The sequence below is a fragment of the Streptomyces sp. NPDC053474 genome, assembly GCF_044544845.1.
Taxonomy (GTDB): domain Bacteria; phylum Actinomycetota; class Actinomycetes; order Streptomycetales; family Streptomycetaceae; genus Streptomyces.
In genome coordinates this window covers 172,479-230,149 of sequence record NZ_JBITXV010000003.1, presented here as the reverse complement: position 1 = coordinate 230,149, position 57,671 = coordinate 172,479, and the positions used below count along the sequence as shown (strand labels likewise).

Sequence of the window (57,671 nt, the reverse complement as noted above, 5' to 3'; positions counted from 1 at the left end):
TGGCGTCTCAGTAGGCATGGACCTTGAGAAGGGGCTCCCGCCGGAGCCGCAGCCGCAGTGGAAGCCGTGGCCCGAGCGGGTGGCGGAGGCGGCTGCCGAGCCGGTGGCCGCCGGGCCCGTGTCGCTGACGAAGGACGCCCCCGAGCCCGCCCCGCGGGCCGAGGGGTGCCTCGTGGTGGCGCTGCGGCTGCCGGTGCGGATCGTGGTCCTGGTGCTCGTGGTGCCGGTGCGGATCGTGTGGGACGCCCTGGTGGTGTGCGCGCGGTTCGTGTACGACCGGGCGCTGCGGCCGGTGGGGCGGGCGCTCGGGTGGGTCTGGCGGGGGATCGCCGCCGTCCTCGCCTTCGTCGGCAAGCTCCTCTTCGTCTGGCCCTGGGTGGCCCTGTGGCGCTATGTGCTCAAGCCGGTCGGGCTCGGGCTCCTCTGGCTGGTCCGGCTGCTGGTCGTCGTCCCCGCCGTGTGGGCGTACCGGCGGGTGCTCACACCGGTCGGGCACGGCCTCGTGTGGCTGGGGCGGATGCTCGTGGTCGTGCCCGCGCGATGGCTGTACGCGCGCCTGCTGACACCGGTGGGGCACGGTCTCGCGTGGCTCGCGCGGGGCGTGTGGTGGGTGGTGCGGGGCATCGGCCTGGGATTCTGGTGGGTGCTGCGGGGCATCGGGATCGTCGTCGGCACCCTCTTGCGGTGGATCTTCGTGGTGCCCGCCGTCGCCCTGTGGCGGTGGGTGCTCGCGCCCGTCGGCCGGGCCGTCGCGTTCGTCGCCGGGGAGATCGGGGACGCGTTCGGACACGCCTGGCGGGTCGCCGGGCACATCTCGCGGGCCGTGTGGCACTTCCTCTGCCGACTGCTGAAGCTGATCTTCGTGGAGCCCGGGCGCTGGGTGTACCGGCACCTCTTCACGCCGGTCGGACACGTCCTGCGCGACGCGCTGTGGCGCCCGGCGGGCCGGGCCGTCCGGGCCGTGGGCCACGTCGCCCGCGCGGCGCTCGGCTCCGTACGAGAGAGCGCGCGGGAGGCCAGGGCGGACTTCCGGCGGCTGCTGTTCGGCACGTCCCGCGAGAAGCTGCCCGTCACCGAGGGGCCCGGGGCCCGGCGGGAACCCGCGGGCGGCGAAGCGCGTACTCTAGATAAGAAGGTCCGGCGCGAAATGTCCCCACCGAAGCGGGGATGAGCCGGACCACGACACCGGGAAAGCGTCCGCCCGGACGTGCTCCCCGCCCATGTGGGGGCAGCGTCACGGACCGCGTACACGAGGAGAAGTTCCCCTGGGCAAGCGACAGCCCGAAGGCCCGCCGCCCGCGCCCGTGGCGCAGCGCATCCGTCTGCGCTACACCAAGCGCGGCCGCCTCCGGTTCACCAGCCACCGTGACTTCCAGCGCGCCTTCGAGCGGGCGCTGCGCCGCGCCGAGGTGCCCATGGCGTACTCGGCGGGCTTCACCCCGCACCCGAAGGTGTCGTACGCCAATGCCGCACCCACCGGCACGGGCAGCGAGGCCGAGTATCTGGAGATCGCGCTCACCGAGCCCCGCGACCCGCAGAAGCTGCGGGAGCTGCTCAACGAGTCGCTGCCCGCCGGGCTCGACATCACGGACGCTGTCGAGGCCCGCACCTCCGGGCTCGCCGACCGGCTCACCGCCTCCGTGTGGGAGCTGCGCCTGGACGGCGTGGAGAGCGCCGACGCCGAGCGGGCCGCCGACGCCTTCCGCGCCGCCGAGACCGTCGAGGTCCAGCGCCGCACGAAGAACGGGATGCGCACCTTCGACGCCCGCGCCGCCGTCGTGAGCCTGGGCGCCCTCGCCCCGGAGGAGCTCGCCTCCGTCGCTGATAGGCCGACCGACAAGCCCTGTGCGATACTGCGGCTGGTTGTGCGGCACGTGACACCTGCCGTCCGACCCGACGACGTCCTGTCCGGTCTCCGAGCTGTGGCCGACCTGGCGCCGCCGGTCCCCGCAGCGGTGACCAGGCTGGCGCAGGGGCTTTTCGATGAAGAGACCGGCACGGTGACCGACCCGCTCGCGCCCGACCGCGAGGCAGTCACGGCCGCCCCGGCCGATCGGCACCCCGATGCGGGGGCCGCCGCAGCTGCCGCCGCGAAGGCGCCGGTGCCGGAAGGTCCCGCGTAGGGCGTTCGCCGAGAACACCGCAGCGCCGCCCTTGGTACTCGGGAGCCACCTGGGCCGGGCGGCGCACTGACCAGAAGACTTTCGCCAGGCCGTCCGCCAGGAGCGTACGGAACCGGCGAGACAAGACACAGACAGCTCCCGTGCGGCGCCCGCGCCCTCGGATGGCGGCCCCGCGCGACACGCGAGGGCCGCGGGTACGTCCGGCTTACGGCGCGGCGCCCGGGAGCGTGACGGGAGAACCGCCCGCATGCTTGAGCCGAACGACCCCACTGAGGGCTCGCAGAACAGCAGCACCCCCAGCGACACGCTGCCGCCGCGCCGTCGGCGCCGCGCCGCGTCGCGCCCCGCGGGACCGCCCGCGGGCACCGCCACGGACGCCGCGCCGGCCATACCGGCCGCCCCCGCCACCGTGGACCCGGACGCCGAGGAGACGGACGAGACGGCCGCCGAGGCCCTCGCCGCCGAGCAGGCCGAGGCCGCTGAGCCGTCGGTCGCTGAGGCTGCCGAGACCGTTGAGGCGGCTCCGGTGGCGCGTACGCGTCGGCGTGCGACGCGCAAGGCGTCCGCCCCGGCCGGTGCGCCCAAGGCCGCCGAGGAGGCCCCGCAGGTGGCCGAGGCCGCTGAGCCGTCGGTCGCTGAGGCTGCCGAGACCGTTGAGGCGGCTCCGGTGGCGCGTACGCGTCGGCGTGCGACGCGCAAGGCGACCGCTCCGGCCGGTGCGCCCAAGGCTGCCGAGGAGGCCCCGCAGGTGGCCGCCGCTGCCGCCGAGCCGGTGGCCGCTGAGGCCGTCGCCGTCGAGCCGGTCGCCGTCGAGCCGGAGGCCGAGGCCGCGCCGCGCCGTTCGCGCCGCCGTGCCACCCGTGGCGTGACCGCGCCCACCGCCGAGCCGCAGGCCGAGGCCGCGCGGGCCGAGCAGCCCGCTGCCGCGGAGGAGCCCGCCGTCGAGGCGCCGCAGGCCCCGCAGGCCGCGGAGGAGGCCGAGTCCGCCGCGCCGCGCCGTTCGCGCCGCCGTGCCACGCGCGCCGTCTCCGCCCCCGCCGCCGAGCCGCAGGCCGAGGAGACCCCCGACGTGCCGGAGACCCCCGCCGCCGAGGCCCCCGAGGCCCCCGAGGCCGCCGCTGCCGCCGAGTCCGAGGCGCCCCGCCGCGCCCGTCGCCGTGCCACGCGCGCCGCGGCCGCGCCCGCCGCCGAGGCGAAGGCCACCGAGGCCGCGCAGGCCCCGCAGGCCGCCGAGGCCGCCGAGGCCGCGCAGGCGTCGCAGGCTCCGCAGGCAGCCGACGAGGCCGAGGCCGCGCCGCGTGCCCGCAACCGCCGTCGCGCCACCCGCAAGGCCGCCGCAGGGTTCACCGCGCCGCCCGCCGAGTCGCGTACCCGCGGCGAGGACGAGGGCGGTCGGCGCCCCGCGCGCCCCGCCGTCGCCATGTTCCAGGCGCCGGTGTTCACCGAGCCGATGTTCCAGACCCCCGAGCGCGCCGCCGCCGCTGCCGCCGCCGAGGCGGCCGAGGCGGAGGCAGCGCCCGCGCCCGCCCCCGCGGCCCCCGCCGCTCCGGTCGCCGAGGAGGAGACGGGCCCGCGCCGTCGCCGTCGCCGCCGCGCCGCCGACGAGCAGCCCGTCGAGGCGCCGCAGCCCGTCGAGGCCGCGGAGCCGCAGGACGCCGAGGCCGAGGCCGAGACCGGTGACGCCGTCGAGGGCGAGGAGGCCGGCGAGCGCCAGGGCCGCCGTCGCCGTCGTGGTGGCCGGCGCCGCCGTCGCGGTGAGTCCGCCGACGGCATCGACGGCGCGGACGAGGACGTCGCCGCCGAGCAGGCGGAGCAGGACGCCGAGGACACCGCCGAGCAGGTCGCGGAGGACGCCGAGGAGGCCGAGGAGGCCGACGAGGCCGACGGGGGACCGGCGGGCTCCAGCAGCAGCCGTCGCCGTCGCCGCCGTCGTCGCCGCGCCGGTGACGCCACCGAGAGCGAGCCGGGCGAGGGCGACCCGGAGCGCACGGTCGTGAAGGTCCGCGAGCCGCGCAAGAAGTCCGCGGACGACGGCACGCCGAGCGACGAGGTGCAGTCCATCAAGGGCTCGACCCGTCTGGAGGCGAAGAAGCAGCGCCGCCGCGAGGGCCGCGAGCAGGGCCGCCGCCGGGTGCCGATCATCACCGAGGCCGAGTTCCTGGCCCGCCGCGAGGCGGTCAACCGCGAGATGATCGTCCGCCAGAACGGCGACCGCACCCAGATCGGCGTCCTCGAGGACAACGTGCTCGTCGAGCACTACGTCAACAAGGAGCAGTCGACGAGTTACGTCGGCAACGTCTACCTGGGCAAGGTGCAGAACGTCCTGCCGTCGATGGAGGCCGCCTTCATCGACATCGGCAAGGGCCGCAACGCCGTCCTGTACGCCGGTGAGGTCAACTTCGAGGCGCTCGGCATGGCCAACGGGCCGCGCCGCATCGAGTCCGCCCTGAAGTCGGGCCAGTCCGTGCTCGTGCAGGTCACCAAGGACCCGATCGGCCACAAGGGCGCCCGCCTGACCAGCCAGGTCTCGCTGCCCGGCCGCTATCTGGTCTACGTGCCCGAGGGCTCGATGACCGGCATCAGCCGCAAGCTGCCCGACACCGAGCGGGCGCGCCTGAAGTCCATCCTCAAGAAGATCGTCCCCGAGGACGCGGGCGTGATCGTGCGCACCGCCGCCGAGGGCGCGAGCGAGGACGAGCTGCGCCGCGACGTCGAGCGGCTCCAGGCGCAGTGGGAGGACATCCTCAAGAAGTCGAAGATGACCACGACCAGCTCGCCGAGCCTGCTGTACGGCGAGCCGGACATGACCGTCCGCGTGGTCCGCGACATCTTCAACGAGGACTTCTCCAAGGTCATCATCAGCGGTGACGAGGCCTGGCAGACCATCCACGGCTACGTCTCGCACGTCGCGCCCGACCTGGCGGACCGGCTCCAGCGCTGGACGTCCGAGGTCGACGTCTTCGCGACGTACCGGATCGACGAGCAGCTCGCGAAGGCGCTCGACCGCAAGGTCTGGCTGCCGAGCGGTGGTTCGCTGGTGATCGACAAGACCGAGGCCATGGTCGTGATCGACGTCAACACCGGCAAGTTCACCGGTCAGGGCGGCAACCTCGAAGAGACCGTCACCAGGAACAACCTGGAGGCGGCCGAGGAGATCGTGCGCCAGCTGCGGCTGCGCGACCTCGGCGGCATCGTCGTCGTCGACTTCATCGACATGGTCCTGGAGTCCAACCGCGACCTCGTCCTCAGGCGGATGCTGGAGTGCCTGGGCCGGGACCGTACGAAGCACCAGGTCGCCGAGGTGACCTCGCTGGGTCTCGTCCAGATGACCCGCAAGCGCGTGGGCCAGGGCCTGCTGGAGTCCTTCTCCGAGACCTGTGTCCACTGCAACGGCCGCGGTGTGATCGTGCACATGGACCAGGCGACGTCGGCCGGTGGCGGCGGCAAGCGCAAGAAGCGCGGCCGCGGCGGTGCCGAGCACACGCACGAGGCCCCCGCCGCCGTCGAGGCCGAGGACACCGCGACGGAGACGGCGGCCGAGGTCGAGGCGGAGACCGCCGCGCCGGTGGCCCTGCCCGAGCCGGACTTCGCGGCGGACGAGGAGCTGTACAGCAGCGCCGCGGAGGCCGAGGCGGCCGCAGCGTCCCGGGGCCGTTCGCGGCGCCGGGCCACGCGCCGCGCGTCGGCCCCGGCGGGCGCGCCCAAGGCGGAGCAGGCCCCCGAGGCCGCCTCCGCGACCGCGCGGGCCGAGCAGCCCGAGCAGTCGCCCGAGGCCGAGCGGCCGGAGTCCGGCAGGAAGGCCAAGAAGGCCAAGTCCGGCACGGCGAAGGCGCGGTCCGCTAAGGCGGAGGCCGAGGCCGAGCAGGCCGAGCCCGTGCAGAGCGAGCCTGTGACGGCCGAGCCCGTGACGGCCGAGCCCGTGACGGTCGAGGCCGACACGGTCGAGCCCGTCGAGGCCGCCCCGGTGGCCGAGGCCCCGGCGCCCGCCGTCGAGGACGACGCCGCGCCCAAGGGGCGTACGCGCCGCCGCGCGACCCGTAAGGCGTCGGCTCCGGCCGGTTCGCCGAAGGCCGCGGGCGAGGCCGAGGTGATCGTCACGGAGGCCGCCAAGCAGGAGCCGAAGGCCCCGGCCGAGCCGGAGCCGGTGGCCGCCGCCGCCGAGCCCGTCGCGGAGCCGGTCGCCCCGGTCGCCCCGGCCGTCGCGGAGCCCGTCGCCGAGGCCCCGGCCCGGCCGCGCCGCCGCGCCGTCCGCAAGGCGGCCGCGCCGACCGCGTCGGAGGACGCGGCCGTGGTGGTCCTGCCCGCGGCGGACAAGCCCGCGGAGCAGGCCGAGCAGGCCGTCCCCGTCGCCGAGGCCGCCGAGCCGGAGCAGGCCCCCGAGGCCCCGTCCGCGACCGCCGAGGAGGCGGCCACGGAGGAGGCCCCCGAGGCCGAGGCCAAGGCCGCCAAGAAGACGGCCCGCAAGACGGCCAAGAAGGCCACCGCCAAGAAGGCCGCCACGAAGAAGACGGCGGCCAAGAAGACGGTGGCCAAGACGGCGGCGGCCAAGACGGCCGCGACCAAGAAGACCGCGGCCAAGAAGACGACCGCGAAGAAGACGACGGCCAAGAAGGCGGCGAAGAAGACCACCGCCAAGAAGGCCGCTGCGGCCGAGCAGTCGTCGTCCGCCGTCGCGGCCGACGCGAGCTGACCCCCGAGGGGTTCAGCGACCGCAGAGGTCAGGAGCTCGGAGCCCCCGCCCGGCGCACGCGCCGGGCGGGGGCTCCGGCGTTCCCGCGCTCCACCCTCACCTATCCGTTGGGGTTGTCCGCTTCTGGCCCGTACTTGGTGCCGGGGCGGGATACCTGTAAGACTCACCGGGTCCGTTGAGCAAGGGGAGGGATGGACATGGCGGGAGCACGTCCACATGGGATACGTCTGAGGGGCACGGGGCGCCACCGGGCGGTGCGGCCCGCCAGGGGAGGGCGCCAGGCCGCCGCGCTCGCCACGGTCCTGTCGGCCGCCACCCTGCCGACCGCGGCCACCGCCACCGCCGCGCCCGCCGGGACGCCCGCCTGGCCCGAGGGCCCCGTCTTCAACGACCCGCTGGGCACCGTCGACCAGCAGCACGCGATCCGCACCCGGCTCATCGAGCTGACCGACGCGGCCGTGGAGGGCTCGACCATCAAGGTCGCCGTCTACCACGTCTGGGAGGCGCCCATAGTCGAGGCGCTCGTCGGCGCCCACAGGCGCGGGGTCAACGTACAGATCCTGCTCGACTCGACCAGCAAGACGGACCGCCCGGACAACACCGCGTACGCCACGCTCGTCAACGAGCTCGGCGCCAACCGGACCAAGTCGTCCTTCGTGACGCTGTGCCCGCCGAACAAGTCGTGTCTCGGCGACCCGCAGTACGGCAAATCGATCATGCACAACAAGTTCTGGCTGTTCTCCGAGGTCAAGGGGGCCCGGGACGTCGTCGTCCAGACCACGTCGAACTCGACCCCGTCGGCGCACACCAAGTTCTTCAACGACGCGCTGCTGCTGCCGGACAACCCGGCCATGTACGACGCGTTCTCCGAGTACTTCACCGACATGGTCGGCAGGAACTGGGAGGCCTGGGACTACCGCACGGCCAGCAGCGGCCGCTACAAGGCGTACTTCTTCCCGCGCGTCGGCACGGTGAACGAGACCGACACCATGTACTCGGTCCTGAACAACGTCTCGTGCACCTACAAGGACGCGGCGGGCGTCAAGCGCAGCACCAAGGTCCGCGCCTCCATCTTCAAGATCACGCGCAAGCAGATCGCCGACAAGCTGGTCTCCCTGCAGAAGGCGGGCTGCGCCGTCGACCTGGTGTACGCCGAGACGGACAGCGCCAAGAGCCAGAACGGCAGGCCCGGCACCTGGGAGGGGCTGCACAAGCCCGGCGGCCCGGCGCTGCGCTGCTTCAACGACGACCGGGATCCGCTCAGGCCCGGCCAGAAGCTCGTCACGCCGTACATCATCCACAGCAAGTACGTGCTGATCGACGGCAAGTACGACGGCAAGATCAAGAAGGTGTCCTTCACCGGTTCGCAGAACTACACCGCGCCCGCGCTGCGCGAGAACGACGAGCTGATCGTCAAGGTCGACGACGACTCCGTGCACAACACGTACCTCAAGCACTTCAACCGCGTGAAGAAGGTGGCGTGGCCCGGCACCAAGGACACGACGGACCTGTGCCGGGGCGTGAAGCCGCTGCCGCCGGACGGTGAAAAGCCCACGCACTAGGGCGCGGGTCACATGGGTCGGGGCCCGGTTTGACCCGTACGGGTGGGCCCCGTAATCTTGAGCGTCGGCGTGTCCATACGTGCGCCCGTCCTCGTAAACCTTCTTCCCTCCCGGAATTCCTACGGATCTTCGGGAGAGGCCGACCGCGCTGTCGCGCCGGGCGGCTGGACTGCGGGGATTCCGTTCCGAGCGAGAGAGAGATCCGCGTGTACGCCATCGTGCGCAGCGGTGGTCGCCAGCACAAGGTTGCTGTCGGCGACATCGTTGAGGTTGACAAGATTTCCACCGCCAAGGTTGGCGACACGGTCGAGCTCTCGACCCTGCTCGTTGTCGACGGCGAGTCCGTGACCAGCGACCCGTGGGTCCTGGCCGGCATCAAGGTCACGGCCGAGGTCGTGGACCACCACAAGGGCCAGAAGATCGACATTCTGCGCTACAAGAACAAGACCGGCTACCGCCGTCGCCAGGGTCACCGTCAGCAGTACACGGCGATCAAGGTCACCGGCATCCCCACGGCTGCGAAGTAAGGGACTGAGACAAGATGGCACACAAGAAGGGCGCATCGTCCACCCGGAACGGTCGCGACTCCAACGCTCAGCGGCTCGGCGTGAAGCGCTTCGGCGGTCAGGTCGTCAACGCCGGTGAGATCCTGGTCCGCCAGCGCGGCACCCACTTCCACCCGGGCTCGGGCGTCGGCCGCGGCAAGGACGACACCCTGTTCGCCCTGGACGCCGGCGCGGTGGAGTTCGGTACCCACCGCGGCCGCAAGGTCGTGAACATCGTCCCGGTCGCCTGAACGGCACTCTGACCGGAACTTTCGCGAGGCGGACCTCACTTCCCTGTCGGGAAGCGGGTCCGCCTTTCGCGTGTTTTGAATAGACACAGCACAGCTAGACACTTTCGTACTCCCTCAGCCCCACGGCCGGGGGGACCCTTCCAGGAGGCACTGAACCATGACCACCTTCGTGGACCGCGTCGAGCTGCACGTCGCCGCGGGTAACGGGGGCCACGGCTGTGCCTCCGTCCACCGTGAGAAGTTCAAGCCGCTCGGCGGCCCGGACGGCGGCAACGGCGGCCGCGGCGGCGATGTGATCCTGGTCGTCGACCAGTCGGTCACCACCCTGCTCGACTACCACCACAGCCCGCACCGCAAGGCCACCAACGGCAAGCCCGGCGAGGGCGGCAACCGCTCCGGCAAGGACGGCCAGGACCTGGTCCTGCCGGTGCCGGACGGCACGGTCGTCCTGGACAAGCAGGGCAACGTCCTCGCGGACCTCGTCGGCCACGGCACCTCGTACGTCGCCGCGCAGGGCGGCCGCGGCGGCCTCGGCAACGCGGCGCTCGCCTCCGCCCGGCGCAAGGCCCCCGGCTTCGCGCTGCTCGGCGAGCCCGGCGACGCGGGCGACGTGGTCCTGGAGCTCAAGACCGTCGCGGACGTGGCGCTCGTCGGCTACCCGAGCGCGGGCAAGTCCTCGCTGATCTCGGTCCTGTCCGCCGCCAAGCCGAAGATCGCCGACTACCCGTTCACGACGCTGGTGCCCAACCTCGGCGTCGTCACCGCGGGCTCCACCGTCTACACCATCGCCGACGTGCCCGGCCTCATCCCCGGCGCCAGCCAGGGCAAGGGCCTCGGCCTGGAGTTCCTGCGCCACGTCGAGCGGTGCAGCGTGCTCGTGCACGTCCTGGACACCGCGACCCTGGAGTCCGACCGCGACCCGGTCTCGGACCTCGACGTGATCGAGGCCGAGCTGCGCCAGTACGGCGCGGGCCTGGAGAACCGGCCCCGGCTCGTCGTCCTCAACAAGGTCGACATCCCCGACGGCCAGGACCTCGCCGACATGGTCCGCCCCGACCTGGAGGCGCGCGGCTACCGCGTCCTCGAGGTCTCCGCCGTGGCCCACAAGGGCCTCAAGGAGCTGTCGTTCGCGCTCGCCGAGTTCGTCGCCGAGGCGCGGGCCGCCAAGCCCAAGGAGGAGGCCACGCGCATCGTCATCCGGCCCAAGGCCGTCGACGACGCGGGCTTCACCGTGACGCGCGAGGACGAGGACGGGGAGGTCGTGTACCGCGTGCGCGGCGAGAAGCCGGAGCGCTGGGTCCGCCAGACCGACTTCAACAACGACGAGGCCGTCGGCTACCTCGCCGACCGGCTCAACCGCCTCGGCGTCGAGGACCAGCTGATGAAGGCGGGCGCCCGCGCGGGCGACGGCGTCGCCATCGGCCCCGAGGACGACGCCGTCGTCTTCGACTGGGAGCCGTCGATGTCGGCGGGCGCGGAGATGCTCGGCCGCCGTGGCGAGGACCACCGCTTCGAGGCGCCGCGCCCCGCCGCGCAGCGCCGCCGCGACCGCGACGCGGAGCGCGACGAGTCGGAGCGCGAGTTCAACGACTTCAACCCGTTCTAAGACGTACGGGGCAGCCGTCCCGCCGCGCGGATGGCACAGCGAAGGGGCCCGGAGCGAGTGACTCGCTCCGGGCCCCTTCGTCGTACGGACTACGCGGACTCCAGCTCCTCCGCGGCGGCCTCGGCCTCCTCGGCGGCGGCCTCCTCCGCGGCCTCCTCCCGCTGCGCGGGAATCTCCGCGGCGACCCGCGCGGCGGCGCGCACGCGCCGCGCGTCGGCCTTGGCGCCCAGCGCCACCGCGGCCGCGTTGAAGCGGACCAGGGAGGGCGGGTCGGAAGGACCGAGCAGGTGCTCCTTGAGCTCGGCACGCGCCTCGGCGTACACGTCGTGGCGGGGGTCGCGCACGGCGGCCAGGAGCGCGGGCACGCCCTCCGCCTCGGGCGAGAGGATGGCCGCGGCCCGCACCGTCGGGAAGCCGGCGCGGAAGTCCGCCTCGCTCAGCCCCGAGGTGTTGGCCACCGCGTACGGCTTCTCGCTGCTCAGCCAGTCGGACACGACCGACGAGACGTCGCTGATGAGCACGTCGGCCTGGTTGAAGCAGGAGAAGATCGCCGGTCGCGACGCGGTGACGATCTGGTGCTCCCACTCCGGCAGGGCCGCCCAGTAGGCGGCCTCCCAGGCGAGCGTCGCCTCGATGATCGCGGCGCGGATGTCGCCGTCGGGCTTGCCCTGGAGCATCATGCGCTCCTGTTCGTCCGCGCCCTTGCGGAACTTCTTCGCCGTGAGGAGGTTCAGCTCCTCGGTGCGGCGGGCCAGCTCGGCCTCGGCCTCGGGGCCGGGCCGGGCGCCGGAGCGCTGGGCGTTGGCCTCGCGGATCATGGCCTTGATGCGCTCGTTGGCGGCGCCCGCGGCCGGGATCTGGGAGCCGGTCATCGGGTGCGGCTTGTAGATCAGGCGCACACCGGGGTCGGCGAGCAGGTGCCGGACGATGTTCTCGCCCGCGAGGATGACCGAGGTGTTGCCCGGGTTGCCGTCCCAGCCCTCCCAGGTGGGCGCGTACAGGACGGTCGTGTACGCACCGGTGGGCGCGCCCGCGTACGGGCGGATCGGGGACAGCTGCGGACGGCCGACCTCGACGACGTCCTGGTCGGCCACGCCGATGTCGGCGAGCTGGTAGCGCTCGCGCGCGGCGGGACCGGCGACCCACACCTCGTCGTACGCCTTCGCGTACGGGTTGCAGGAGGACAGCTTGTCGCTCTCGCCGTGGTTGATGAAGGCGTGCTTGATCGACGGGATGCGCAGCACCTGCGAGGTCTTCGCCGCGTTCGCCGGGTGCAGGAGCACCTTCAGCGTCGACTGCTCCAGGGAGAACATCGTGGCGACCTTCGGGAAGCAGATGATCGGCACGTCCGTGGAGTCGATCTTCTGGACCATGAAGCGCTCACGGAGCACGATCAGCGGGTTGCCGTCGAGCTGCGAGAGCGTGGAGAGCCACATGTTGGCCTGGTACGCGGAGGTGGTGCCGCCGGAGAAGTACATGCCGACGGTCGGCTGGTAGTCGGCCAGCCACTGGTCGAGCCACTCCATGACCGCTTCGGCGTTCTTGGCGCGCTTCTTGGGGAGCAGCCAGGACATGAGGTAGACGACGCTGCCGCCCAGGAGCGCCAGGGAGATGCCGAGGCCGATGCCGCCCCAGTACGCGTCGGTGGTGGCGGCCGTGAGCAGCAGGCCCAGGGTCGTCGGCACCGAGAACAGGAGCAGGCGGCGCGCGTGCTGGCGGGCCAGCAGGCGCGGCGGCGCGGCGGTGAGGTGCAGCGCGGAGGTGTCGATGTTCCGCGTGAGCACCGGCAGCTGACGGCTGCGGCGGACCATGACGGCGGTCGCCGTGCAGGTGAAGTGCAGGGCGAAGAAGACGAGCAGCGCGACGGTCAGCGGCGACTGCTCGGCGAGCGGCTCGATGCCGTCGATGCGCAGCAGGCCGACGAGGATCAGCATGTCGCGCAGCAGCTGCCGGACGATGACGTCGAAGCGGACCTTGCCGAGCAGGGAGAGCAGCCCCGGCTGCTTGTACTGCAGGTAGATGTCGAGCGCGAGGTTCGCCGCGGAGGCGGCGATGAACACCGGGACGTACGGAATCAGCGCGGTGGCGAGCTGTGCCGCGAAGAGTGCGAACATCGTCAGCAGCGCGGTGAGCTGCACGATGCGGCGGTTGGCGAGTCCGGCGGAGGGCACGGGCTTGAGCTCCTGGCGGGGGGCGGTCGGACAGGGCGGGGGCGGTACTGGAGTCCGGACATGAGGGCGGGGCCTGCTTCAGACGAGGCTCGTCACTCATCCGGATAAGAGGAAGACCCCTGACCGTATGACGCCGGGTGCCTCCGTAGCAATCTTCCGTGACACTCATCACCGCATATAGGGGCAAAGGTCCCCTGGCCGCCGCCGTACGGTCCACCGGCCGGAATGCCGGGGCGCCGGGCCCCGGTCTTCGCGTAGATTCGCAGGGCAAGCAGCATCGGGATCATTGGGGAAGCGCGTGACTAGGCAGGGCGTGGCAGAGGCTCACCGGGTCGTCGTCAAGGTGGGGTCCTCCTCGCTGACCACCGCTTCGGGGGGTCTCGACGCGGACCGCGTTGACGCGCTGGTCGATGTGCTGGCTAAACACCGAAATCTGGGGGCGGCCCGAAGGGTCTCGGTTGAGGGTGGTGGCGGGAGACGGGCGGGCGGGGGGGAGCGCGAGATCGTGCTCGTGTCCTCCGGTGCCATCGCCGCCGGGCTCGCGCCGCTCGGCCTGCGCCGCCGCCCCAAGGACCTGGCCCGTCAGCAGGCCGCGGCCAGCGTCGGCCAGGGCCTGCTCATGGCCCGCTACACGGCCTCCTTCGCGCGCTACGGCCTCCGCGTCGGGCAGATCCTGCTCACCACCGACGACACCAGCCGCCGCGCCCACCACCGCAACGCCTCGCGCACCCTCGACGCGCTCCTCGCCATGGGCGCCCTGCCGGTCGTCAACGAGAACGACACCGTCGCGACCGACGAGATCCGCTTCGGCGACAACGACCGGCTCGCCGCCCTCGTCGCCCACCTCGTCCGCGCCGACCTGCTCGTGCTGCTCTCGGACGTCGACGGCCTGTACGACGGCGACCCCGCGGCCGAGGGCACCGCGCGCATCGGCGAGGTGCGCGGCCCCGCCGACATCGCGCACGTCAAGATCGGCAGCGCGGGCAAGGCGGGCGTCGGCACCGGCGGCATGGTCACCAAGGTCGAGGCCGCCCGGATCGCCGCGGCCGCGGGCATCCCCGTCGTCCTGACCTCCGCGAGCCACGCCTCGGACGCCCTCGCGGGCCGGGACACGGGCACGTACTTCCACGCCACCGGGCGCCGTTCCGCGGACCGCCTGCTGTGGCTCCAGCACGCCTCCGCGCCCCGGGGCGCCCTCACGCTCGACGAGGGGGCCGTGCGCGCGGTCGTGGAGGGCCGCAAGTCGCTCCTGCCCGCGGGCATCGCCGCCGTCGAGGGTGACTTCATCGCGGGCGACCCGGTCGAGCTGCGGGACCCCGCGGGGCGTGCCGTCGCCCGCGGCCTGGTCAACTTCGACGCCAAGGAGCTGCCCCGGCTCCTCGGCCGCTCCACGCGCGAGCTGGCCCGCGAGCTCGGTCCCGCGTACGAGCGCGAAGTGATCCACCGCGACGGCCTGGTGGTCCTGCACCCCTGAGGCGCCCCGCCGGGCCGGGCCCCGCCCGCGCCCCTGAACGCGCGCTCCCGCGAACCCCTGTGCGGCCCGCCCCGCTATCCCCGCCCACCCCGTCGACACCAGCGGAAATCAGGCCGAAAACAGGCGCGAACGCCGTTCACGGACCGGCTCGCGCGAGGGGAAACTCCGGAAAATCGCCCCGAGAGACCGCTTGTCCTGCTCAACTTTGTGGCAAGGCAGTTCCGCACGACCGTTGCGTAACGACCGTTGCGTATCCGCATGAGGACTGGTTGAAGGAGGCCGTCGTGAGACGAGTGCGCCCAGGGGCGGCGTCCCGCGGGTCGGCTGAGCGCGCCCTGACGAGCGTCGCCGCGGGGGCGGCGTACACCGGGGGCACGGGCGATGACCACGACCAGGAGACCGGCGCGCGGCAGCCGGACGAGAGCCCCCGGGAGACGGGCGGCGAGCGCGCCGAGGCCCCGCGCCTGTGGCACGTGACACTCAGCGTCTCCGGCACCAGGACCCCGTTGCAGGAGGTCAGGCGCGGCCTCGAACAGCTCGCCCACGACCACCCCTTTCTGCTGACCAGCCGGTACGCCCACGACCACGCGGAGATCCGCTACTGGGAAGAGGCCCGCGACCTGCACGACGCCGCGGCGGTCGCGCTGCGCCTGTGGGGCGAGCACCGGCAGACCGCGCGGCTGCCGCCCTGGGAGATCGTCGGCCTCGAAGTGATCGACCGCGACACGTATCACCAGCGCATCGCGGAGGGGTACGGACCGCTGCCCGCGACGCCCGTCGGCGTCCACCCCTTCTGAGCAGGGGGAGCGCCCCGCAGGGGCGCGGGGCGGTGCCCCTGGGCGGCTCCGCCGCGTGGGCGCGACCAGCCCCAAACGACCCGCGGATGCGCCACACACGGAAACCGGCCATGTCTCGCGGAGCGGAACACCCCGTGGACGCGGGCCCGCGCAAGGCTACGCTTCCGGCATGACCGCCCCGCTCTCCCCGTACGACAACATGACCCCGGTCGCCCAGGCCGCCTACCGCGCCCGCGCCGCCGCCGCGCGGCTCGCGCCGCTGCCGCGGGCCGCGAAGGACGACGCGCTGCTCGCCGTCGCCGACGCCCTGGAGGTGCGCACGGCGGAGATCGTCGAGGCCAACGCCGCGGACGTCGAGCGCGCCCGCGCGGCCGGGACCAGCGAGGCGATCGTGGACCGGCTCACGCTCACGCCCGAGCGCGTGCGCGCCATCGCCGCCGACGTGCGGGACGTCGTCGCCCTGCCCGACCCCGTCGGCGAGGTCGTGCGCGGCTCCACGCTGCCCAACGGCATCGACCTGCGCCAGGTCCGCGTCCCCCTCGGCGTCGTCGGCATCATCTACGAGGCCCGGCCGAACGTCACCGTGGACGCCGCCGCCCTGTGCCTGAAGTCGGGCAACGCGGTGCTGCTGCGCGGTTCGTCCTCCGCGTACGCCTCCAACACGGCGCTGGCGCGCGTCCTGCGCGACGCCGTCGGCGGCGCCGGGCTCCCCGCCGACGCCGTCCAGCTCGTGCCCGGCGAGAGCCGCGACTCCGTGCGCGAGCTGATGCGCGCCCGCGGCCTCGTCGACGTCCTGATCCCGCGCGGCGGCGCCTCGCTGATCAAGACGGTCGTCGAGGAGTCCACCGTCCCCGTCATCGAGACCGGCACCGGCAACTGCCACGTGTACGTCGACAAGGACGCCGACCTCGACATGGCCGTCGAGATCCTCATCAACTCCAAGGCCCACCGCGTCAGCGTCTGCAACGCCGCCGAGACCCTCCTGGTGCACGCCGACATCGCCGACGCCTTCCTGCCGCGCGCCCTGGACGCGCTCGCCGAGGCGGGCGTGACCGTGCACGCCGACGAGCGCGTCCAAGCGTACGCCCCCGCCTCGAAGGCCACCGTCGTCCCGGCGACAGCCGAGGACTGGGAGACCGAGTACCTCTCGTACGACATCGCGGCCGCCGTCGTCGACTCCCTGGAGCAGGCCGTCGAGCACATCCGGCTGTGGACCTCCGGGCACACCGAGGCCATCGTCACCACCTCGCAGCAGGCCGCCCGCCGGTTCACCCAGCTCGTGGACTCCACCACGGTCGCCGTGAACGCCTCCACGCGGTTCACCGACGGCGGCCAGTTCGGCTTCGGCGCCGAGATCGGCATCTCCACGCAGAAGCTGCACGCGCGCGGGCCGATGGGCCTGCCGGAACTGACCTCGACGAAGTACATCGTGACCGGCGACGGACACGTGCGCTGACGCCTTCCGGCCCCCGCCCGACGGGCGGGGGCGTTCGGGGTCACAACCGCTGAATTCCCTTTCCGTCTGCCCAAATCCACCACTCCAGGTCTACGCTGGACGCGTGCCGGAGGACGTGGGGGGCACGCCGTTCGCAGGCGGCGGGGAGCCCGACGACGACCGCGACCACGGGGGTGCGGACGACGAGTTCGCCTCCGTGGTCTTCGACGAGGACTTCGTGCGGGCCGCGGAAATCCACGAACCCACCGCCGTGGAGCGCCTCCTGGCCGCCGCCCAGGCCCGCGCCGAGGCCGAGGCCCGCCGCGGCCGCGCCCGCCGCTCCGGCTCCGACGCACGGGACGCGGCGGACGACGACTTCGACGACTACGCCTACGACGGATACGGCCCGGACGACGGCGTCTTCGGCCCCGAGCACGACGTCGACGACCTCGACGACGCGGAGCTGCTGGAGGACGGCCGCGGGCGCTACGCCCGGCGCGGCGGCAAGGTCCGCTGGCACCGCCCCGTCGCCTGGATGCTCGCCCTCCTGATGGGCATAGGCATGGTGGCCTTCGCCTTCGCCGCGGTGTACCGAGGGGCGTCGTCCGGCCGCCAGGACCGCATACCCCCGCCCGCGACCACCGAGGTCGAGCAGACCAGGGGCGCGGGCGAGACCGGGGGCCCTTCCGCGTCGGCGGAGTTCGGCCAGCCCGCCGTACCGGCCGAGCCGCGCACGCCCTGACAGCCTCCCGCGAACCCCCGCGCGAGCTCGGCGAACGTGCTGACGCGGCACGTGAGGAGTTGTCAGAACTTGTCGTGTACCAGGGCGTTTATCGCGCGTCCCGGAGACCTACCCTGAAGGTATGGGCGGGCCAGGAGAACCACCTGCGGGGACACCCGAGGGCGCTCCCGGAGGTGAGGACGAGTACCGATCCGTCGTCTTCGACGAGTCGTTCGTACGCGCTGCGCGATTACAGGAGTTCTCCGCGCGCGAGCGGATGGGCGACCACGCGCGCGCCGTCCGCCGCAGGCCGAGCCCGCACCGCAGGCTCTCCCTGCAGGTGGTGATCCTCGTCGTCCTGATCACCGTCGCCTTCGGCACCGCCATCTACATGGGCGTGCGCCAACCGTACGAGACCCCCGTGGCCCGCCGCACCGAGCCGCTGCGCATGACCGTCATCCCGCTCGCCCCGCAGGGCCGCGTGCCCGGCGCCGGGAAGGCCGCGGACCTGTTCGCGAAGAGCCCGGCCGCGCAGTTCGGCGTCGGCGCCAGCGGCATCGTGCTGCCCGCGGCCCGCCGCACCGCGCACTTCACCGAGGACCAGGTCGTCGCCGCGCTCGCCACCGCCAAGGACTACCTCGTCGAGTCCTCGCTCGACCCGGACGTGCTCGCCGGCCGCACCGTGCGCTCCCCGCGGGTGCTGCTCGACCCCGCCCAGCTCGACCAGTTCGACCGCAGCTTCAGCCGCCCCGCCGCCGACGGGCGGCACGCGCCCACCGGCTGGCTGGTGCGGTTCGACCCGGCGAGGACCGCGCTCGCCGACCCGGGGGTGCGGGTGAACGGCACGCTGCGCGCCGACGAGACCGACAAGGAGACCCTCGAAGTGGCCTCCGACCACACCTTCGTCTACGCGCTGCGGCCCGCGGGCGCGCACGGCCACGCGCGCGCCTCGCTGTTCACCGTCCGCCGCGAGCTGCACTTCCGCTTCGACCGCGACGACCTGCGCATGCACCAGGCCGAGCTGCTCGTGTCGTACGTCCAGGCCGGGCCGCTGAGCTGCGCCGCCGACAGCACGCGGCTGCTGCGGCCGCTGCTCGCGGGCCAGGAGGCGGGCCCCGGCGGCCCCGCGGGCACCGACCCGTACGCGACGGGCCGGGCGACGGCGCTGTGCGGGGCCCTGGCGGGGGCGGTCCGGGACGGGACGTAGCGGGTGGCCGGTCGGCCAGGGGCGTGGCTGACCGGTGCTGACCGGCCTGGGGCGTGGTCGACCGGCCCGGGGCTACTTCTCGCCGGGGCCTGCCGAGGGTCCGTCGCCGCCGGGGCGCTCGGAGGAACCGCCGCCGCCCTGGCCCGTGAATCGGCCGCGCAGCTTCCCGCCGAGGTCGCCCGCGCCGCCCGCGATGTCCGTGACCAGCTTCATCAGCGGGTCCTTGCTGTTGCGCACCGTGTCCGCGTACGACGACGCCGACTGCCGGAAGGAGTCGGAGACGGAGGTGTCCTTGTCCTCCTGGCGGCGCGGGTAGTGGCCGTCCATGAGGCGCTGGTAGTCGCGGGTCGCGGCCCACTTCCTCAGCTCGGCGGCGCGCACGGTGGTGAAGGGGTGGGAGCGCGGCAGCACGTTCAGGATCTTCAGGACGGAGTCGCGCAGGTCGCCGCCCGCCTCGTACTCCTCGGCCTGCTCCAGGAAGGCGTCCACGTTCATCTCGTGCAGGTGGTTGCCGCCCGCGATCTTCATCAGGCCGCGCATGGACGCCTGGAGGTCCTGGCCGACGAGCAGGCCCGCGCGGTCCGCGGACAGCTCCGACTTGCGGAACCACTCGCGCAGCGCGGTCACGATCGCCATGATCGCCACATTGCCGAGCGGGATCCACGCCACCTTCAGGGCGAGGTTCGTCAGGAACAGCAGGATCGTGCGGTACACGGAGTGCCCGGACAGGGCGTGGCCCACCTCGTGGCCGACGACCGCGCGCATCTCCTCCTCGTCGAGCAGCTCGACGAGGCCGGTGGTGACCACGATGATCGGCTCGTCGAGGCCGATGCACATCGCGTTCGGCTTCGGGTCCTGCGTGACGTACATCGGCGGGACCTTCTCCAGGTCCAGGATGTAACAGGCGTCCCGCAGCATGACGTTGAGGTGCGCGAACTGGGCGTCGGACACGCGGACGGAGTCCGAGAGGAACAGCAGCCTGAGGCTGCGCTCGGGGAGCAGTCCGCTGAGTGCCTTGAAGACCGTGTCGAAGCCGCTGAGCTTGCGCAGGGCCACCAGGGCCGAGCGGTCCGCCGGGTGCTCGTACGCCCGGGACGAGATGCCGGGGAAGCGCCTGCGCTGCCTGCTCGGCACGCTCTCCTGGCCGCTGCCCGTGCTGTCGCTGGCGCCGCCTGTGCCGTTGTGGCCGTTGTGGCCGTCCTGGCCGTCGTGGTTGCCGTTGGTCATGCCGCATCCCCCATGTCGTGTCCGTCCGTCGCGTCCGCAATCGTGCCCCCGAGACGGGGCCCAGCCTAGGCGGAGATACCGTGGCGGGGCAGCGCACAGAAGGAGCCATCCGCCATGGAGTACATCTCTTCCGCCGACGCCCTCACCCTGGCCGCCCACGCGGCCGACAAGCAGGGCCCGGGCAACCTGCTCCGCGTCGTACTGATCGTGATGGTCGTCGGCTGCGTCCTGGTGGGCTGGCTGCTGCTGCGGGGATACCGGAAGTGACGGGCCCGGGGAGCCCCGGCAGGGCGCCGTCGCCGCACCGGCACACCCCGCATACGATGTGCTCAAGTCTTTACCCCGATCCCACACCGGATAGGTCCTGCTGACGATGAGCCTCCACGCCACCGCCGCCCAGTTCGTCACCCTCGCCTCCTCCGAAGGTGAGCACGTCGATGAGCACGCGAGCCTCAGCCCCTACGTGACCGGCGGCGGCGCCTTCGTCGTCCTGCTCCTGCTGCTGTGGATCACCACGCGCTTCAACCGCGACCGCTGAGCCCCGAGCTCCGGGGCCCCACGGCCGGAACCCGGGTCGCCCGGCGGGGCCGGTAGTGTCTGCACGCATGGGAGAGCAGGACATGCCGACCGGCCCGCGGGGCGGACCTGGCACAGGCCCGGCGAGCGCCGCCAAGCGCCGCCTGGGCGTCATGGGTGGAACGTTCGATCCGATCCACCACGGACACCTGGTGGCGGCCAGTGAGGTCGCCGCCCAGTTCCACCTCGACGAGGTCGTGTTCGTACCGACCGGGCAGCCGTGGCAGAAGAGCCACAAGCTGGTCTCGCCCGCCGAGGACCGCTATCTGATGACGGTCATCGCGACCGCCGAGAACCCGCAGTTCTCGGTCAGCCGCATCGACATCGACCGCGGCGGCCCCACGTACACCACGGACACCCTGCGCGATCTGCGCCGCCTCAACCCCGACACGGACCTGTTCTTCATCACGGGCGCCGACGCGCTCGGTCAGATCCTCACCTGGCGGGACACCGAAGAGCTGTTCTCGCTGGCCCACTTCATCGGCGTCACCCGCCCCGGCCACACCCTGGCCGACCCCGGCCTGCCCGAGGGCGGCGTCTCCCTCGTGGAGGTACCGGCCCTCGCGATCTCCTCCACGGACTGCCGCTGCCGGGTCGCCAAGGGGGAGCCCGTCTGGTACCTGGTGCCGGACGGCGTGGTGCGTTACATCGACAAGCGCGAGCTGTACCGCGGCGACTGAGCCGAGAGGGGCACCGGTGAACGACCGACAGTACGACCCGTACGGCGGCGAGTACGAGGGTGACGCGGCGGCTCAGTACGAGATCGTCGGGTACGACGAGTACGGGCGGCCGGTCTACCAACTGGTGCCCCGTCAGGCGGCGGCCCCCGCGTACGACGCGTACGCCGCGCAGCCCCAGCCCCAGCCCCAGCCTCAGGCGCAGGGCTATGGCTATGACGCGTACGCGCCGTCGTACGAGGTCTCGTACGGGGCCGGGGCGTCGTACGACGCCGGGGAGCAGACCGGGTGGATCCCACAGCAGCAACAGCCTGAGCAGCGGCCTTCGTGGGATCAGCAGCACCAGGAGCCTCAGCAGCATCAAGAGGCCCAGCAGCACCGGGAGCCTCAGCAGCAACAGGAGGCTCAGCAGCCTCACCAGCACCAGCACCAGCACCAGCACCAGCCCGGCCCTGGACCGGAGCCCTCGGAGCAGCGCGAGTACCACACCGCGCAGTTCTCCTTCATCGAGGAGCCCGACGAGGACTCCGAAGACGTCATCGACTGGCTGAAGTTCACGGAGAGCCGTACCGAGCGGCGCGAGGAGGCCAAGCGGCGGGGCCGCTCGCGGGTCGTCGCGCTGGTCGTCGTGCTCGCGCTCGCCCTGGTCGGCGGCGTCGGCTATCTGTGGGCCGCGGGCGAGCTGCCCGGCCAGTCGGAGGACAAGTCCGGCGGCGCGGCCGCCGCCGGGCCGCAGAAGCGCGACGTCGTCGTCGTGCACCTGCACAACACCAAGGGCGGCGGCACCTCCACCGTGCTCCTGGTGAACAACACCACCACCAAGCGCGGCTCCGCCGTCCTGCTGCCCAACTCCCTCGCCCTGACCGGCGACGACGGCACCACGACCACGCTCGGCAAGTCCGTCGACGACGACGGCTCGACCGGCACGCGCGAGGAGCTGGACACGCTGCTCGGCACCCATGTCGAGGGCACCTGGCGCCTCGACACCCCCTACCTCAACAACCTCGTCGAACTCGTCGGCAACATCGACATCGACACCAACGCCGACGTGCCGGACCCCAAGGCCAAGCGCAAGGGCGAGGCGCCGCTCGTCAAGAAGGGCGAGCAGCAGACCCTCAGCGGACCGATGGCCGTCGCCTACGCCACCTACCGCGCGCCCGGCGAGGGCGAGAACGCGCAGCTCGCGCGGTTCGGCCAGGTCATGCAGGGCGTACTGCGCAAGCTGTCGTCCGACCCGCAGGCCGCCACGGTCACCGTGCAGTCGCTCGCGCAGATCCTCGACCCGTCCCTGAAGGAGAAGGACCTCGGCACCTTCCTCGCCAAGCTCGCCGACCGCGCCAAGGGCGGCGACTACGCGACCGCGCTCCTTCCGGTGCGGCAGGACGGCACGCTGACGGAGAAGGCGGCCGCCGGTGTCGTCAAGGACGTGCTCGGCGGCGTCGTGAAGAGCCCGGAGCAGGGCGCGGCGGTGCGCGTCGGCGTGCGCAACGCCACCGGCGCCAAGACCGCCACCGAGAACGCCCGCATCGCCCTCGTCAACGGCGGCTACACCTTCGTCGACGGCGGCACCGGCTCCGCGCCCGCCACGTCCTCGCAGGTCACCTACGGCGACGCGGACAAGAAGAAGGAGGCGGCGGAGGTCGCCAAGACCCTGGGCCTGCCCGCGAGCGCCGTCCGCAAGGGCGACCCGGCGTCGAACGCGGACGTGTCCGTGGTGCTCGGCCAGGACTACAAGAGCCGCTGAGCCCGCCGACGGGAGCCGTCGGCGGGCTGCGGGGGCCTCGGCAGGTCCTGCCGGAGCCGCCGGTAGGGCTGCGGGGGTCTTCGGCGGGTCCTGGTGGAGCTGTCGGCAGGGCTGTCGGGGTCGTCGATGGGCCCTGCCGGAGCTGTCTGGCGGGGCTGTCGGGGGTGTGCGGCGGGGCTGCCGGGGGCGGTGTGGCGGTCCTGCCGGAGACGTCCGGCGGGGCTGGCGGGGGTGCTGAGCGGGGGTGTCCGTTCCGCCCGGGGGCCCGGTGATCGAATAATCCTCTGGGGAGCCGTCCGCAGTCCGTGAGACCCTTGACGGGTATTGCCCGTCTGAAGGAAAGCTCTCTAGTGACCGCCACGGACCGCTCCACCGAGCTCATCACCGTCGCCGCCCAGGCGGCCGCCGACAAGCTCGCGCACGACATCATCGCGTACGACGTCAGCGACGTGCTGTCGATCACGGACGCCTTCCTGCTCGCCTCGGCGCCGAACGACCGCCAGGTCAAGTCGATCGTCGACGAGATCGAGGAGCGCCTGAACAAGGAGCTCGGCGCCAAGCCGGTGCGCCGCGAGGGCGACCGCGACGCCCGCTGGATCCTCCTCGACTACGTCGACATCGTCGTCCACGTCCAGCACAGCGAGGAGCGCGTCTTCTACGCCCTCGAGCGGCTGTGGAAGGACTGCCCCGAGATCGAGCTGCCCGCCGACGCCAAGGCCACGCGCGGCAAGGCCGCGGAGCACGCCAAGCTCCAGCAGGCCGCCGAGGAGGCCGAGGAGATGCGGCACCTCGGTGGTGAGCTGCGGTGACTGCCCGCGGCTGCCGCATCATCCTGTGGCGGCACGGCCAGACGTCCTGGAACCTGGAGCGCCGCTTCCAGGGCTCCACGGACATCGAGCTGACCGAGGCCGGTGTCGCCCAGGCGCGCCGTGCCGCCCGGCTGCTCGCCTCGCTGAAGCCGGACGCGATCATCGCCTCCGACCTCAAGCGCGCCGCCGCGACAGCCGCCGAGCTCGCCGCCGTCACGGGCCTCGACGTCACGCACGACGAGGGCCTGCGCGAGACGTACGCGGGGGAGTGGCAGGGCCTCACCCACGAGGAGATCATCGACCGCTTCGGCGAGCAGTACGCCGCCTGGAAGCGCGGCGAGCCGGTGCGGCGCGGCGGCGGTGAGCTGGAGACCGAGGTCGCCGACCGGGCCGCCCCCATCGTGCTGCGGCACGCGGAGAAGCTGCCGGAGGACGGCACGCTCGTCGTGGCCAGCCACGGCGGCACGATCCGTACGACCATCGGCCGCCTCCTCGGCCTGGACTCGCACCACTGGGAAAGCCTGGGCGGGCTCTCCAACTGCTGCTGGTCCGTCCTCGGCCAGGGCGCCCGCGGCTGGCGCCTCCTCGAGCACAACGCGGGCACGCTGCCCGAGCCGGTGCTCGGCGACGACGACTAGCCCCCAGGTCACGGCCCTCGTGGCCGATCCCGACGCGGATTTCGCGTTTGGGCAGGTGGCAGGCTAAAGTTCTTCTTGTTCGCCCCGCAGAGCGGGAAGAACGCAAGGGGCTATAGCTCAGTTGGTAGAGCGCTTGCATGGCATGCAAGAGGTCAGGAGTTCGATTCTCCTTAGCTCCACAGTCCCGGTCCCGTCCCCGTCAGGGGGCGGGACTTTTTGTTGTCCGCTGGTCTTCTTGCTTTGCTCAGCGCTTTCGTTGCTCTTGCCGCTCGGCGCCGTCGTTGCTCAGCGGCCGCTCTCCGCGTGCCGCAGCTCCCGGAGCCGGGCCGTTGCCCTGCGGGTCTCCTCGTCGTCCGGGGTGTAGACCACGATCCGGCACTCCGGCATGCCGTTGATGGACAGCGAGACCGACGTCATCCGCAGCTCGCCGACCGCCGCGTGGCGGAAGGTCTTCACCCGCGGCCCCGGGGGTATGACGTTCCCGCTCGCCCAGAGGTCCGCGAACTCCGGGCTCGCCAGGGACAGTCCGCGGATGAACTCCTCCCAGGCGGGCTCGCCCACGTGCCGCCCGTACGCGCCGCGCAGCGTGGCCACCATCACCGGCAGCTCCGTGTCCCGGAAGACCAGCGGGCAGTCGCACCGGGGCACCACGAAGAGGGTCCACAGGACGTTCGGCACGCCTATGGACTCCATCTCGGGGACCATGAACAGATCGCGGTAGGCGGGGTTGGTGGCGAGGATGTCGTACCGCGTGTTGTAGACCACGGCCGGGTGCGGGTCCAGGGCGTCGATGATGCCCTGGACCTCGGGGCCGACCGCCTCGGCCGCCGCCTCGTGCCGGACGGCGTACGGCACCTCGGCCAGGTGGTACAGGTGCTCGCGCTCCGCCCGGTCCAGGCGCAGGGTGCGGGCGACGGCGTCCAGGACCTGCGCGGAGGCGTTGATGGGGCGGCCCTGCTCCAGCCACGTGTACCAGGTCACGCCGACGCCGGAGAGCTGGGCGACCTCCTCGCGGCGCAGCCCCGGAGTGCGGCGGCGCGGGCCCGGCGGCATGCCCACGTCGGCCGGGGTGACCCGGGCCCTGCGGCTGCGCAGGAAGGCGGCCAGCTCGGGGCGCCGCCGGGCCGCGGACGCGGGCGTGCGGGTGGAGGCGGCCGTGGCTGCGGGGGCGGCCCCGGCGTCGGCCGTGCGGGGCGCCCGACCGGTGGCCGACCCCCGTGCGGCACTGGTCGGACGCCCTGCACCGTGGACGCCGGGGAGCACGGGCGGGTTCGGCGGGCTTGGCGGGGTGCGCGGGGCCGCGTGGGCGGGCATGGGGTCCAGGGGCGCTCGGCCGGACGCGGGGGCCGGTGTCGCCTGGTCCGGCGCGGGGCCCTGTGCGGAGGCGGGGGCCGCCTGGTCGGACGTAGGGGCGGGGGCCGCTGGGCCGGGCAGGGGGCCCGGGGGCACGTCGACGGGTGCCGGAGCCGTTGCGTCGGGCGCGGGTGCCGGAGCCGTTGTGCCGGGCGCGGGTGCCGGAGCCGTTGTGCCGGGCGCGGGCCCCCGAGCCGCACGGCCCGGTGCGGTGCGCGGGCGTGCCCTGCTCGTCGTGTCCATCGTCGTCACGTCCCCCATCGTCACGTCCCCCATCGTCACCATCAGGACCGCCCCGTGCCAGGTGCTGTCAGTACCAGCATCGGCGGGCTCTCACTACCTGTACCGAACCGTCGACACGCTCATGTGCATGACGACCACAAGACCCTCGGCACCGAGTCCGGTCTCAACTCCCGCATCCAGTAAAGCCCCTGGCACTGACAATCGCCCGGGACGCGTGCTCGCGGCCGTGCTCGCGGCCCAGTTCATGGCGCTGCTCGACGTGTTCATCGTCAACGTCGCGGCGCCCACGATCCGTAACGACCTGCACGCGTCCGGCGCCGGGCTGCAACTCGTCATCGCGGGCTACACCATCACGTACGCCGTCCTGCTGATCACCGGTGCCCGGCTCGGCGAGCGGCTCGGACACCGGCGCGTCTACCTCGCCGGGCTCGCCCTGTTCACCGCCGCGTCGCTGGCCTGCGGACTGAGCCAGAGCACCGGCCAGCTGATCGCGTTCCGCCTGGTCCAGGGCGCGGGCTCCGCGCTGCTCATTCCGCAGGTCCTGAGCCTCATCCAGCGCACCTTCACCGGGGAGGCCCGGGTGCGGGCCCTCGGCGCCTACTCGGCGGTGCTCGCCACGGGGGCCGCGGCCGGGCAGGTGGTCGGCGGCGTCCTGGTCAGCGCCGATCTGTTCGGCACCGGCTGGCGCCCGGTGTTCCTCGTGAACGTGCCGGTCGGCGTGGTCCTGCTGGCGCTCGCCGCCCGCGTCCTGCCGACCGACGGCACGCTCCCCGCCGGGCGCGCCCGCGGCCTCGACCTGCCGGGTCTCGTCCTGCTCGGCGCCACCGTCTCGCTGTTCACCGTGCCCCTGGTCCTCGGCGAACAGAAGGGCTGGCCGCTGTGGACCTGGCTGTCCCTGGCCGCCTGCGCGGTGTTCTTCGCCCTGTTCTGCGGCTACGAGTCCCGGCTGGCCAAGCGCGGTGGGGCGCCGCTGATCTCGCCGAGGCTGCTGCGCACCCCGGGCATGGGCGTCGCCGTCCTCCGCCTCGCCGTCATCATGGCGGTCAACGCGGGCTTCCTGTTCGTGCTCACGCTGCACCTGCAGGGCGGCCTCGACTACAGCGCGCTGCGTGCGGGGCTGACGTTCGCCCCGACCGCCATGCTCTTCGGCGCGGTCGGCCTGACCTGGCGGAAGTGGCCCCGGGCCGTCCAACCGGCGCTCGTCCCCTGCGGATTCGCGCTCACCGCGGTGGCGAGCCTCGCCGTGGGCCTGCTGTTGCGCGACGGCCGTGACGTCGGCGGCTGGCTGTACGTGGCGTTCGTCGCCGTGGGCATCGGGATGTCGCTCGGCTTCAGCCCGGTCCTCACGCGCGCGTTGGCGACGGTCAGGCCCGAGGACGCGGCGGACGCCAGCGGTCTCCTCGCGACCGTCACCCAGCTCGGCCAGGTGACGGGCGTCGCGGTCTTCGGCGCGCTCTTCCTCGGTCGGCTTGAGTCGCCGGGGGCTCCGGGAGCGTATGCGTCGGCGGACGCGCTCCTGGTGTGCTTCTACGCGCTCGCCGCGGCGGCCGCCCTAGGGGCCGTGTCCGGACTGGTACGTATGCGTCGCTGACCGGCTCGCCGTGGTCGTGGCAGAATTCGGGGGGCCGGAAGGGGACTGCACCAGTGCGCCGACGGTGACCCGACGGGAGGGAGAGCGCGATGCCTGCGAGCATCCTCGAGGAGGCCGGCGGCCTCCCCGAAGTGGCGGAGATACGGTCCGGTGACGCCACGCTCCTCAACTGCCCTTCCTGCGGTTCGGCCCACGTCGCCCAAGTCCTCGGTGACAACGGCGGAGTCAGTTACGTGTGCACGGCCTGCGGCCACAGCTGGAGCTGATCGATGGGTGCACACAGGCGTAAGTGCGACTGGTGCGGCAGCGGTACGCCGATCGTCCGCGACATGGAGCCGGTGAACCCGGACTACCAGTACTGGTGCGAGGAGTGCGCGCGGGCGCTGATCATAAAAGGCGACCCCATCGAGACGTACCGCGAACTCGAAGGCGAGCCGATCTACGGCCGTCTGCTCGACGAGCACTGCACGCTCAAACGCTTCTACTCCTTCGCCACCGCCTGAGCGCGGCCCCGGAGAGGTCTCCCCGGGCTCTCCGCGCGCCCGCGGGGCCCGCGCCGCCCACACCGTCGTCGTCAGGAGCGCCCGGGTGGCCACGCACGCGTGCCGCAGGGCGGGTACGTCATGAGCAGGGGCGCCTCGGTCGCACGCAGCGCGTGCAGGTCGTCGCCCGCACGCGCGGTCGCGCCCTCCGCGACGCGGGCCGCTGGCGCCGCTGAGCGTCCGGAACGGAAACGATTTGGTGGTGCGGGGGGTCCACCGTGTAATGTTGGCGGAGCCGCCGGGGAAACCGGGCGGAACACAGCAAGGGGCTATAGCTCAGTTGGTAGAGCGCTTGCATGGCATGCAAGAGGTCAGGAGTTCAATTCTCCTTAGCTCCACAGTGAATGGAGAGCGGGCCACCCGGATCGGGTGGCCCGCTCTCGTGTGTCCTCCTCGTGTTCTACGGCCGTCCGCTGCCCAGGGCGCGGCGCCCGCGCCCGCGCGGCAGCATCGGCAGGGTCCGGGACGCGCCGGGCGCCGCCGGGTCCTCCTCGACGCGCAGGGCGAGCGCGGGGCAGCGCCGCACGGCGCGCTGGGCGCGGGCTTCCGCATAGCGCGGCACCGCCGCCTCCGCGACCGACGGGAAGCCGTCGGGGCCCAGCTGGATCAGCTCCGGGACGATGTCGGCGCACAGGCCGTGGCCCTGGCACAGCGTCCAGTCGACGGCGAGCTTGCGGCCGCTGGGCGCCTCGCCCCGCGGCGCGTCGTCCTGGAGGGGCAGTACGCCCTCCACCGGGCGCCCGCAGCCGTCTCCCAGGACGTGTGCCGCCAGGTCGTCGGTGAAGGCCGCGATCGTGGACTCCAGGAAGGCCGCCGAGCCGTCGGGATGCTTGCAGGCGCCGCGCCGCTTCACCGCCCGCGTCACCTCGCGCAGCGCCTCCAGGGCGGTCGGTCCGCCGCCGTCCAGGACGTCCGCGAGCCCGCGCGCGGCGGCGGGCAGGCCCAGGTAGCAGGGGCCGCACTGGCCCGCGCTCTCGGCCGCCAGCCAGTGGGCCACGCGCAGGGACTCACCGAGCGGACAGGTGCCGGGGCCGATCGGCAGCACGGCGCCCGCGCCCAGCGCGCCCCCGCAGGCCTCCAGGGCGGCACGGGAGACGACGGCGTCGTGCGCGGTGACCGGGTCCAGCCACTTGCCGTGGTAGCCGCCCGTCAGGACGCCCTGCGGCAGCGGGGGAGCGCCCGCGAGCTGCAGAACGTACCGCAGCGGGACGCCCGTTGGGACCTCCACCACCATGGGGCGCGCGACGGCCCCGGAGACGGTCAGCAGGACGGTGCCGGGCTCGTCGCGCAGTCCTGTGCGGCGGTAGCGGTCCGCGCCGGTCCGGGCGGCGACGGCGAGCTGCGCGAAGGTCTCCGCGTTCGACAGGAGCGTGGGCGCGCCGCCCACCCCGGAGTCCGCGGTGCGGACCTTGCGCCCCGGAGGCAGCGCGGGGCCGCCGTCCGCGGAGCGTACGAGCGCGGAGGACTCGCCGGTCACCATGCGCACGGGGTTGCGCTGCACGCGCGCGCGAAGGCGCGAGCCGCGCCGGTCGCTCAGGCCCCGCTCGCCGAGCGCTGCGCGCATCGACGCCTCCGTGGAGTCACGGGTCACACCGACGACCAGGGTGCGCGCGCCCAGGGCCTCGGCCGCGAGCAGGGCGCCGTCCAGGATGAGGTGCGGCGCGCGGTTGATCAGGACGGTGTCCTTGCGGCAGGCGGGCTCGTCCTCGCTGCCGTTGACGACGACCACGGGACGTACGCCGCGGCGGATCGCGGACTCGGCGACGGCCCGCAGCTTCGTGGCGAACGGGAAGCCCGCGCCGCCCCGGCCGCGCAGGCCGATCGCCTCCGCGAGCCCGGCCAGCTGCTCGCCCGCCACGGCCTTGAGCGGGCCGTGCACCTTCAGGTGCATGGCGAGGTCGAGCCGCTCGACCAGATCGAAGCCCGAGGTCAGCAGCGGAAGCCCGACGACGCGGACTTCGGGGACGTCGGGCAGGGGCGCGTTCACTTGCTGCCTCCGGCAGGCGCGTTCCAGGGCTCACCGGTGCTGGGCGCCTGGAACGGGCCGAGTAGGGGTTGTGCGGCGGTCCCGTCGCCTTCGCGCACGGGCTCGTACGGCGGGTCGGCCGCGGGCGGGTGGTAGACGGGCCGGGACCCGGTGTCGTAGCGGCCCTCGGAGTGCGGGCCCGGTTCGTCGGAGCCGAACCGGGTGTCTCCGTAGTCGTGTTGCGTGTCTTGGGGGTCTACGGAGTCGTATCGCACGCCCGGGAAGTCGTATCCGGTGTCTACGGAGTCGTACCGGGTGTCTACGGAGTCATGGGAAAACGGGGGGCCGGGGGCCTCGGCGGGAGGTGGCGGCGAGGGGGCGGGCCAGCGAGGCGCGACGGTGGGCAGGACCTCGGTCGTCCTGAGGTCCTGCGGGAGATCGGTCTCGTCCTGGTCGGCGGGCGTGGCGAGCGCGCGGTAGGCGGCGGCGATGCCGGTGACGGGGGCCTGCTCGGCCGGGGCGCCGCGGCCGTCGGGGGCCGTGCCCGGGAGCGGGGCGGTCCCGGGGGCCCGGACGGCCGCCGGGGCGCGGCGGCGCGACCGGCCGGGCGTTCCCCGGCCGTCGGGTTCGAGGACGGCGAGGATCCGGGTGGCCGCCTTGCGCTTGACCGGGGGCGGTGCCGCCCGCAGCGCCATGGCTCCGGCGACCGCGACGAGGCACAGGCAGTACAGGGCGACCACCCACGGCTTCGGCGGACGGCCCGCGTACAGGCCGTGGATCAGGGCGGCGCACCAGGCGGGGTAGGCGAGCATGTGCAGGGCCCGCCAGCGCGAGGCGACCTGGACCGGCGAGGCGAAGGCGCTGCGCAGGGCGCCGGTGACGCTGGTGGTGACCATCAGCAGGCCTGCGAGCGACCCCAGGCCGATGAGGCCGTCGCCGCCGGTGACGCCGAGGCCGAAGGGGATGACCGCGCCCACCAGGGACACGTGGTCGAGGGCGAGTTTGACGGTGCCGTGCAGGAGCAGGAAGCCGACGGAGGCGACCGCGGTGGCCCGGTGCACGGCCTGGGCGAGCAGGCGCTGGCGGGAGCCCAGGAAGAGGCGGTCCGACGCGACCAGGCCCCACGCGACGGACGCGGTCAGGGAGACCAGGGACAGGACGCCGGTGGTGTAGTCGAGGGCGGCACGGAAGTCGTCGCCTCCCGCGAACACCAGCAGGGGTATCAGGAGCAGCGCGGCCGTGGTCAGCAGGCCGCGGGCCGCTCTGCCCGGCCCGGCGAACGAGCCGGTGAACGAGCCGGTGAACGGCCCGGCCGACGAGCGGAGCGAGGGGGAGCCGGATAACGCGGGGCTCCGGGGACGCTTGCGGTGCGGGTGCAGAGGGTTCATGGGGGCGACTCCGAAATGGTCCGGTCGCCGCATGCTAAGTCGCCCCATACCGACGGGTACGTGGTTTGAGTTATTGCGTTGTTATCGAAGTGCGACTCGATCTTGGCGTTGCCCCGATAGTGGGCGGTACGCGGAGTAATCCTTGGCCAAGGGTGAGCCTCCGCTTTCCGTGCGGCGCCGCGAGGCCGGATCCGGCCGGAGCGGGACGAACTGCGTCGCCCGGGCTCGGGGCCCTGCGGTACTCTGACGCCATGCGTGCCGTACGCCTTCTGCTTAGCGGGCCGCGCTGATCAGTCCCGACCGCCCAGTGAGCGTGGTCGGAATCGGCGCGGCGTCCCCTCCTGTGCGAGGGGCATTTTTATTTGGCCGCACGGCCGTTTCCGCAGGCAGAGACGATCGATGGAGCTTTGAGGACCATGAGCGAGACGAATTCCTCCGCCACCGCCGAAGGCGCGGGGGGCGCCCCTTCGGCCGCCGAGGCGGCCGCGCCGCACCGCTACACGGCCGCCCTGGCGGCCGAGATCGAGGCGCGCTGGCAGGACGTCTGGGACGCCGACGGCACGTACGAAGCACCCAACCCGAGCGGTGACCTGGCCGGCGACCCGGAGCTGGCGGCCCGCCCCAAGAAGTTCATCATGGACATGTTCCCGTACCCCTCGGGTGCGGGTCTGCACGTCGGTCACCCCCTGGGGTACATCGCCACCGACGTGTTCGCGCGCTTCCAGCGCATGACGGGCCACAACGTCCTGCACTCCCTGGGCTTCGACGCCTTCGGCCTGCCCGCCGAGCAGTACGCGGTGCAGACCGGCACGCACCCGCGCGTGTCCACCGAGGCCAACATCGCCAACATGAAGGCGCAGCTGCGCCGTCTGGGCCTGGGCCACGACAAGCGCCGCTCGTTCGCGACGATCGAGCCGGAGTACTACAAGTGGACCCAGTGGATCTTCCTGCAGATCTTCAACTCCTGGTACGACGACGAGCTGCGCAAGGCCCGTCCGATCGCCGACCTGGTCGCCCAGTTCGAGACCGGTGAGCGCGTCGTACCGGACTCCACGCGCGCGTGGAGCGAGCTGTCCGCCGCCGAGCGCGCCGACGTCCTGAGCGGCTTCCGCCTGGCCTACGCCTCCGAGGCCCCCGTCAACTGGTGCCCGGGCCTGGGCACCGTCCTGGCGAACGAGGAGGTCACCGCCGACGGCCGCTCCGAGCGCGGCAACTTCCCGGTCTTCAAGTCCAAGCTGCGCCAGTGGAACATGCGCATCACGGCGTACGCCGACCGCCTCCTGGAGGACCTGGACGCGCTGGACTGGCCCGAGGCCATCAAGCTGCAGCAGCGCAACTGGATCGGTCGCTCCGAAGGCGCCCGCGTCGACTTCCCCGTCGGCTCCGGCGACGCGGCGATCACGGTCTTCACCACCCGCCAGGACACCCTGTTCGGCGCCACGTACATGGTCCTGGCGCCCGAGCACGAGCTGGTGGACTCGCTGGTCCCGGCCGCCTGGCCCGAGGGCACCCACGAGGTGTGGACCGGCGGCCACGCGACGCCCGCCGAGGCCGTCGCCAAGTACCGTGCCGTCGCCGCCGCCAAGTCCGACGTCGAGCGCCAGGCCGACGCCAAGGAGAAGACCGGCGTCTTCACGGGCGCGTACGCCACGAACCCGGTCAGCGGCGAGCGCGTCCCGGTCTTCATCGCCGACTACGTCCTGATGGGCTACGGCACCGGCGCGATCATGGCCGTCCCGGCGCACGACACCCGCGACTTCGCCTTCGCGCGCGCCTTCGAGCTGCCGATGCGCTGTGTGGTCGAGCCCTCCGACGACCGGGGCACGGACCCGTCGACGTGGGACGAGGCCTTCGCCTCGTACGAAGCGAAGATCGTCAACTCCTCCGGTGCCGACGTCTCCCTGGACGGCCTGTCCGTCGTCGAGGCCAAGGCCCGCGTCACCGAGTGGCTGGAGCGCGAGGGCATCGGCCGCGGCACCGTCAACTTCCGGCTGCGCGACTGGCTGTTCAGCCGCCAGCGCTACTGGGGCGAGCCCTTCCCGATCGTCTACGACGAGGACGGCGTCGCCCACCCGCTGCCCGAGTCGATGCTGCCCCTGCCGCTGCCGGAGGTCGACGACTACTCGCCGCGCACCTTCGACCCGGACGACGCCGACACCCGGCCGGAGACCCCGCTGTCCCGCAACGAGGACTGGGTCAACGTCACGCTGGACCTGGGCGACGGCCCCAAGAAGTACCGCCGCGAGACCAACACCATGCCCAACTGGGCGGGCTCCTGCTGGTACGAGCTGCGCTACCTGGACCCGCACAACGACCAGCGGCTGGTCGCCCCCGACATCGAGCGCTACTGGATGGGCCCGCGCGCGGGCCAGCCCACCGGCGGCGCCGACCTGTACGTCGGCGGCGCCGAGCACGCCGTGCTGCACCTGCTGTACGCGCGCTTCTGGTCGAAGGTCCTGTTCGACCTGGGCCACATCTCGTCGGCCGAGCCGTTCCACAAGCTGTTCAACCAGGGCATGATCCAGGCGTACGTCTACCGCGACAGCCGCGGCTTCCCGGTCCCGGCCGCCGAGGTCGAGGAGCGCGACGGGCAGTACTTCTTCGAGGGCGAGCCGGTCAAGCGCGAGCTGGGCAAGATGGGCAAGTCCCTGAAGAACGCGGTCACCCCGGACGAGATCTGCGAGGAGTACGGCGCGGACACCCTGCGCCTGTACGAGATGGCGATGGGCCCGCTGGACGTGTCCCGCCCGTGGGACACGCGCGCGGTCGTCGGCCAGTACCGGCTGCTGCAGCGCCTGTGGCGCCTGATCGTCGACGAGGCCACCGGCGAGGTGACCGTCGTGGACGCGGAGCCCGGCGAGGACGCGCTGCGCGCCCTGCACAAGGCGATCGACGGCGTCCGCCAGGACCTGGAGGGCATGCGGTTCAACACCGCCATCGCCAAGATCACCGAGCTGAACAACCACCTGACCAAGGCCGGGAGCGCGGTGCCGCGCTCCGTGGCCGAGCGTCTGGTGCTGCTGGTGGCGCCGCTGGCCCCGCACATCGCCGAGGAGCTGTGGCGCCGTCTGGGCCACACCGACTCGGTCGTCCACCAGGACTTCCCGGTCGCCGACCCCGCGTACGTCGTGGACGAGACCGTGACCTGCGTCGTGCAGATCAAGGGCAAGGTCAAGGCGCGCCTGGAGGTCTCCCCGGCCATCTCCGACGACGAGCTGGAGAAGGTCGCCCTGGCCGACGAGCGGGTCGTGGCCGCGCTGGGCGGCGCGGGCATCCGCAAGGTCATCGTGCGGGCGCCGAAGCTGGTGAACATCGTTCCCGCCTGACCCTTCCCAGGCGCCCGCCTGGACGCTCGCCGCGTTCCGGACGGTCTGTGAGGCCATGGGTGACCGGCCGGATCCCGCACGGGGTCCGGCCGGTCAACTGTTCGCCGGGTGGGGTGCGTTGGCCCGGGCGGGCCGCGGGTGTGCCCTGGGCGAGCCCGGGCGAGTTGCGGCGTCGGGCCGAGGCATCCGGGTAGTCCCCTACGGGCAGGTTCCGGGTTCCGCTGGAACCCTCGATCGGTCTGCTGCGTTTACCGTGGAGAGGCAGACGGGCCCGTCCGCCGACGACCTCACCGACCGCCCCGCCCGGCCGAAGGAGAAGCATCGTGGAAGCCGTGATCGCAGTGGTCGCGCTGCTCTTCGTGCTGTTCCTGGCAGTCGGGGCGTATGCGGTGGTCAAAGCCGTGGGCGCCGCCAAGCGCGGCGTGGACCGCACCCTCTCGCAGGCCCGCCGGACGGTCGAGGACACGACGCTGCGCGCGAAGACGTTCGCGCAGCCCGGCGCCGTCGGCGAGCTGGCCCAGCTCCGGCTCACCCTGCGCACATCGATGCGGGCCACCCAGGACGCCCTGCGCGCGGGCGTCGCCGAGGACCCCTCGCTGCACGAGTCCCTCGCGCTCTTCGAGCGCCTGAGCGTCCACGGCCACGAGCTGGACGACGAGCTGAAGCGCCTGGAGAGCGAGCCGGACCGCATCACCCTGAGCCAGCGCCTGCCCTCCCTGAAGGAGCGCACGCAGCAGATCACGAAGGCGGCGGACTCCCTGCGCTGGGCGGCCCGCGACCGCGCCCACAAGTTCGCGGACGACGATCTGGACCTGCTGCGCACCCAGATCGACATGGAGGCGGGCGCCCTGCGGCACTGGACGACGGAGCCGTCCGACACCCAGCCCGCCGCGCCGCCCGCGTCCTCGGCCTCGCCGTCCTCCGCGCCCACCTCGCCGTGGCCCGGCCCAGCACCGGCGGAGTCGTCGCCCCGGCCCGGCGCGACGGCCCCCACGGAGCGCTCCGACCGCACCGCCCAGGAGCCGACGAGACCCGCGATCACACCGCCGAGCCCGCGGCCGACGTACTCCTGGGAGAAGCAGACCAAGCCGGAGAGCACCACCTGAGCCCGTGTGATCCGCCGCCGACGCCGTCGCGAGGCACTGGTCTGCCCGGGGCCTGCCCGGCTCCGCGCGGCCCGTCATGGGCGCCGTCGCCCGGCTGACGGGGTCGGACTGCCGCGTCAGGGTCCCTGCGGGTAATCTCCAGCTCATGTCCCGCCATGTCGCGATCGTCACCGATTCAACGGCCTACCTGCCGCAACGGACGATGGAGCGGCACGGCATCACCGCGGTGCCGCTGACCGTGGTGCTCGGCAACCAGGCGCTCGAAGAGGGCACCGAGATCTCGGCCCGCTCCCTCGCGCTCGCCCTGCAGAAGCGCCGACCCGTGACCACGTCCCGGCCGAGCCCCGAGGTCTTCGCGCGCACCTACCGCGAGGTCGCCGAGGCGGGCGCCACGGGCATCGTCTCGCTGCACCTGTCGGCGGAGTTCTCCGGGACGTACGACGCGGCCGTCCTCGCGGCGCGCGAGGCACCGGTGCCGGTGCGCGTCGTCGACACCGGCATGGTCGCGATGGCCCTCGGCTTCTGCGCCCTCGCGGCCGCCGAGACCGCCGAGTCGGGCGGCTCCGTGGACGAGGCGGTGTCCGCCGCCGAGAAGCGGGCCGCGAGCACGTCCGCGTACTTCTACGTGGACACCCTCGACTACCTCCGCCGCGGCGGGCGGATCGGCGCCGCCCAGGCGCTCCTCGGCTCCGCGCTCGCCGTGAAGCCGCTGCTCGAACTGGACGGCGGGCGCATCGAGCTCCTGGAGAAGGTGCGCACCGCGTCGAAGGCGATCGCCCGGCTCGAAGAGATCGCCGTCGAGCAGGCCGGTGCGCACGAGGTCGACATCGCGGTCCATCACCTGGCGGCGCCCGAGCGCGCCGAAGCGCTCGCGGAGCGGCTCAGGGAGCGCGTGCCGTCACTGGCGGAGCTGCACGTCAGCGAGGTGGGCGCGGTGATCGGCGCGCACACGGGACCGGGGCTGCTGGGGGCTGTGGTGTCGCCTCGGTGAGGTGACGTGGGTGTCGGCCGGGACTCGTGCGGGTGACTGAGTTATCCACAACTCCCCGGTAGTCCCCGGGAATTGACCAAGATCAACGCGCTTCCCGCGGGCTGTCTAGCGTCGTTGGCATGGAACTTCGATCACCTTCACGGACAGCGACAGGCACGACGAGCGGAGAGCCGAGCCCGGGCCCCCACGTCCGAGTGACGCATCGCCACGCCCGACGGCGTGCCCGGCGCAGGCGGGCCGCGGCGGAGGCGATGCGGCTGCGGGCGGAGACGCTCTTCGCCGGGGCCGGTGGGGCTGGTGGGGCTGCCGGGGCCGGGCCCGGTCCGGTGGGGCTTCGCCGAGCGGGAGTTGGTGCGTCCTCGCTGACACCGGCACCGGCACCGGCACCGGCCTCGGCACCGGCCTCGGTCGAGCCGGAGTACGCAGGGGCCTTGCCGGAGGCGGACGACGCGTACGACCGGCCCGCGCGGGCGGCCCCCTCGTGGCGGGCGCGGGCCGGGCTCGCCGTGCGGGAGCGGCTTCCGGTCTGGGCGCAGCGCAGATGCGGTGTGGAGCGGCGGAGCGTGCTCGCGCTCGGGGTGGTCCTCGTCGTGGCGGCGGCGTTCGCGGCCCAGCACTTCTGGAGCGGCCGGGCGCAGCCGGTCCGGGCGCCGGACGTGGTGGGTGAGGCGGCGGCGCCCGGCCCTGAGGGGGGTCCGTCCCCGTCACCGGGAGCGCTGCCGGACGCGGGGCTGCCTCCGGGAGCCGAAGGGGCTGCGGGCGCCCAGGGGGCCGGTGCCGGACAGGGCGGCGGTGCCGGGGCCACGGGCGAGGCGGGCGGCGGGCTCGTCGTGGACGTCAGCGGCAAGGTCCGCAGCCCCGGTGTCCTCCGCCTGCCCGCCGGCTCCCGCGTCGCCGACGCGCTGCGGGCCGCGGGCGGGGTGCGCCCCGGCACGAAGACCGACGCCCTCAACCGCGCCCGGCTGCTCGTGGACGGTGAGCAACTGGTCGTGGGCGGCCCCGCGCCCCCGGCGTCCGGAGCGCCCGCAGGGGGAGCGGCGGCCGGACCGCCCGGTGCCCCCGGGGCGACGACGGGGCCCGTCGCGCTGAACACCGCCACACCTGAGGAACTGGACACCCTGCCTGGGGTCGGCCCGGTCCTCGCGCAGCACATCATCGACTACCGCACGGAGCACGGCGGCTTCCGCTCGGTGGACGAGCTCCGCGAGGTCAACGGCATCGGCGATCGACGCTTCGCCGACCTGCGGAATCTCGTGCGGCCATGAGGCGGCCGGGTGCGTGGCCGCAGGCCGGTGGGCACGCGAGGGCGGGGCGCGCGGACGCCCGTGGCGCTGGGGCCCGGCGCCTCGGCTCGGCCCACCCCCGCCAGGAAGGCCCAATGGACCTGCGTCTCGTGCCGCCCGCCCTGGCGGCCTGGGCGGCCGCGGCCCTGGCGCTTGACGCCCCGCCCCGCCTGGTGGTGGGCGCGGTGGTGGTCTGTGTGGTGGTCGCCGGAGCCCTGCTGGTGACGTGGACGGCGTGCGGGCGCCCGGCGGCGGGGACGCGCGGCCGCCTGGGCCGGTGGCGGGGCGGAGCCTGGGGGCGGGTCAGCGTGGCGGCCGTCCTGTTGTGCGCCGGGGCGGCGGCGGCCTCCGCAGGGCTGCACGGGGCGGATCTGTACCGAGGCCCGGTCCCCGGGCTCGCCCGGGAGTACGCCACGGTGACGGCGGAGCTTGAGGTGACGTCGGACCCGCGCCGCACCAGACCCCGGGTCACGGGGGACCGCCCGATGCCACCGGCCGTGGTCCTGAACGCGGACGTCGTGCGGGTCACGGAGACGGACGGCACGACGACCGCGACGCGGACACCGGTGCTGGTCGTCGTGCGGCAGGAGGAGAAGGAAGGGGGACGCGACACCGGCACCGAAGGTCCGCGAGGAGCGCGGGAAGCGCGAGCGGAGGCACGCGGGACCGGGCAGCGGCGGGACTCCTCGTGGCTCGGGCTGCTGCCGTCCACGCGGCTGCGGGTGCGGGCGGACCTCGTGCCGCCGCTGCCGGACAGCGGAGGCATCGCGGCGGTGCTGCGCGTGCCGGGGGACCGAGGGCCGCGGGTGACCGGGGAGCCTTCTCGGGCGCAGCGGTTCGCGGGAGAGCTGCGCGGAGGGCTGCGGGAGGCGACGGACGGGCTGCCCGCCGACGCTCGGGCGCTGCTGCCGGGGCTGGTGATCGGGGACACCTCCCGGGTTCCTCCGGAGCTGGAGCAGGCGTTCCGGGCGACCGACCTCACACATTTGCTGGCCGTGAGCGGGGCGAACCTCACGATCGTCCTCGCGCTGCTCATCGGCCCGCCGGGGACGGCCCACCGGGCAGAACGGCGCGGCCTGGCACCGCGGTTGGGCATTCCGCTGCGGGCGACGGCGCTGCTCGGGGGCGTGCTGACACTCGGCTTCGTGCTGGTGTGCAGGCCGGAGCCGAGTGTGGTGCGGGCGGCGGCGTGCGGCCTGGTGGTGCTCCTTGCCCTCGCCACGGGGCGGCGCAGATCGCTGATCCCGGCGCTCGCCGCCGTGGTCCTGGTGCTCGTCCTGTACGACCCGTGGCTGTCGCGGAGCTATGGCTTCCTGCTGTCCGTGCTCGCCACGGGGGCGTTGCTGACGCTCGCGCCGAGGTGGAGCGCCGGGCTTCGGCGGCGCGGGGTGCCGGGGCGGCTCGCCGAGGCGCTGGCGGCCGCGGCGGCGGCGCAGGCGGTGTGCGCGCCGGTGGTGGCGGTCATCGCGGCGCGGGTGAGCCTGGTGGCGGTGCCGTGCAATCTGCTGGCGGAGTTCGCGGTGGCACCCGCCACGGTGCTCGGGTTCGCCGTGCTCGCGGTGGCGCCGGTGTCGATGCCGGTGGCCAAGGCCCTGGCGTGGGGAGCGAGTTGGCCGACCGAGTGGATCGCGGGCATCGCGCGGACGGGGGCGTCGCTGCCCGGGAACGGCGTGGATTGGCCGGGCAGTTGGCGCGGAGCGCTGCTGCTCGCCGCCGTCACGGTGGTGCTCGTCCTGGTCGGCAGGCGGCTCGCGCGGCACCCGTGGGTGTGCGCGGGGTGCGCGCTGCTGCTGCTCGCCGTGGTCGTCCAGCCACCGCCGCTCACCCGGGTCATCGCGGGCTGGCCGCCGCCCCGGTGGCGTCTGGTGATGTGCGATGTGGGGCAGGGGGACGCGACCGTCCTCGCGGCGGGGCCCGGTGCCGGGGTGGTCGTCGACGCGGGGCCCGACCCGGTGCTCGTGGACCGCTGCCTGCGGTCGCTCGGCATCACGCGGGTGCCCTTGGTGCTGCTCACGCACTTCCACGCGGACCATGTGGCGGGGCTGCCGGGGGTGCTGAGGGGGCGTTCGGTGGGGGCGATCCAGACGACGGGGTTCGGGGAGCCGCCGGGGCAGGTGGCGTTCGTGCGGGCGCAGGCGGCCGCGCGGGGGGTGCCGGTGACGCGGGCCGAGGCCGGGGAGCGGCGGCGCACGGGGGAGCTCGACTGGCGGGTGCTCTGGCCCGCACCACGCCCGGCACCGGACCCGGAGGGGGCGAACGACGCCAGCGTCACGCTCCTGGTGCGCACCCGGGGCCTCACCCTGCTGCTGCTCGGCGACCTCGAACCGCCCGCGCAGCGAGCCCTGTTGCGCACCCCGGCGGGCGCGACGCTGCCGCGTGTGGACGTTCTGAAGGTCGCTCACCACGGGTCGGCGTATCAGGATCCCGGGCTCTTGCGGCGGGCCGGGCCGCGTCTGGCGCTGATCTCCTGCGGGGCGGACAACTCCTACGGACACCCCTCGCCCCGCACGGTGGCCGCGCTGCGTGGGATGGGGGCGATGGTGGTGCGGACCGACGTGGACGGTGCGATCGCGGTGGTCGGAGGGCGGGCCGGTGGCGGGTCAGGGGAAAGGGGCGGAGGGGCGGCCAGGGTCGCGGGCGGAGGAGGGGAGGCGGAGCTGGGGGTGGTCACGCGCCGGTCCTGAGGCGGTGGCGTTGGGGGAGGAGGGGGGGAGAGATCAATTCGGGTCAGCCGGACAGTCGGAGCAGTTCTTCTGTTTGTGCAATGTTCTTGCTGAAGTGGGCGCGTTTGCATCGAATGCCGCAACGGTGATCGAATGCCTCTTCGTTATACGTGTTGTCAAGGCCCGCGGGGGTGTGTCGCAGTGTTCGGCCGTTGGCTGGGAAACCGTTGGAGCCGAGGAGGGCGGTCCGGCCCGCTGTCGGCGGTGGCGGTCCCGCCAGGTGCCGGGGTGCTCAGCTGCCGGGTGCTCGACCCCGTGAACGAGTCGGTGCGGCACGCGGAGCTGTCCGTCACCGACACCATGGGGCGCAAGGTCGTCAGCGGTGGGACGGACCCGTTCGGGTCGTTCGTGACGGCGGTCCCCGCGGGGGAGTACCGGCTCGCGGTGTCGGCGGAAGGGTTCACGCCCTACCGGGCGAACGTCACGGTCGCCGAGGGCGCGCACGCGTCGATGGGCGACGTGACGCTCCAGGTGGCGCAGCTGCCCACGCTCCCGGATTCGGGGGACTGGGACATCGACCCGATGCACTCCACCATCGGGTTCACGGCGCGGCACATCGGGCTCGCGCGCATCCACGGGCGGTTCAACACGTTCGCGGGGGCGATCCGTCTCGCCGAGCGGATGGAGGAGTCCGCGATGCACGTGGTGATCGACGCCGCGTCCATCGATACGGCCGTCAAGATGCGCGACGACCATCTGCGGTCCGGTGACTTCCTGGACGTGGAGCGGTACCCGACGATGGAGTTCTACAGCGACCGCTTCGTACACAAGGGCGGCAACCGCTGGGCGATCACCGGCGCGCTCTCGCTGCACGGCGTGACGCGGACGGTGACGCTCGACGCCGAGTACCTGGGCGTCGGCCAGGGCATCCAGGGCGAGACCCGGGCGGCCTGCCGCGCGACGACCGAGCTGCACCGCGACGACTTCACGATCACCTGGCAGACCATGCTCGCCCGGGGCATCGCCGCGGTCGGCGCCAGCATCACCATCGAGCTGGACATCCAGGTCGTGCCGAAGAGCGTCGCCGCGGCGGCCGCGGCGTAGGGCTCAGGGGGCTTCCAGCCAGCCCTCGTACTCCGCGGCGAGGCCGTCGAGCGCCGCCGGGTCCAGACGCCGCTCGGGGTCCTCGACGACGACCAGCCACTGGGCGTCCTCGGCGTCGTCCTCGCCCGCCAGCGCGTCGCGTACGAGCTGGGGCTCCTCGGCCACGCCGAAACGGTCGGGGAGCTCTTCGGCGACTTCTTCCGCCGCGTCGCGGTCGGGCAGTACCAGGACATGTCGTACGTCGGTCACCTGGCCATTCTCGCCCACGGGCGGCGGGGGACCGGACGCGGTTCCGGCGGCGCCTCCGGCTGTCGGTGGCGCGTGGGATGCTTGACGGCGATGGCCAGGAAGAACGCACAAGACGACCCGCTCGCCCCCGTCACGGTAGCCGTGGGGCAGGAGGACCTGCTGCTCGACCGTGCCGTGCAGGAGGTCGTCGTCGCGGCCCGCGCCGCGGACGCCGACACCGATGTGCGGGACCTCACCCCCGACCAGCTGGCGCCCGGGACGCTCGCGGAGCTGACCAGCCCGTCGCTGTTCGCCGAGCGCAAGGTCGTGGTCGTGCGCGGTGCGCAGGACCTGTCGGCGGACACGATCAAGGACGTGAAGGGGTACTTCGGCGCGCCCGTGGAGGAGATCACCCTCGTGCTCCTGCACGCGGGCGGCGCCAAGGGCAAGGGGCTGCTCGACGCGGCCCGCAAGGCCGGGGCGCGGGAGGTCGCCTGCCCCAAGATGACCAAGCCCGCGGACCGGCTCGCGTTCGTGCGGGGAGAGTTCCGCACGCTCGGGCGCTCGGCGACGCCGGAGGCCTGCCAGGCCCTGGTGGACGCGATCGGCAGCGATCTGCGGGAGCTCGCCTCCGCCGCGGCGCAGCTGGTCGCGGACGTCGAGGGGACCATCGACGAGGCGGTCGTCGGGCGGTACTACACCGGGCGGGCCGAGGCCTCCAGCTTCACCGTGGCCGACCGGGCCGTGGAGGGGCGGGCCGCCGAGGCCCTTGAGGCGCTGCGGTGGTCGCTCGCCACCGGGGTCGCGCCCGTGCTGATCACGAGCGCGCTCGCGCAGGGCGTGCGGGCCATCGGGAAGCTGTCCTCCGCCCGGGGCGGGCGCCCCGCCGACCTGGCGCGGGAGCTGGGGATGCCGCCCTGGAAGATCGACCGGGTGCGGCAGCAGATGCGGGGGTGGTCTCCCGACGGGGTGGCGGTGGCGCTTGCCGCTGTCGCGGAGGCCGATGCCGGGGTGAAGGGCGGGGGGGATGATCCCGAGTACGCCCTGGAGAAGGCGGTCGTCGCCGTAGCCCGCGCCGCCCGCCCCCGCCGCCCCTGACGGGACCCCGGGCCACACCCGCCCCCTCCACGCACACCGGCCCCCCAGGCCTGCCTAGGCCCGGGCCCCCGGCACCGCCGCCCCCGGCCTGGCTCAGCCCAACCTGCGGCGCTCTGGCCCTCCCGGCCCGCAGGGCCCCTGCCCGCGCCCGCCCCGGGCCCGGCCCAAGCCCAGAGAAGCCCAGCCACATCCCAGCCCCGCCAGGCCCCGCCAGGCCCCGCCAGGACCCCCATAACCCCAGAAACACCGGAACCCCAGAAACACCGGAACCCCTGAAGACGCCGGAACCCAGAAAACCCAAAAGACCCCACCCCCGCCCCGGGAAAGGGGCAAGGCGTGGGGTCTCTTGGTTACGCAGTGTGTTGAGCTCGCACCCGCGTGGCGAACGCAGGCCGCGTGCGGGCTCGGGGTGTCGGTCGGGAGCGGATGAGAGAGGGCCCGCTCTGGGTCCTGCCGACGGTTACATCAGGTGTGGTCCAGAAGGACTCAGCCCTGGAGGGACGCGACCTGCGAAGCAAGCGCCGACTTCTTGTTGGCGGCCTGGTTCTTGTGGATGACGCCCTTGGAGACGGCCTTGTCCAGCTTGCGGTTGGCGTCGCGCAGGGCGACGGTGGCCTTCTCGACGTCGCCCGCGACGACGGCCTCACGGGTCTTGCGGATCGACGTCTTGAGGGCGGACTTGACCGACTTGTTGCGCAGGCGCGCCTTCTCGTTGGTCTTGTTCCGCTTGATCTGGGACTTGATGTTCGCCACGAAAGAGCCTTTTCAGGTTCAGGTACCGCTGGTTTCTCTGACATGCGCCTCGCGCTGAGAGGGCTACGAGACACAGCTGACCACGGTACCAGGCCCCTTCGGGGCGGCCCAAACCGATGGGCACGGCCCACCCGTGGGACCATGGAGGCTACGTATCGATCCGACCCGAGGCATAAGGCGCCTCAAGAGACAGGACCCTGCGTGCCCGCGACCCCTAAGAATGTGCCCGAACCGAGCCGTACCGACCCGGCTCTGATCCGCAATTTCTGCATCATCGCGCACATCGACCACGGCAAGTCCACGCTCGCCGACCGCATGCTCCAGCTGACCGGTGTGGTCGAGCAGCGCCAGATGCGCGCCCAGTACCTCGACCGCATGGACATCGAGCGTGAGCGCGGCATCACGATCAAGTCCCAGGCGGTGCGTCTGCCCTGGGCCCCCACCGAGGGCCCGGACCAGGGCAGGGCGCACATCCTCAACATGATCGACACCCCGGGACACGTGGACTTCACGTACGAGGTCTCGCGGTCGCTCGCCGCGTGCGAGGGGACGATCCTGCTCGTCGACGCCGCCCAGGGCATCGAGGCGCAGACCCTCGCCAACCTGTACCTGGCGATGGAGAACGACCTCAAGATCGTCCCGGTGCTCAACAAGATCGACCTCCCGGCCGCCCAGCCCGAGAAGTTCTCCGAGGAGCTCGCGAACCTCATCGGCTGCGACCCGGAGGACGTCCTCAAGGTCTCCGCGAAGACCGGCCTCGGCGTCGAGGCGCTGCTCGACCGGGTCGTGGCCGAGGTCCCGGCGCCCGTCGGCGTCGCGGACGCGCCCGCCCGCGCGATGATCTTCGACTCGGTGTACGACTCGTACCGGGGCGTCGTGACGTACGTCCGTGTCGTCGACGGCCAGCTCAACAAGCGCGAGCGGATCCGGATGATGTCGACGGGCGCCACGCACGAGCTCCTGGAGATCGGGACGAACTCGCCCGAGATGCTCGCCGCCGACGGGCTCGGCGTGGGTGAGGTGGGCTACCTCATCACCGGTGTGAAGGACGTGCGCCAGTCCAAGGTCGGTGACACGATCACCTCCCTGCACAAGGGCGCCACCGAGGCCCTCGGCGGGTACAAGGACCCCAAGCCGATGGTCTTCTCGGGCCTGTATCCGCTGGACGGCTCGGACTACCCGGAGCTGCGCGACGCGCTCGACAAGCTCCAGCTCAACGACGCCGCCCTGGTGTACGAGCCGGAGACCTCCGCCGCGCTCGGCTTCGGCTTCCGCGTGGGCTTCCTCGGCCTGCTGCACCTGGACGTGATCCGCGAGCGCCTGGAGCGGGAGTTCGGGCTCGACCTGATCGCCACCGCGCCGAACGTGGTCTACCGCGTGATCATGGAGGACGGCACCGAGCACGTCGTCACCAATCCGAGTGAGTTCCCCGAGGGGAAGATCGACCAGGTCTTCGAGCCGGTGGTGCGGGCGACCATCCTCGCGCCGTCGGAGTTCATCGGCTCGATCATGGAGCTGTGCCAGAACCGGCGCGGCGTCCTGCTCGGCATGGACTACCTCTCCGAGGACCGCGTCGAGATCCGCTACACGCTGCCCCTCGCGGAGATCGTCTTCGACTTCTTCGACCAGCTGAAGTCGAAGACCCGCGGCTACGCCTCGCTGGACTACGAGCCCACGGGCGAGCAGTCCGCGCAGCTCGTCAAGGTCGACATCCTGCTGCACGGCGACAAGGTCGACGCGTTCTCGGCGATCACGCACAAGGACGCGGCGTACGCGTACGGCGTGCGGCTCGTCGCCAAGCTGCGCGAGCTGATCCCGCGGCAGGCGTTCGAGGTGCCGGTGCAGGCCGCCATCGGTTCGCGGGTCATCGCCCGCGAGACCATCCGCGCCATCCGCAAGGACGTCCTCGCCAAGTGCTACGGCGGTGACATCTCGCGTAAGCGGAAGCTGCTTGAGAAGCAGAAGGAAGGCAAGAAGCGGATGAAGATGGTCGGCTCCGTGGAGGTCCCGCAGGAGGCCTTCATCGCGGTGCTCTCCAGTGACGAGGGCCCCAAGAAGAAGTAGCCCTCCGCCCGGCCGCGGCCGGGTCCCCCGCTGTGTGGAAAGCGCTCGTCCGTCGCCCGGACGAGCGCTTTTCGTCTGTCGGCGAGTGCGGCTTCCGGCTGCCCGCGGGTGCGGCTCCCGGCTCTCCGCGGGCGCCGCTTTGGGCTGTCGGTGAGCGCCGCGCGGCGGCCGTCCCGTCGCCCGGCGGCGGTGAACCCACCGCCCCGTTCTGTAGAAAGTGACAGGCAGCAGCCCCTTACGTGGGGGCCGTCCGGCCTCTACCCTGATCACTGCTCGGAGGTTACTCGCAAGTTAAACAACGCGCCTGGAGTGGCAGCGGAGCGAGCAGCCGCACGCAGCCAGCCAGTAGCCACACGCAGCCAGCCAGTAGGACGCACCGTCGCGGGCCCGGAGGATGTCGTGAGCGACACACAGACCTTGATCGAGAACCGACCGCCCTCGGTGGCGCACCTCCTGCTGGAGCGCGTCGCGGCGACGCCGGAGGCCGAGGCCTACCGCTACCCCGTCCCCGCGGCCTCGGGCGAGGGCCCGGACGACTGGAAGTCGCTGAGCTGGGCGCAGGCCGCCGAGCGCGTCGACGCCGTGGCGGCGGGCCTCATCGATCTGGGCCTCGCGCCCGAGGACCGGGTCGCCCTCGCCTCGGCCACCCGCATCGAGTGGATCCTCGCCGACCTCGGCATCATGTGCGCGGGCGCCGCCACGACGACGATCTACCCGCAGACCAACGCCGAGGAGTCCGCGTTCATCCTCGCCGACTCCGGCAGCCGGGTGCTGATCGCCGACAACGCCGAGCAGCTGGTCAAGGCGCGTGCGCAGCGGGCGAACCTGCCCGACCTGCGGCACGTCGTCGTCTTCGACCCGGCGGGCGTCGAGCCCGCCGACGACGACCCCGAGGGGTGGGTGCTCAGCCTCGCGGACCTGGAGGCGCGCGGCGCCGCCCACCTGGAGAAGAACCCGGACGCGGTCAAGCAGCGCATCGAGGCCATCAGGGCCGACCACCTCGCGACGATCATCTACACCTCGGGCACCACGGGCCGCCCCAAGGGCGTGCGCCTGCCGCACGACAACTGGTCGTACATGGCGAAGGCCATCGCGGCGACCGGCCTGCTCTCGGCCGAGGACGTGCAGTACCTGTGGCTGCCGCTCGCGCACGTCTTCGGCAAGGTGCTCACCAGCGGACAGATCGAGCTCGGGCACGTCACCGCCGTCGACGGCCGCGTGGACAAGATCATCGAGAATCTGCCGGTGGTCCAGCCGACCTACATGGCGTCCGTGCCGCGCATCTTCGAGAAGGTCTACAACGGCGTCGTGGCCAAGGCCCGGGCCGGGGGCAACGCCAAGTACAAGATCTTCCAGTGGTCGGCGGAGATCGCCCGCGAGTACGCGAAGACCAGCCAGGACAACTTCCGCAGGACCGGTGTGGCCTCGGTGCCCTTCGGCCTCGCCGCCAAGCACAAGGTCGCCGACAAGCTGGTGTACGCCAAGCTGCGCGAGGCCTTCGGCGGGCGGCTGCGGGCCGCGGTGTCCGGCTCGGTGGCGCTCGCCCCGGAGATCGGCTACTTCTTCGCGGGCGCCGGGATCCACATCCTGGAGGGCTACGGGCTCACCGAGTCCTCCGCGGCCTCCTTCGTCAACCCCGGCGAGGCCTACCGCACCGGCACCGTCGGCAAGCCGCTGCCCGGCACCGAGGTGCGGATCGCGGACGACGGCGAGATCCTGCTGCGCGGCCCCGGCATCATGGAGGGCTACCACAAGCTGCCCGAGAAGACCGCCGAGGTCCTGGAGTCCGACGGCTGGTTCCACACCGGCGACATCGGGGAGCTGTCCCCCGACGGCTATCTGCGCATCACCGACCGCAAGAAGGACCTGTTCAAGACGTCCGGCGGCAAGTACGTCGCGCCCACGGAGGTCGAGGGCCAGTTCAAGGGCGTGTGTCCGTACGTCTCCAACATCCTGGTGCTCGGCGCCGACCGGAACTTCTGCTCCGCCCTCATCGCCCTGGACGAGGCCGCCATCATGGGCTGGGCCAAGGAGAACGGCCTGGAGGGCAAGAGCTACGCCGAGGTCGTCGCGGCCCCCGCCACCGTCGCCCTCATCGAGGGGTACGTACAGCAGCTCAACGAAGGCCTCCAGCGCTGGCAGACCCTCAAGAAGTTCAAGCTGCTCCCGCGCGACCTCGACGTCGAGCACGGCGAGCTGACGCCGAGCCTGAAGCTCAAGCGACCGGTCGTGGAGCGGGAGTACAAGGACCTGATCGAGGAGATGTACGCGGGCGCGCGCGAGGCCTGAGCCCGCACCAGCGACGCGGCGGGGCGCGGTGGCGCGCGAGGGGATGCGGTGGCGCGCGAGGGGGTGCGGCGGGGCGCGAGGGGGTGCGGCGGGGCGGTCACACGCTCCGTCTGCCCCGCATCTCCCGCAGGATCTCCTCCATGCGCGCGATCTGGCGGCATACGTCGGCCATGTCGTCCAAGCCCCGGTCCGCCAGCTGCCGCTCGACCGCCGCGAGGCGCAGCGACAGCTCGTCGAAGTGCTCCTGCTCGCGCGCCAGCATGTGCTCCAGCTGCTGGTTCTTGCGGTGCAGCTCCAGGAACACGGTGACCTTCGCGCGCAGCACCCAGGGGTCGAAGGGCTTGGTGAGGTAGTCCGCCGCGCCCGTCGCGTAGCCGCGGAAGGCGTAGCCCGCGTCGTTGTCGGTGCCCGTCAGGAAGATGATCGGCACGTCCTTCGTCTGGTCGAGGCGCTTGATGTTGGACGCGGTCTCGAAGCCGTCCATGCCCGGCATCCGTACGTCGAGGAGGACCACGGCGAACCGCTGCCGCAGCAGGGCCTTCATCGCCTCCTCTCCTGAACGGGCGCGTACCAGCGGTTCGTTCAGGGACCCCAGGACGGCCTCCAGGGCCACGAGATTGTCCTCCATGTCGTCGACGAGGAGGATGCTCGCGTGGTCCGCTGTGGTGGCCTCAGTGCTCATGGTGACGGTGCCTCACTCGGTGGTCGGCGCAATCGCGGTCTCTCCCTGAGCGCCGCGCGGTTCCGTGTCGGAGGGTTCTGCGGGTGCCGCGTCGACGGCTTCCGGGGGCGCGGACGCCTTGGGCTCCGCCGGCTCGCCCTCGGGGTCCAGGAGGGCACAGACGACGGTGAGCAGCTGGTCCACGTCCACCGGCTTCGGGACGTAGTCGGTGGCGCCCTGCGAGATGGCCTTCTCGCGGTCGCCGGGCATGGCCTTGGCCGTCAGGGCCACGATGGGCAGACCCGTCCAGCGCGGGGAGCGGCGGATGGCGGCGATGGTCTCGTAGCCGTCCATCTCCGGCATCATGATGTCCATCAGGATCAGGTCGGTGTCGGGGTTGCGCTCCAGGGTCTCGATGCCCTCGCGGCCGTTCTCCGCGTAGAGGACCACCAGGCCGACGCGGCTGAGGACGTGGGTGAGCGCGAAGACGTTGCGGATGTCGTCGTCGACGATGAGCACCCGGCGGCCCGGCAGGACCCGGCCCGCGTGCCCCTCCTTCCACGCCTCCAGCTTGGTCGGCGCGGGCCAGTTGTCGTCCGCCTCGGGCACGGTGTGCGCCGACAGGACCATCTGCTCCCGGGGCTCGGGCGCGGGCACCGTCCGCGAGGACGCGTACGCCACCGCCGCCGCGCCGTGGCCGGGGTGCACCACGGGCACGTACAGCGTGAAGGTAGAGCCCTCGCCGGGGCGGGACTCGGCGGTGATGCGGCCGCCGAGCAGGCCCGCGATCTCGCGGCTGATGGACAGGCCGAGTCCGGTGCCGCCGTACTTGCGGTTGGTGGTGCCGTCGACCTGCTGGAACGCCTCGAAGATCACCGGGAGTTGCTCGGGCGGGATGCCGATGCCGGTGTCCTTGACGGTGAAGCTGATCAGGTCGCCGCGGTCGCTGAGCAGCGGGTCGGGGGACTGCTTGACGTGCTGCACGCTCAGCTCGACGCGGCCGTTCGCGGTGAACTTGACCGCGTTCGACAGGAGGTTGCGCAGGATCTGCTGGAGGCGCTGCTCGTCGGAGAACATCTCGCGCGGCACGTCGTGGCCGACCGTGACGTCGAAGGCGAGGCCGCGGTCCAGCGTGAGCGGGCGGAACGTGGCGTGCACATAGTCCAGGACCTTGATCAGCGGCAGCTTCTTCGGGCGTACGTCCATGCGGCCCGCCTCGATCTTCGACAGGTCCAGGATGTCGTTGATCAGCTGGAGCAGGTCCGAGCCCGAGCGGTGGATGGTGCTGGCGAACTGCACCTCCTGGTCGGACAGATGGCCGTCGGGGTTGTCGGAGAGCAGCCGGGCGAGGATGAGCAGCGAGTTCAGCGGGGTCCGCAGCTCGTGCGACATGTTCGCGAGGAACTCCGACTTGTACTGCGACGAGGTGGCGAGCAGCGCCGCCTTCTCCTCCAGCTCGGCGTTCGAACGGCGTAGCTCCGCCTGCTGGCGCTGGAGCTCGTCGGAGCGCTCCTGGAGCTGGGTCGCGAGCCGCTGGGACTCGCTGAGCAGGGACTCCGTACGGGAGTTGGCGATGATCGTGTTGATCGCGACGCCGATGGTGTTCACGAACTGGTCGAAGAACGCCAGGTGGACGTCGGAGAAGCGGGAGAAGGTGGCCAGCTCGATCACGCCGAGCAGCTTGTCCTCGAAGAGGATCGGGATGATGACGACACTCGCGGGCGAGGCGTCACCCAGACCCGAATGGATCTTGATGTAGTCGGGCGGCACCTCGTCGAGGAGGATGCGCTTCTTCTCCAGGGCCGCCTGGCGCACCAGGCCGTGCGCGGGCATGCCGGTGGTGTCGACGAGGAAGCCCTGCTCCTCCATGCCGGTGTCCTGGGCCGAGCCGTACCCGGCGATGAAGGCGAGGCCCTTCGCGGGCGAGGCCTGGAGCGGGGCGGTGCCGTCGTCGTCCGGGTTGGCCAGGAAGAACGCGCCGTACTGGGCGTTCACCAGCGGGGTCAGCTCGCGCAGGATCAGGTCGGCGACCTCCATCAGGTCGCGGTGGCCCTGCATCAGGCCCGCGAGGCGGGCGAGGTTGGACTCCAGCCAGTCCTTGGCGCGGGTGGTCTCGCGGAGGTTGGACACCATCAGATTGATGTTGTCCTTGAGCTCGGCGACCTCGCCCCTGGGCTCGACGGTGATGGAGCGGGACATGTCGCCCTGCGCCACGGCGGACGCGACCTCGGCGATGGCGCGGACCTGCGTGGTGAGGTTGAGCGCCAGCTCGTTCACGTTCGTGGTCAGGCGTTTCCAGGTGCCGTACACGCCCTCGACGCGGGCCTGGCCGCCGAGCTGCCCCTCGGAGCCGACCTCGCGGGCGACGCGTGTCACCTCGGACGAGAAGGACGACAGGGTGTCCACCATCGTGTTGATGGTGGTCTTCAGCTCCAGGATCTCGCCGCGCGCGTCCACGTCGATCTTCTTCGACAGGTCGCCCTGGGCGACGGCGGTCGCGACCTGGGCGATGTTGCGCACCTGGCCCGTGAGGTTGTCCGCCATGTAGTTGACGTTGTCGGTGAGGTCCTTCCAGACGCCCGACACGCCGAGGACCTGGGCGCGGCCGCCGAGCCGTCCGTCCGTGCCGACCTCGCGGGCGACGCGTGTCACCTCGGCGGCGAAGGCGCGCAGCTGCTCCACCATCGTGTTGACGGTGTCCTTGAGCTCCAGGATCTCGCCGCGCGCCGTCACCGTGATCATCTTGGACAGGTCGCCGTTGGCGACGGCGGTGGTGACCTGGGCGATGTTGCGCACCTGTGAGGTGAGGTTCGACGCCATGAAGTTGACGTTGTCGGTCAGTTCCTCCCATACGCCGCTGACGCCGCGCACCTGTGCCTGACCGCCGAGGTTGCCCTCGGTGCCGACCTCGCGGGCCACGCGGGTGACCTCGTCGGCGAAGGCGGAGAGCTGGTCGACCATCGTGTTGATCGTCGACTTCAGCTCCAGGATCTCGCCCTTGGCCTCGACGGTGATCTTCTTCGACAGGTCGCCCTGGGCGACGGCGGTCGACACCAGGGCGATGTTGCGGACCTGCGAAGTGAGGTTGTCCGCCATGAAGTTGACGTTGTCGGTGAGGTCCTTCCACACCCCGGACACGCCGCGTACGTGGGCGCGGCCGCCGAGGTTGCCCTCGGTGCCGACCTCGCGGGCCACGCGGGTGACCTCGTCGGCGAAGGCGGAGAGCTGGTCGACCATCGTGTTGACGGTGTCCTTGAGCTCCAGGATCTCGCCGCGCGCGTCCACGGTGATCTTCTGGCTCAGGTCGCCGTTGGCGACGGCGGTGGTGACCTGGGCGATGTTGCGCACCTGTGAGGTGAGGTTCGACGCCATGAAGTTGACGTTGTCGGTGAGGTCCTTCCACACCCCCGACACGCCGCGGGCCTGGGCGCGGCCGCCGAGCCTGCCCTCGGTGCCGACCTCGCGGGCCACGCGCGTGACCTCGGCGGCGAACGCCGACAGCTGCTCCACCATGGTGTTCACGGTGAGCTTCAGTTCGAGGAGTTCGCCGGTGGCCTCGACCGTGACCGTGCGGGTGAGGTCACCCTGCGCCACGGCCGTGGTGACGAGCGCGATGTCGCGGACCTGCGCGGTCAGGCGCGAGGCCATCGTGTTCACGGCCTCCGTCACATCGCGCCAGCTGCCCGACAGGCCCCGGACCTTGGCGCGCCCGCCGAGCCTGCCCTCGGTGCCCACCTCCCGGGCGACGCGCGTGACCTCCCCGGTGAAGAGGGACAGCTGGTCGACCATCGTGTTGACGGCGCGCCCGAGCCGACGCAGATCGCCGCGCAGCTCGCGGGAGCCGTCGTGCAGGTCGACGCGCTGGGTGAGGTCGCCGCCCGCGACGGCGTTCAGGACCCGGGTGGCGTTCGTGGCGGGCGCGACCAGGGACTCCAGGAGGGAGTTCACCTCGATGATCCGGGTCGCCCAGCTGCCCTGGCCCGGGCTGGCCGTGAACCGCTCGTCGAGCCGCCCGTGGCGGACCATCTCCCTGCGCACCCGGATGAGCTCGCCGTCGAAGTGCGTGGAGCGGTCCACGAGTTCGTTGAAGACGGTGATCAGCTCGGCCGTCAGGCCCGAGCCGGTCAGCGGCGCCTTGGCGAAGTTCCCGTCGCGCGCGGCCCGCATGGCGGCGAGCAGGGCCCGCAGACTCGCGGTCTCGGCCTCGGACATCCCCGGGGGCGGGGTGCCGACGCCGGACAGCGCCTCCGCGCCCGGGGGCGCGGCGGGCGCGGGCAGCTTGGCGCGCGCGGTGGGGGAGCGGCGGGTGGCCGAGGCGTGCGCCACCTTCCCCGGAGCCTTGCCCTCGGGGGCGGCCGGGGGCGGGGTCGGCGGGGGCGTACTGGCGGCGGGGGGCGGCGTCTGGCCGGGTAATGCCATGGCGAAGTCCGAGGTCACTGTGGAGAGCGGGAGCGGAAGGGGGCCAGGTGCCTCCGCGGAGGCGGGGGTCGGGGTCCGGGCGGATACCGGCGTGTCTGCCGATGCCGAAATCTGACCGTGTCCGGGCGCGGGCTTAGCACTGTTCTCACTCATGATGGCCCACTTCGGTAACTCGGTGCTTATGGCCCCAGTCAGTCTGTCACTCTGTGCGTGTCGCCTGAGGCGTAACGTCCGAACTGCTCAGGAGCCGCACTGTGGGGGCCATTCCGATGCCACGGGAGACCGCTGTCCGCGCCTCCGTCGAGTCCGCTTCACGCCCAGGGCCATCGACGGTAGTGCGCACGTCCCTGCCGGGAAACCCGCTTGCGCCCAGTGCCGCGCGCCGGTTCGTCCGCGCGGCGCTCGCCGACTGGGTGGAGCTCGCGGTGCCCGCCGCCGCCCGGATCAGCGACCGGCTCGTGGACGACGCGGTGCTCCTGGTCAGCGAGTTGGTGACGAACGCGGTGGTGCACGCGGGCACGTCCGTCGAGCTGCTGTGCCGCCTGGACGGGGTGACGCCCGGCGAGGGCCCCCGCGACGGCCTCGACGCCCTGGTCGTGGAGGTCTCCGACCACCACCCGGCGCGCGCCGTGCGCGGCGAGCCGCGCTCCCCTCACCCCGGCACGCCCGAGTACGGCCGCGGCCTGCAACTCGTCGCCACCCTCGCCGAGTCCTGGGGCATCACCTACCGCCCGGGCACCAAGACGGTCTGGGCGCGCCTGCCCGTCGACCACGAGCGGATACTCGCCGACCTCCCCGCCTTCGAGGCGTACGCCGATGACACGGCGCTCCAGCGCGGGCTCCGCTCCGCCGAGATCCTCGCCCCGGCGCCCAGGCGGGTCGCGCACGACACGGAGTGGATCAACCGGGGCGCGCTCACGTTCCTCGCCGAGGCCTCCGACATGCTCGCGGGCCAGTTCGACGAGAACCTGGTCGCGGCCCTCGCCGGGCAGCTCCTCGTGCCGCGGCTCGCGGACTGGTGCGCGGTCTGGCTCGACGACGAGGCCGACAGCGCCGGGCGCGCGGCGGGCGCCCGCGCCCCCGGCACCCATCTCGCCCGCGTCTGGCACACCAGCGAACAGCGGATAGAGGAGCTGCGCCGCGTCCTGGAGAAGGAGCCGCCGAGCCTCGCCGACACGGCGGGCCCCGGCGCGGTGCCGGTGTCCTGGCCCGGCGCCGCCTTCGGCGGCGACCCCACCGGCGCCGCCGTCGCCTACCGCCTGGTGGCGGGCGGCCTGAGCCTCGGCACCCTCGTCATCGGCCGGGCCGGACTGCCCCGCTTCCCCGACGAGGTCACCGGCCTGGTGGAGGACTTCAACCGCCGCGTGGCCCTCGCCATCGGCGCCGCCCGCCGCTACCAGCGCCAGGCCACCATCAGCCGGGTCCTCCAGCGCGGACTGCTGCCGAGCGCCGTCGCGGAGATCCCCGGCGTGCAGAGCGGCGTCGTGTACGAGCCGCGCGAGCAGGGCGGGCCCGGCGGCGACTTCTACGACGTGTTCCCCGCGGGCGACGGCCGCTGGTGCTTCGCTCTCGGCGACGTCCAGGGCAAGGGCCCCGAGGCCGCCGTCGTCATCGGCCTGGCCCGCCCCTGGCTGCGGCTGCTCGCCCGCGAGGGCTACCAGGTCGCCGAGGTCCTCGACCGCCTCAACCAGCTCCTCCTCGACGACGCCACCGAGGCCGCGGACGCGGCGGCCGCCGTCGTGGCCGTCGCGGGCGGCCAGGGCGTGCCGTCCGAGGGCACCACCGCCCGCTTCCTGTCCCTCCTGTACGGCGAGCTCGTGCCGTACGACGGCGGGGTGCGCTGCACGGTGGCGTGCGCCGGGCACCCGCTGCCGCTGCTCCTGGACGCCGAAGGCCGGGTGCGGCCCGCCACCGGGCCGCAGATGCTCCTCGGGGTGGTCGACGACGAGACGTACACGAGCGAGACCTTCGACCTGCTCCCCGGTGACACGCTGCTGTGCGTCACGGACGGCGTCACCGAGCGCCGCACCGGCGGGCGCCTCTTCGACGACGGCGACGGCCTCGCCACGGCCCTCGCCGACTGCGCGGGGCTCGACGCGGAGCTCGTGGCGGAGCGGATCCGCCGCCTCGTCCACGAGTTCTCGACGCGGCCGCCCGACGACGACCTGGCGCTCCTGGTGCTCCAGGCCCGCTGACCCCGGGGCGGAGGCGACGGAGGCGAGCAGCGGGCCGGGCCCATAATGGGAGGTATGCCTTCCGCCCTGCCCGATGGAGAACCCGTGCCCCAGGACGGGACGCTCCCCCCTTCCGCCCTGGGCGGATCGGCCCCACTCGGCTTCTACCTGCACGTTCCGTACTGCGCCACGCGCTGCGGCTACTGCGACTTCAACACCTACACCGCCCCCGAGCTGCGCGGCACCGGCGGCGTCCTCGCCTCCCGGGACAACTACGCCGAGACCCTCGTCGACGAGGTCCGCCTGGCCCGCAAGGTCCTCGGCGACGACCCGCGCCCGGTCCGCACGGTCTTCGTCGGCGGCGGCACGCCCACGCTCCTCGCCGCCGACGACCTCGTCACGATGCTGAGCGCCATCCGCGACGAGTTCGGCATCGCCGACGACGCGGAGATCACGACCGAGGCGAACCCGGAGTCCGTCGACCCCGCGTATCTGAGCACCCTGCGCGAGGGCGGCTTCAACCGCGTCTCCTTCGGCATGCAGAGCGCCAAGCAGCACGTCCTGAAGATCCTCGACCGCACGCACACCCCCGGGCGGCCCGAGGCCTGCGTCGCCGAGGCGCGCGCGGCGGGCTTCGAGCACGTCAACCTCGACCTGATCTACGGCACCCCCGGCGAGAGCGACGACGACTGGCGGGCCTCCCTCGACGCCGCGATCGGCGCCGGGCCCGACCACGTGTCCGCGTACGCGCTGATCGTCGAGGAGGGCACGCAGCTCGCCCGCCGCATCCGGCGCGGCGAGGTCCCCATGACGGACGACGACGTGCACGCCGACCGCTATCTGATCGCCGAGGAGGCCCTGTCGGCCGCCGGGTTCCAGTGGTACGAGGTGTCCAACTGGGCCACCTCGGAGGCGGGCCGCTGTCTGCACAACGAGCTGTACTGGCGGGGCGCCGACTGGTGGGGCGCGGGCCCCGGCGCGCACAGCCACGTCGGGGGTGTGCGCTGGTGGAACGTCAAGCACCCCGGGGCGTACGCGGCGGCCCTCGCGCAGGGGCGTTCGCCGGGGGCCGGGCGTGAGCTCCTCGCGGACGAGGACCGCCGGGTGGAGCGGATCCTCCTCGAACTGCGGCTGCGGGACGGCTGCCCGCTGGACCTGCTGCGCCCGGACGGGCTCGCGGCCTCGCGCCGCGCCCTGGCGGACGGCCTGCTGGCGCCCGGGCCCTACGAACAGGGCCGGGCGGTGCTGACCCTGCGGGGCCGCCTGCTGGCCGACGCGGTGGTGCGGGACCTGGTCGACTGAGGCCGCCCCCAGGGGGCTGGTCGACTGAGGTCCCCCCGGGGGGGCTGGTCCGCTGAGGCCGCCCCGGGGCTATGGGGCCGTCACGAAATCGATCAGTTCCTCGACGCGGCCCAGAAGCTGTGGCTCCAGGTCCTTGTAGCTGCGCACCGAGCCCAGGATCCGCTGCCACGCGGCCCCGGTGTTCTCCGGCCAGCCGAGGGAGCGGCACACCCCGGTCTTCCAGTCCTGGCCGCGCGGCACGCGGGGCCAGGCCGCGATGCCCAGGGACGACGGCTTCACCGCCTCCCAGACGTCGATGTACGGGTGGCCGACCACCAGCGCGTGCGGGCTGGAGACCCCCGCCGCGATCCGGGACTCCTTGGAGCCGGGCACGAGGTGGTCCACGAGGACGCCGAGGCGCGCGTCGGGGCCCGGCGCGAACTCCTCGACGATCGCCGGGAGGTCGTCGATGCCCTCCAGATACTCGACGACGACGCCCTCGATGCGCAGGTCGTCGCCCCACACCTTCTCGACGAGCTCCGCGTCGTGGCGCCCCTCCACATAGATGCGCCCGGCGCGCGCCACCCGCGCCCGCGCCCCGGGAACGGCGATCGAGCCGGACGCGGTGCGCGCGGGCCGCGCGGCGGCCGCCGCCTTCGGGTGGACGAGCGTGACGGCCTTGCCCTCCAGGAGGAAGCCGCGCGGCACCATCGGGAACACCCGGTGCTTGCCGAAGCGGTCCTCCAGGGTCACCGTCGGGCCCTCGGCGGTCTTCTCGCAGCGGATCACCGCGCCGCAGAAGCCGGTCCGGACCTCCTCCACCACCAGGTCGACGTCGGCGGGGACTTCGGGAACGGGGGCCGACCTCTTCCACGGCGGGGTGAGGTCCGGGTTG

The 57,671-nt window shown here is 72.9% G+C and carries 42 protein-coding genes and 2 tRNA genes (1 of these 44 only partly in view); 34 read left to right on the top strand and 10 right to left on the bottom strand.

Translation table 11 applies throughout. The features are described 5' to 3' along the window. Positions 1-16 precede the first annotated feature (16 nt). The 7 genes from ACIG3E_RS07830 to obgE all read left to right on the top strand — a co-directional run bounded on the left by ACIG3E_RS07830 (position 17) and on the right by obgE (position 10,777). Positions 17-1,171, top strand: coding sequence for a hypothetical protein (locus tag ACIG3E_RS07830; protein ID WP_399612599.1), 1,155 nt, complete (start codon positions 17-19; stop codon positions 1,169-1,171). A gap of 49 nt (positions 1,172-1,220) precedes the next feature. Then, on the top strand, positions 1,221-2,123 hold the full coding sequence (locus tag ACIG3E_RS07825) for a TIGR03936 family radical SAM-associated protein (protein ID WP_399612598.1): 903 nt from the start codon (positions 1,221-1,223) through the stop codon (positions 2,121-2,123). A 247-nt stretch (positions 2,124-2,370) separates the two neighbouring features. Beyond that, the gene (locus tag ACIG3E_RS07820) at positions 2,371-6,813 is read left to right on the top strand and encodes a ribonuclease E/G (protein WP_399612596.1); all 4,443 of its coding nucleotides are present in this window, start codon (positions 2,371-2,373) and stop codon (positions 6,811-6,813) included. 197 nt (positions 6,814-7,010) lie between these two features. Then, positions 7,011-8,375 carry a phospholipase D-like domain-containing protein gene (locus ACIG3E_RS07815; RefSeq protein ID WP_399612593.1) on the top strand — a complete coding sequence of 455 codons (1,365 nt, stop codon included), beginning with the start codon at positions 7,011-7,013 and terminating at the stop codon, positions 8,373-8,375. A gap of 206 nt (positions 8,376-8,581) precedes the next feature. After that, positions 8,582-8,902, top strand: a complete 321-nt coding sequence (gene rplU / locus ACIG3E_RS07810; protein ID WP_030673925.1) for a 50S ribosomal protein L21 — start codon at positions 8,582-8,584, stop codon at positions 8,900-8,902. Positions 8,903-8,916: 14 nt separating this feature from the next. Beyond that, the gene (gene rpmA / locus ACIG3E_RS07805; RefSeq protein ID WP_010986870.1) at positions 8,917-9,171 is read left to right on the top strand and encodes a 50S ribosomal protein L27; all 255 of its coding nucleotides are present in this window, start codon (positions 8,917-8,919) and stop codon (positions 9,169-9,171) included. A gap of 157 nt (positions 9,172-9,328) precedes the next feature. After that, entirely contained in the window at positions 9,329-10,777 is a 1,449-nt protein-coding gene (gene obgE / locus ACIG3E_RS07800) for a GTPase ObgE (protein ID WP_399612588.1), read from the top strand. 89 nt (positions 10,778-10,866) lie between these two features. On the opposite strand, the gene ACIG3E_RS07795 is transcribed toward obgE, so the two are convergent. Beyond that, a complete protein-coding gene (locus ACIG3E_RS07795) occupies positions 10,867-12,948 on the bottom strand; it encodes a hypothetical protein (RefSeq protein WP_399612586.1) in 2,082 nt (693 codons plus the stop codon). Positions 12,949-13,261: 313 nt separating this feature from the next. Here ACIG3E_RS07795 and proB point away from each other — a divergent pair, with 313 nt between their 5' ends. The 5 genes from proB (at position 13,262) to ACIG3E_RS07770 (ending at position 18,582) form a co-directional block, all read left to right on the top strand. Continuing rightward, entirely contained in the window at positions 13,262-14,422 is a 1,161-nt protein-coding gene (gene proB, locus ACIG3E_RS07790; protein ID WP_399612583.1) for a glutamate 5-kinase, read from the top strand. A gap of 284 nt (positions 14,423-14,706) precedes the next feature. Continuing rightward, the gene (locus ACIG3E_RS07785) at positions 14,707-15,219 is read left to right on the top strand and encodes a hypothetical protein (RefSeq protein WP_399612580.1); all 513 of its coding nucleotides are present in this window, start codon (positions 14,707-14,709) and stop codon (positions 15,217-15,219) included. A 169-nt stretch (positions 15,220-15,388) separates the two neighbouring features. Then, entirely contained in the window at positions 15,389-16,675 is a 1,287-nt protein-coding gene (locus ACIG3E_RS07780; RefSeq protein ID WP_399612578.1) for a glutamate-5-semialdehyde dehydrogenase, read from the top strand. A gap of 103 nt (positions 16,676-16,778) precedes the next feature. Then, positions 16,779-17,396 carry a hypothetical protein gene (locus ACIG3E_RS07775; protein ID WP_399612576.1) on the top strand — a complete coding sequence of 206 codons (618 nt, stop codon included), beginning with the start codon at positions 16,779-16,781 and terminating at the stop codon, positions 17,394-17,396. Between the two features lie 121 nt (positions 17,397-17,517). After that, the gene (locus ACIG3E_RS07770) at positions 17,518-18,582 is read left to right on the top strand and encodes a hypothetical protein (RefSeq protein WP_399612574.1); all 1,065 of its coding nucleotides are present in this window, start codon (positions 17,518-17,520) and stop codon (positions 18,580-18,582) included. A gap of 72 nt (positions 18,583-18,654) precedes the next feature. Here the strand turns inward: ACIG3E_RS07770 and ACIG3E_RS07765 are convergent, their stop codons facing one another. Next, the gene (locus ACIG3E_RS07765) at positions 18,655-19,809 is read right to left on the bottom strand and encodes a M48 family metallopeptidase (RefSeq protein ID WP_399612571.1); all 1,155 of its coding nucleotides are present in this window, start codon (positions 19,807-19,809) and stop codon (positions 18,655-18,657) included. Between the two features lie 114 nt (positions 19,810-19,923). On the opposite strand from ACIG3E_RS07765, the gene ACIG3E_RS07760 reads away from it, so the two are divergent. From ACIG3E_RS07760 to ACIG3E_RS07730, 7 genes are all read left to right on the top strand, one after another. Beyond that, positions 19,924-20,076: a hypothetical protein gene (locus tag ACIG3E_RS07760; RefSeq protein ID WP_171075740.1), complete on the top strand. Its 153-nt coding sequence runs from the start codon at positions 19,924-19,926 to the stop codon at positions 20,074-20,076. Between the two features lie 106 nt (positions 20,077-20,182). Continuing rightward, positions 20,183-20,347 (top strand): hypothetical protein, encoded by a 165-nt coding sequence (locus ACIG3E_RS07755; protein WP_138959695.1) that lies wholly within the window; start codon positions 20,183-20,185, stop codon positions 20,345-20,347. Between the two features lie 67 nt (positions 20,348-20,414). Next, positions 20,415-21,065, top strand: a complete 651-nt coding sequence (gene nadD, locus ACIG3E_RS07750; protein ID WP_399612567.1) for a nicotinate-nucleotide adenylyltransferase — start codon at positions 20,415-20,417, stop codon at positions 21,063-21,065. A 16-nt stretch (positions 21,066-21,081) separates the two neighbouring features. After that, entirely contained in the window at positions 21,082-22,806 is a 1,725-nt protein-coding gene (locus ACIG3E_RS07745; protein WP_399612565.1) for an LCP family protein, read from the top strand. 350 nt (positions 22,807-23,156) lie between these two features. Then, positions 23,157-23,615, top strand: coding sequence for a ribosome silencing factor (gene rsfS, locus ACIG3E_RS07740; protein ID WP_138959692.1), 459 nt, complete (start codon positions 23,157-23,159; stop codon positions 23,613-23,615). Then, positions 23,612-24,253, top strand: coding sequence for a histidine phosphatase family protein (locus tag ACIG3E_RS07735; RefSeq protein ID WP_399612562.1), 642 nt, complete (start codon positions 23,612-23,614; stop codon positions 24,251-24,253). Before rsfS ends, ACIG3E_RS07735 begins: the two co-directional genes overlap by 4 nt. A gap of 106 nt (positions 24,254-24,359) precedes the next feature. Next, positions 24,360-24,432 (top strand) — tRNA-Ala (locus ACIG3E_RS07730). A 106-nt stretch (positions 24,433-24,538) separates the two neighbouring features. On the opposite strand, the gene ACIG3E_RS07725 is transcribed toward ACIG3E_RS07730, so the two are convergent. Next, complete coding sequence (locus tag ACIG3E_RS07725) at positions 24,539-25,567, bottom strand: helix-turn-helix transcriptional regulator (RefSeq protein WP_399612558.1); 1,029 nt, start codon at positions 25,565-25,567, stop codon at positions 24,539-24,541. Between the two features lie 508 nt (positions 25,568-26,075). Here ACIG3E_RS07725 and ACIG3E_RS07720 point away from each other — a divergent pair. From ACIG3E_RS07720 to ACIG3E_RS07705, 4 genes are all read left to right on the top strand, one after another. Then, the gene (locus ACIG3E_RS07720; protein WP_399613501.1) at positions 26,076-27,440 is read left to right on the top strand and encodes an MFS transporter; all 1,365 of its coding nucleotides are present in this window, start codon (positions 26,076-26,078) and stop codon (positions 27,438-27,440) included. 89 nt (positions 27,441-27,529) lie between these two features. Then, positions 27,530-27,706 carry a hypothetical protein gene (locus ACIG3E_RS07715; RefSeq protein ID WP_399612556.1) on the top strand — a complete coding sequence of 59 codons (177 nt, stop codon included), beginning with the start codon at positions 27,530-27,532 and terminating at the stop codon, positions 27,704-27,706. Between the two features lie 3 nt (positions 27,707-27,709). Then, on the top strand, positions 27,710-27,943 hold the full coding sequence (locus ACIG3E_RS07710; RefSeq protein WP_016643127.1) for a hypothetical protein: 234 nt from the start codon (positions 27,710-27,712) through the stop codon (positions 27,941-27,943). Between the two features lie 304 nt (positions 27,944-28,247). Then, positions 28,248-28,320, top strand: a tRNA-Ala gene (locus tag ACIG3E_RS07705). A 62-nt stretch (positions 28,321-28,382) separates the two neighbouring features. Here ACIG3E_RS07705 and ACIG3E_RS07700 read toward each other — a convergent pair. After that, positions 28,383-29,969, bottom strand: a complete 1,587-nt coding sequence (locus ACIG3E_RS07700; RefSeq protein WP_399612554.1) for a ferredoxin — start codon at positions 29,967-29,969, stop codon at positions 28,383-28,385. Then, on the bottom strand, positions 29,966-31,336 hold the full coding sequence (locus tag ACIG3E_RS07695) for a cytochrome b/b6 domain-containing protein (protein WP_399612551.1): 1,371 nt from the start codon (positions 31,334-31,336) through the stop codon (positions 29,966-29,968). Before ACIG3E_RS07695 ends, ACIG3E_RS07700 begins: the two co-directional genes overlap by 4 nt. Before the next feature lie 416 nt (positions 31,337-31,752). Here ACIG3E_RS07695 and leuS point away from each other — a divergent pair, with 416 nt between their 5' ends. The 6 genes from leuS (at position 31,753) to ACIG3E_RS07665 (ending at position 41,809) form a co-directional block, all read left to right on the top strand. Beyond that, positions 31,753-34,662: a leucine--tRNA ligase gene (gene leuS / locus ACIG3E_RS07690; protein WP_399612549.1), complete on the top strand. Its 2,910-nt coding sequence runs from the start codon at positions 31,753-31,755 to the stop codon at positions 34,660-34,662. A gap of 323 nt (positions 34,663-34,985) precedes the next feature. Then, a complete protein-coding gene (locus ACIG3E_RS07685) occupies positions 34,986-35,768 on the top strand; it encodes a hypothetical protein (RefSeq protein WP_399612547.1) in 783 nt (260 codons plus the stop codon). 145 nt (positions 35,769-35,913) lie between these two features. Beyond that, a complete protein-coding gene (locus ACIG3E_RS07680; protein ID WP_242717959.1) occupies positions 35,914-36,759 on the top strand; it encodes a DegV family protein in 846 nt (281 codons plus the stop codon). Positions 36,760-37,190: 431 nt separating this feature from the next. Next, positions 37,191-38,024: a helix-hairpin-helix domain-containing protein gene (locus tag ACIG3E_RS07675; RefSeq protein WP_399612545.1), complete on the top strand. Its 834-nt coding sequence runs from the start codon at positions 37,191-37,193 to the stop codon at positions 38,022-38,024. After that, positions 38,021-40,726, top strand: coding sequence for a ComEC/Rec2 family competence protein (locus ACIG3E_RS07670; protein WP_399612542.1), 2,706 nt, complete (start codon positions 38,021-38,023; stop codon positions 40,724-40,726). The genes ACIG3E_RS07675 and ACIG3E_RS07670 overlap by 4 nt, the downstream gene beginning before the upstream one ends. Positions 40,727-40,906: 180 nt before the next feature. After that, positions 40,907-41,809, top strand: a complete 903-nt coding sequence (locus tag ACIG3E_RS07665; protein WP_399612540.1) for a YceI family protein — start codon at positions 40,907-40,909, stop codon at positions 41,807-41,809. A gap of 3 nt (positions 41,810-41,812) precedes the next feature. Here ACIG3E_RS07665 and ACIG3E_RS07660 read toward each other — a convergent pair whose 3' ends face one another. Then, positions 41,813-42,058 (bottom strand): hypothetical protein, encoded by a 246-nt coding sequence (locus ACIG3E_RS07660; RefSeq protein ID WP_399612537.1) that lies wholly within the window; start codon positions 42,056-42,058, stop codon positions 41,813-41,815. Positions 42,059-42,148: 90 nt separating this feature from the next. Between ACIG3E_RS07660 and holA the strand changes: the two genes are divergently transcribed. Continuing rightward, entirely contained in the window at positions 42,149-43,135 is a 987-nt protein-coding gene (gene holA, locus ACIG3E_RS07655) for a DNA polymerase III subunit delta (protein WP_399612535.1), read from the top strand. 486 nt (positions 43,136-43,621) lie between these two features. Here holA and rpsT read toward each other — a convergent pair whose 3' ends face one another. Further along, positions 43,622-43,888 carry a 30S ribosomal protein S20 gene (gene rpsT / locus ACIG3E_RS07650; RefSeq protein ID WP_399612532.1) on the bottom strand — a complete coding sequence of 89 codons (267 nt, stop codon included), beginning with the start codon at positions 43,886-43,888 and terminating at the stop codon, positions 43,622-43,624. Positions 43,889-44,089: 201 nt separating this feature from the next. On the opposite strand from rpsT, the gene lepA reads away from it, so the two are divergent. Together lepA and ACIG3E_RS07640 are read left to right on the top strand one after the other, a co-directional pair. Further along, on the top strand, positions 44,090-45,952 hold the full coding sequence (lepA, locus tag ACIG3E_RS07645) for a translation elongation factor 4 (protein ID WP_399612529.1): 1,863 nt from the start codon (positions 44,090-44,092) through the stop codon (positions 45,950-45,952). A gap of 399 nt (positions 45,953-46,351) precedes the next feature. Beyond that, positions 46,352-48,241 carry an AMP-dependent synthetase/ligase gene (locus tag ACIG3E_RS07640; RefSeq protein ID WP_399612527.1) on the top strand — a complete coding sequence of 630 codons (1,890 nt, stop codon included), beginning with the start codon at positions 46,352-46,354 and terminating at the stop codon, positions 48,239-48,241. Between the two features lie 97 nt (positions 48,242-48,338). On the opposite strand, the gene ACIG3E_RS07635 is transcribed toward ACIG3E_RS07640, so the two are convergent. Together ACIG3E_RS07635 and ACIG3E_RS07630 are read right to left on the bottom strand one after the other, a co-directional pair. Next, the gene (locus ACIG3E_RS07635) at positions 48,339-48,923 is read right to left on the bottom strand and encodes a response regulator (RefSeq protein ID WP_399612524.1); all 585 of its coding nucleotides are present in this window, start codon (positions 48,921-48,923) and stop codon (positions 48,339-48,341) included. 12 nt (positions 48,924-48,935) lie between these two features. Continuing rightward, on the bottom strand, positions 48,936-53,069 hold the full coding sequence (locus tag ACIG3E_RS07630) for a HAMP domain-containing protein (protein ID WP_399613499.1): 4,134 nt from the start codon (positions 53,067-53,069) through the stop codon (positions 48,936-48,938). A gap of 521 nt (positions 53,070-53,590) precedes the next feature. Here ACIG3E_RS07630 and ACIG3E_RS07625 point away from each other — a divergent pair. Together ACIG3E_RS07625 and hemW are read left to right on the top strand one after the other, a co-directional pair. Further along, positions 53,591-55,516, top strand: a complete 1,926-nt coding sequence (locus ACIG3E_RS07625; protein ID WP_399612522.1) for a SpoIIE family protein phosphatase — start codon at positions 53,591-53,593, stop codon at positions 55,514-55,516. Positions 55,517-55,561: 45 nt separating this feature from the next. Then, positions 55,562-56,797 (top strand): radical SAM family heme chaperone HemW, encoded by a 1,236-nt coding sequence (gene hemW, locus ACIG3E_RS07620; RefSeq protein ID WP_399612519.1) that lies wholly within the window; start codon positions 55,562-55,564, stop codon positions 56,795-56,797. 69 nt (positions 56,798-56,866) lie between these two features. On the opposite strand, the gene ACIG3E_RS07615 is transcribed toward hemW, so the two are convergent. Next, on the bottom strand, positions 56,867-57,671 hold the 3' portion of the coding sequence (locus tag ACIG3E_RS07615) for a DUF3097 domain-containing protein (RefSeq protein WP_399612517.1). Its footprint extends 11 nt past the window's final position; the window shows 805 of its 816 coding nt (coding positions 12-816); its start codon lies beyond the right edge, outside the window — the gene reads right to left on this strand; it ends in the stop codon at positions 56,867-56,869.

Excerpts from the sequence above, each read along its gene's own strand:
- ACIG3E_RS07770 (WP_399612574.1), top strand. The coding sequence starts at position 17,518 with ATGGGCGGGCCAGGAGAACCACCTGCGGGGACACCCGAGGGCGCTCCC.
- ACIG3E_RS07630 (WP_399613499.1), bottom strand. The coding sequence starts at position 53,069 with ATGCGGGCCGCGCGCGACGGGAACTTCGCCAAGGCGCCGCTGACCGGC.
- holA (WP_399612535.1), top strand. The coding sequence starts at position 42,149 with ATGGCCAGGAAGAACGCACAAGACGACCCGCTCGCCCCCGTCACGGTA.
- ACIG3E_RS07780 (WP_399612578.1), top strand. The coding sequence starts at position 15,389 with ATGACCGCCCCGCTCTCCCCGTACGACAACATGACCCCGGTCGCCCAG.
- ACIG3E_RS07820 (WP_399612596.1), top strand. The coding sequence starts at position 2,371 with ATGCTTGAGCCGAACGACCCCACTGAGGGCTCGCAGAACAGCAGCACC.
- ACIG3E_RS07695 (WP_399612551.1), bottom strand. The coding sequence starts at position 31,336 with ATGAACCCTCTGCACCCGCACCGCAAGCGTCCCCGGAGCCCCGCGTTA.
- ACIG3E_RS07635 (WP_399612524.1), bottom strand. The coding sequence starts at position 48,923 with ATGAGCACTGAGGCCACCACAGCGGACCACGCGAGCATCCTCCTCGTC.
- ACIG3E_RS07765 (WP_399612571.1), bottom strand. The coding sequence starts at position 19,809 with ATGACCAACGGCAACCACGACGGCCAGGACGGCCACAACGGCCACAAC.
- ACIG3E_RS07725 (WP_399612558.1), bottom strand. The coding sequence starts at position 25,567 with ATGCCCGCCCACGCGGCCCCGCGCACCCCGCCAAGCCCGCCGAACCCG.
- ACIG3E_RS07755 (WP_138959695.1), top strand. The coding sequence starts at position 20,183 with ATGAGCCTCCACGCCACCGCCGCCCAGTTCGTCACCCTCGCCTCCTCC.
- nadD (WP_399612567.1), top strand. The coding sequence starts at position 20,415 with ATGGGAGAGCAGGACATGCCGACCGGCCCGCGGGGCGGACCTGGCACA.
- obgE (WP_399612588.1), top strand. The coding sequence starts at position 9,329 with ATGACCACCTTCGTGGACCGCGTCGAGCTGCACGTCGCCGCGGGTAAC.
- ACIG3E_RS07760 (WP_171075740.1), top strand. The coding sequence starts at position 19,924 with ATGGAGTACATCTCTTCCGCCGACGCCCTCACCCTGGCCGCCCACGCG.
- rpmA (WP_010986870.1), top strand. The coding sequence starts at position 8,917 with ATGGCACACAAGAAGGGCGCATCGTCCACCCGGAACGGTCGCGACTCC.
- ACIG3E_RS07625 (WP_399612522.1), top strand. The coding sequence starts at position 53,591 with ATGCCACGGGAGACCGCTGTCCGCGCCTCCGTCGAGTCCGCTTCACGC.
- leuS (WP_399612549.1), top strand. The coding sequence starts at position 31,753 with ATGAGCGAGACGAATTCCTCCGCCACCGCCGAAGGCGCGGGGGGCGCC.
- ACIG3E_RS07825 (WP_399612598.1), top strand. The coding sequence starts at position 1,221 with ATGTGGGGGCAGCGTCACGGACCGCGTACACGAGGAGAAGTTCCCCTG.
- ACIG3E_RS07715 (WP_399612556.1), top strand. The coding sequence starts at position 27,530 with ATGCCTGCGAGCATCCTCGAGGAGGCCGGCGGCCTCCCCGAAGTGGCG.
- ACIG3E_RS07710 (WP_016643127.1), top strand. The coding sequence starts at position 27,710 with ATGGGTGCACACAGGCGTAAGTGCGACTGGTGCGGCAGCGGTACGCCG.
- hemW (WP_399612519.1), top strand. The coding sequence starts at position 55,562 with ATGGGAGGTATGCCTTCCGCCCTGCCCGATGGAGAACCCGTGCCCCAG.
- ACIG3E_RS07830 (WP_399612599.1), top strand. The coding sequence starts at position 17 with ATGGACCTTGAGAAGGGGCTCCCGCCGGAGCCGCAGCCGCAGTGGAAG.
- ACIG3E_RS07680 (WP_242717959.1), top strand. The coding sequence starts at position 35,914 with ATGTCCCGCCATGTCGCGATCGTCACCGATTCAACGGCCTACCTGCCG.
- ACIG3E_RS07670 (WP_399612542.1), top strand. The coding sequence starts at position 38,021 with ATGAGGCGGCCGGGTGCGTGGCCGCAGGCCGGTGGGCACGCGAGGGCG.
- ACIG3E_RS07815 (WP_399612593.1), top strand. The coding sequence starts at position 7,011 with ATGGCGGGAGCACGTCCACATGGGATACGTCTGAGGGGCACGGGGCGC.